Annotated in this window: 47 protein-coding genes and 4 pseudogenes (1 of these 51 running past the window's edge); 43 read left to right on the plus strand and 8 right to left on the minus strand. The window is 48.0% G+C overall.

All coding sequences use genetic code 11. From position 1 onward, the window contains the following. The 3 genes from U5R06_12760 to U5R06_12770 form a co-directional block, all read left to right on the plus strand. Positions 1-1,237, plus strand: a 1,237-nt coding sequence (locus U5R06_12760; protein ID MDZ7723639.1) for an alpha-amylase family glycosyl hydrolase, incomplete at its 5' end; no start/stop codon positions are given. A gap of 95 nt (positions 1,238-1,332) precedes the next feature. Continuing rightward, positions 1,333-1,518, plus strand: coding sequence for a type II toxin-antitoxin system HicB family antitoxin (locus U5R06_12765; protein MDZ7723640.1), 186 nt, complete (start codon positions 1,333-1,335; stop codon positions 1,516-1,518). Positions 1,519-1,548: 30 nt separating this feature from the next. After that, positions 1,549-2,139, plus strand: coding sequence for a hypothetical protein (locus U5R06_12770; protein MDZ7723641.1), 591 nt, complete (start codon positions 1,549-1,551; stop codon positions 2,137-2,139). Positions 2,140-2,480: 341 nt separating this feature from the next. Here U5R06_12770 and U5R06_12775 read toward each other — a convergent pair whose 3' ends face one another. From U5R06_12775 to glgX, 6 genes are all read right to left on the minus strand, one after another. Beyond that, positions 2,481-2,660 carry a hypothetical protein gene (locus U5R06_12775; GenBank protein MDZ7723642.1) on the minus strand — a complete coding sequence of 60 codons (180 nt, stop codon included), beginning with the start codon at positions 2,658-2,660 and terminating at the stop codon, positions 2,481-2,483. Positions 2,661-2,724: 64 nt separating this feature from the next. Next, complete coding sequence (locus tag U5R06_12780; GenBank protein ID MDZ7723643.1) at positions 2,725-3,141, minus strand: hypothetical protein; 417 nt, start codon at positions 3,139-3,141, stop codon at positions 2,725-2,727. Then, a complete protein-coding gene (locus tag U5R06_12785; protein ID MDZ7723644.1) occupies positions 3,107-4,024 on the minus strand; it encodes a mechanosensitive ion channel family protein in 918 nt (305 codons plus the stop codon). The genes U5R06_12780 and U5R06_12785 overlap by 35 nt, the downstream gene beginning before the upstream one ends. Further along, the gene (gene treZ, locus U5R06_12790) at positions 4,021-5,793 is read right to left on the minus strand and encodes a malto-oligosyltrehalose trehalohydrolase (protein ID MDZ7723645.1); all 1,773 of its coding nucleotides are present in this window, start codon (positions 5,791-5,793) and stop codon (positions 4,021-4,023) included. The genes U5R06_12785 and treZ overlap by 4 nt, the downstream gene beginning before the upstream one ends. Position 5,794: 1 nt before the next feature. Further along, a complete protein-coding gene (treY, locus tag U5R06_12795) occupies positions 5,795-8,443 on the minus strand; it encodes a malto-oligosyltrehalose synthase (GenBank protein ID MDZ7723646.1) in 2,649 nt (882 codons plus the stop codon). Beyond that, complete coding sequence (glgX, locus tag U5R06_12800; GenBank protein MDZ7723647.1) at positions 8,433-10,556, minus strand: glycogen debranching protein GlgX; 2,124 nt, start codon at positions 10,554-10,556, stop codon at positions 8,433-8,435. Before glgX ends, treY begins: the two co-directional genes overlap by 11 nt. A gap of 350 nt (positions 10,557-10,906) precedes the next feature. Between glgX and U5R06_12805 the strand changes: the two genes are divergently transcribed. The 30 genes and pseudogenes from U5R06_12805 (at position 10,907) to U5R06_12950 (ending at position 40,252) form a co-directional block, all read left to right on the plus strand. Beyond that, a complete protein-coding gene (locus U5R06_12805; GenBank protein MDZ7723648.1) occupies positions 10,907-11,332 on the plus strand; it encodes a hypothetical protein in 426 nt (141 codons plus the stop codon). A 259-nt stretch (positions 11,333-11,591) separates the two neighbouring features. After that, positions 11,592-12,866 carry a tRNA (N(6)-L-threonylcarbamoyladenosine(37)-C(2))-methylthiotransferase MtaB gene (mtaB, locus tag U5R06_12810; protein MDZ7723649.1) on the plus strand — a complete coding sequence of 425 codons (1,275 nt, stop codon included), beginning with the start codon at positions 11,592-11,594 and terminating at the stop codon, positions 12,864-12,866. Next, positions 12,863-14,167, plus strand: a complete 1,305-nt coding sequence (gene miaB, locus U5R06_12815) for a tRNA (N6-isopentenyl adenosine(37)-C2)-methylthiotransferase MiaB (protein MDZ7723650.1) — start codon at positions 12,863-12,865, stop codon at positions 14,165-14,167. The genes mtaB and miaB overlap by 4 nt, the downstream gene beginning before the upstream one ends. Positions 14,168-14,685: 518 nt before the next feature. Further along, positions 14,686-14,970 (plus strand): hypothetical protein, encoded by a 285-nt coding sequence (locus tag U5R06_12820; GenBank protein ID MDZ7723651.1) that lies wholly within the window; start codon positions 14,686-14,688, stop codon positions 14,968-14,970. A 113-nt stretch (positions 14,971-15,083) separates the two neighbouring features. Continuing rightward, positions 15,084-16,433 (plus strand): MFS transporter, encoded by a 1,350-nt coding sequence (locus U5R06_12825; protein MDZ7723652.1) that lies wholly within the window; start codon positions 15,084-15,086, stop codon positions 16,431-16,433. An 819-nt stretch (positions 16,434-17,252) separates the two neighbouring features. After that, positions 17,253-17,597, plus strand: coding sequence for a type II toxin-antitoxin system RelE/ParE family toxin (locus U5R06_12830; protein MDZ7723653.1), 345 nt, complete (start codon positions 17,253-17,255; stop codon positions 17,595-17,597). Beyond that, the gene (locus U5R06_12835) at positions 17,594-17,881 is read left to right on the plus strand and encodes a helix-turn-helix domain-containing protein (GenBank protein MDZ7723654.1); all 288 of its coding nucleotides are present in this window, start codon (positions 17,594-17,596) and stop codon (positions 17,879-17,881) included. Before U5R06_12830 ends, U5R06_12835 begins: the two co-directional genes overlap by 4 nt. A gap of 368 nt (positions 17,882-18,249) precedes the next feature. Then, entirely contained in the window at positions 18,250-18,594 is a 345-nt protein-coding gene (locus U5R06_12840; GenBank protein ID MDZ7723655.1) for a type II toxin-antitoxin system RelE/ParE family toxin, read from the plus strand. Next, a complete protein-coding gene (locus U5R06_12845) occupies positions 18,591-18,872 on the plus strand; it encodes a helix-turn-helix transcriptional regulator (protein ID MDZ7723656.1) in 282 nt (93 codons plus the stop codon). The genes U5R06_12840 and U5R06_12845 overlap by 4 nt, the downstream gene beginning before the upstream one ends. A 211-nt stretch (positions 18,873-19,083) precedes the next feature. Continuing rightward, complete coding sequence (locus U5R06_12850; GenBank protein ID MDZ7723657.1) at positions 19,084-19,290, plus strand: hypothetical protein; 207 nt, start codon at positions 19,084-19,086, stop codon at positions 19,288-19,290. Positions 19,291-19,403: 113 nt separating this feature from the next. After that, positions 19,404-19,631 carry an addiction module protein gene (locus U5R06_12855; GenBank protein MDZ7723658.1) on the plus strand — a complete coding sequence of 76 codons (228 nt, stop codon included), beginning with the start codon at positions 19,404-19,406 and terminating at the stop codon, positions 19,629-19,631. Further along, complete coding sequence (locus tag U5R06_12860) at positions 19,631-19,909, plus strand: type II toxin-antitoxin system RelE/ParE family toxin (protein ID MDZ7723659.1); 279 nt, start codon at positions 19,631-19,633, stop codon at positions 19,907-19,909. Before U5R06_12855 ends, U5R06_12860 begins: the two co-directional genes overlap by 1 nt. A gap of 121 nt (positions 19,910-20,030) precedes the next feature. Next, positions 20,031-20,309: a type II toxin-antitoxin system Phd/YefM family antitoxin gene (locus U5R06_12865; GenBank protein ID MDZ7723660.1), complete on the plus strand. Its 279-nt coding sequence runs from the start codon at positions 20,031-20,033 to the stop codon at positions 20,307-20,309. A 2-nt stretch (positions 20,310-20,311) separates the two neighbouring features. Next, positions 20,312-20,611, plus strand: coding sequence for a type II toxin-antitoxin system RelE/ParE family toxin (locus tag U5R06_12870; protein ID MDZ7723661.1), 300 nt, complete (start codon positions 20,312-20,314; stop codon positions 20,609-20,611). A 240-nt stretch (positions 20,612-20,851) separates the two neighbouring features. After that, complete coding sequence (locus U5R06_12875; GenBank protein ID MDZ7723662.1) at positions 20,852-21,391, plus strand: macro domain-containing protein; 540 nt, start codon at positions 20,852-20,854, stop codon at positions 21,389-21,391. 570 nt (positions 21,392-21,961) lie between these two features. Then, positions 21,962-22,636 carry a class I SAM-dependent methyltransferase gene (locus U5R06_12880; protein ID MDZ7723663.1) on the plus strand — a complete coding sequence of 225 codons (675 nt, stop codon included), beginning with the start codon at positions 21,962-21,964 and terminating at the stop codon, positions 22,634-22,636. A gap of 72 nt (positions 22,637-22,708) precedes the next feature. Beyond that, positions 22,709-23,053: a hypothetical protein gene (locus U5R06_12885; GenBank protein ID MDZ7723664.1), complete on the plus strand. Its 345-nt coding sequence runs from the start codon at positions 22,709-22,711 to the stop codon at positions 23,051-23,053. Between the two features lie 21 nt (positions 23,054-23,074). Beyond that, the gene (locus U5R06_12890; GenBank protein ID MDZ7723665.1) at positions 23,075-23,449 is read left to right on the plus strand and encodes a VOC family protein; all 375 of its coding nucleotides are present in this window, start codon (positions 23,075-23,077) and stop codon (positions 23,447-23,449) included. A 203-nt stretch (positions 23,450-23,652) separates the two neighbouring features. After that, positions 23,653-24,910 (plus strand): annotated as a pseudogene (gene fabF / locus U5R06_12895) (beta-ketoacyl-ACP synthase II). Beyond that, a complete protein-coding gene (locus tag U5R06_12900; GenBank protein MDZ7723666.1) occupies positions 24,897-25,964 on the plus strand; it encodes a nitronate monooxygenase family protein in 1,068 nt (355 codons plus the stop codon). Before fabF ends, U5R06_12900 begins: the two are co-directional and overlap by 14 nt. A gap of 1,187 nt (positions 25,965-27,151) precedes the next feature. Next, on the plus strand, positions 27,152-30,862 hold the full coding sequence (locus U5R06_12905; protein MDZ7723667.1) for a DEAD/DEAH box helicase family protein: 3,711 nt from the start codon (positions 27,152-27,154) through the stop codon (positions 30,860-30,862). A 19-nt stretch (positions 30,863-30,881) separates the two neighbouring features. Next, the gene (gene dinD / locus U5R06_12910; GenBank protein ID MDZ7723668.1) at positions 30,882-31,727 is read left to right on the plus strand and encodes a DNA damage-inducible protein D; all 846 of its coding nucleotides are present in this window, start codon (positions 30,882-30,884) and stop codon (positions 31,725-31,727) included. Next, complete coding sequence (locus U5R06_12915) at positions 31,724-32,911, plus strand: restriction endonuclease subunit S (GenBank protein ID MDZ7723669.1); 1,188 nt, start codon at positions 31,724-31,726, stop codon at positions 32,909-32,911. The genes dinD and U5R06_12915 overlap by 4 nt, the downstream gene beginning before the upstream one ends. Positions 32,912-33,291: 380 nt before the next feature. Further along, positions 33,292-33,420, plus strand: a pseudogene (locus tag U5R06_12920) (transposase). A gap of 225 nt (positions 33,421-33,645) precedes the next feature. Continuing rightward, a pseudogene (gene rhuM, locus U5R06_12925) lies at positions 33,646-34,095 on the plus strand (RhuM family protein). 61 nt (positions 34,096-34,156) lie between these two features. Continuing rightward, a complete protein-coding gene (locus U5R06_12930) occupies positions 34,157-35,782 on the plus strand; it encodes a type I restriction-modification system subunit M (GenBank protein MDZ7723670.1) in 1,626 nt (541 codons plus the stop codon). A 1,177-nt stretch (positions 35,783-36,959) separates the two neighbouring features. After that, positions 36,960-37,256: a chorismate mutase gene (locus U5R06_12935; GenBank protein ID MDZ7723671.1), complete on the plus strand. Its 297-nt coding sequence runs from the start codon at positions 36,960-36,962 to the stop codon at positions 37,254-37,256. Position 37,257: 1 nt separating this feature from the next. Further along, positions 37,258-37,530, plus strand: coding sequence for a DUF4160 domain-containing protein (locus tag U5R06_12940; protein MDZ7723672.1), 273 nt, complete (start codon positions 37,258-37,260; stop codon positions 37,528-37,530). Beyond that, entirely contained in the window at positions 37,527-37,757 is a 231-nt protein-coding gene (locus U5R06_12945; GenBank protein MDZ7723673.1) for a DUF2442 domain-containing protein, read from the plus strand. Before U5R06_12940 ends, U5R06_12945 begins: the two co-directional genes overlap by 4 nt. 134 nt (positions 37,758-37,891) lie before the next feature. Beyond that, positions 37,892-40,252, plus strand: a complete 2,361-nt coding sequence (locus tag U5R06_12950) for a PAS domain S-box protein (protein MDZ7723674.1) — start codon at positions 37,892-37,894, stop codon at positions 40,250-40,252. Positions 40,253-40,583: 331 nt separating this feature from the next. On the opposite strand, the pseudogene U5R06_12955 reads toward U5R06_12950, so the two are convergent. Continuing rightward, positions 40,584-41,921, minus strand: a pseudogene (locus tag U5R06_12955) (IS1380 family transposase). A 361-nt stretch (positions 41,922-42,282) separates the two neighbouring features. Here U5R06_12955 and U5R06_12960 point away from each other — a divergent pair. The 10 genes from U5R06_12960 to U5R06_13005 all read left to right on the plus strand — a co-directional run bounded on the left by U5R06_12960 (position 42,283) and on the right by U5R06_13005 (position 56,280). Continuing rightward, complete coding sequence (locus U5R06_12960) at positions 42,283-42,486, plus strand: hypothetical protein (protein MDZ7723675.1); 204 nt, start codon at positions 42,283-42,285, stop codon at positions 42,484-42,486. 779 nt (positions 42,487-43,265) lie between these two features. Further along, positions 43,266-44,153 carry a diacylglycerol kinase family protein gene (locus U5R06_12965; GenBank protein ID MDZ7723676.1) on the plus strand — a complete coding sequence of 296 codons (888 nt, stop codon included), beginning with the start codon at positions 43,266-43,268 and terminating at the stop codon, positions 44,151-44,153. Beyond that, positions 44,150-44,884, plus strand: coding sequence for a lysophospholipid acyltransferase family protein (locus tag U5R06_12970; protein MDZ7723677.1), 735 nt, complete (start codon positions 44,150-44,152; stop codon positions 44,882-44,884). The genes U5R06_12965 and U5R06_12970 overlap by 4 nt, the downstream gene beginning before the upstream one ends. A gap of 10 nt (positions 44,885-44,894) precedes the next feature. Beyond that, positions 44,895-45,152, plus strand: a complete 258-nt coding sequence (locus tag U5R06_12975) for a hypothetical protein (protein MDZ7723678.1) — start codon at positions 44,895-44,897, stop codon at positions 45,150-45,152. A 561-nt stretch (positions 45,153-45,713) separates the two neighbouring features. Next, a complete protein-coding gene (locus U5R06_12980) occupies positions 45,714-49,763 on the plus strand; it encodes a PAS domain S-box protein (protein ID MDZ7723679.1) in 4,050 nt (1,349 codons plus the stop codon). Beyond that, positions 49,760-51,493, plus strand: coding sequence for an ATP-binding protein (locus U5R06_12985; GenBank protein MDZ7723680.1), 1,734 nt, complete (start codon positions 49,760-49,762; stop codon positions 51,491-51,493). The genes U5R06_12980 and U5R06_12985 overlap by 4 nt, the downstream gene beginning before the upstream one ends. A 2-nt stretch (positions 51,494-51,495) precedes the next feature. Beyond that, on the plus strand, positions 51,496-51,936 hold the full coding sequence (locus U5R06_12990) for a response regulator (protein MDZ7723681.1): 441 nt from the start codon (positions 51,496-51,498) through the stop codon (positions 51,934-51,936). 4 nt (positions 51,937-51,940) lie between these two features. Then, the gene (locus tag U5R06_12995) at positions 51,941-55,405 is read left to right on the plus strand and encodes a PAS domain S-box protein (protein MDZ7723682.1); all 3,465 of its coding nucleotides are present in this window, start codon (positions 51,941-51,943) and stop codon (positions 55,403-55,405) included. Next, positions 55,383-55,850: an ATP-binding protein gene (locus tag U5R06_13000; GenBank protein ID MDZ7723683.1), complete on the plus strand. Its 468-nt coding sequence runs from the start codon at positions 55,383-55,385 to the stop codon at positions 55,848-55,850. Before U5R06_12995 ends, U5R06_13000 begins: the two co-directional genes overlap by 23 nt. A 49-nt stretch (positions 55,851-55,899) precedes the next feature. Further along, positions 55,900-56,280 (plus strand): response regulator, encoded by a 381-nt coding sequence (locus tag U5R06_13005; GenBank protein MDZ7723684.1) that lies wholly within the window; start codon positions 55,900-55,902, stop codon positions 56,278-56,280. A gap of 491 nt (positions 56,281-56,771) precedes the next feature. On the opposite strand, the gene U5R06_13010 is transcribed toward U5R06_13005, so the two are convergent. After that, on the minus strand, positions 56,772-57,671 hold the final stretch of the coding sequence (locus tag U5R06_13010) for a family 20 glycosylhydrolase (protein MDZ7723685.1). 1,158 nt of this gene lie beyond the right edge of the window; only the last 900 of its 2,058 coding nucleotides appear in the window; the start codon falls outside the window, past its right edge — the gene reads right to left on this strand; the stop codon is at positions 56,772-56,774.

The raw sequence follows: 57,671 nt of genomic DNA on the forward strand, positions 1-57,671 counted from the left end.
AATCCGCGGGCGTCCAGACGCGTTCATCAAGGGCTATAGCCGCCGCAACGGTCAGTTTATGCGCAATTTCTACTGGAGTCAGCCGGCGTACGATATTTCAAGGCATCTGCTCAAACCGGAAGAAGACTGGATGCTGCCCATCGATCATCCGGATGTACTGGCGCTGCAGGAAGAACTGAAACGCGTACTGCGGTTCTGGATGGATATGGGCGCTGACGGATTCCGCGCCGATATGGCAGGCGCTCTGGTCAAAACCGCCAATATCACCGGCAATGATCAGTTTTTCAACACGCACGAAGACGGAACCAAAATTTTCTGGAGCAAAATTCGGGAGATTCTGGATACCGAATATCCGGGATCGTTTATGGTGGCGGAATGGTCGCATCCGAAATCCGCACTGGACGGCGGCGGGTTTCACGCTGATTTTTATCATTGGTTCCACGGCTATCATGACCTGCTGCAGAAGGAATCCTGGCGAATCCTGAACGGACATTCCGAGGGCCACAGCTATTTTGACAAACAAGGCAAGGGCAATATTACCAATTTTCTGGCAAGTTATATGGATCAGTACAAAAAAACGGTGGGACACGGGTATATCAACCTGCCGCTGGGCAATCATGATCTGTCGCGTCTGAACATCAAACGCTCGACGGATGATCTGGAAGCCATTTATGCATTCAACCTGACCATGCCCGGTATTCCGTTTATTTTTTACGGCAACGAAATCGGAATGCGTCAGCTTTACGGCCTGCCCTACGTGGAAGGCGCCTACAAACCGCGCGCCGGCGGCCGTACCCCGATGCAATGGGATGACGGCATCAATCGCGGTTTTTCCACCGCCGATCCTGACCAACTCTACCTGCCGGTGGATACGGCGGATGACGCGCCCAATGTCAAAGACCAGGAAACCGATCCCAACTCGCTGCTCAATCGGGTGCGACGCCTGATCGAGTTAAAAAAGAGCGAACCGGCGTTCACCGCTTATGCCGAATTTGTGCCGGTTTATGCGGTGGAAAACGAATATCCGTTCATCTATGCGCGCGCCAATGGCGATGATATGGCCCTGGTCGTCCTCAACCCGCGTGAAAAAGCCGCAGACGCCGAGTTTGATCTGAAACCGGCCGTGTCCCAACTGATACTTTTGGCAGGAAACGAAATAAAAATCAAACGCAACGGCACGTCGTACAATCTCAGTATACCGGGCCGCAGTTATGCGATTTACAAGATGATCAAATAAATCATTTTTATAGACAGCACAGTTCACACAAATTAGCGATGATCTGTGCTGTCTATGACTTTAATTAAAAGGAATGAAAATGAAACCAAGTCGTCATTCATCAAGCAGAAGAAGGAGGATACTGGGCCAAGGTACCCTCCATCCCCGGATGTGCAACCCAGGGAGAATCATTTGACGAGCTGTTAAATAATCTCTATGAAGCGGTCGAAGGTTGCTTGTCAGTAGACGTTCAGGATATTGTTGCATCTGAAAACGATAAAATCATGGACATTGCCGTTTGAAAGGTATAAAAGATGCAAAGCCGGAAATTTATGTTGAATATCACCATGGCAATTTTCCTGTCACATGCTCTGTCTGCTCACGAGAACAGCACTGAATCTGAATCAATCGGCCTTTCTCAGGTTTCAGAACAGGGGTTACAGGATGAAATTATGCTGCACCCCCTTGATGCCAATACAGCATATACACTCAAGAAAGGCGAATGGATTTATGCACAATCCCCGACGAATTTTCCGGTTCCGAGCTGGGCATGGGTGGGATTGACAGACTGGCTTACTGCTGAAATAGATTTCCTCCCACTGCTGGGGGGATTAATTGTTGAGCCTCATTTACCCATCCCCAGTTTGAATTTTCGATTCAAAATTTTAGAGAAAAATCATTTGATACCGGCCGTGTGTTTTGAAACAATGTTTCAGTATTTTTATAAAGAGCTTAATGTAAATGAAGAAAAAGATGGTAAAGTTGATCTAATACGCAAAGGCACGAGTTCCGTCAATCAGTTTCATTTATCCTGGAATCCTCTTGCTAACTGTTACATCCATGCCTCAACAGGTTTTATTTATTCACATTCGATACATATTCAAAGCAAAACAACACAGAAAAGGAAGACACTTTTCCGATGAAATCAACCTCAATACCGCTATCGGAATCGACTATCGTCCCAAACCATGGATTTCATTCCACCTTAACTATTCCAATGGTTCAACCTTTTCCTATTTTGATCATGTACCGGGGAAAATTCAGTATTGCTATGGTTTTCGGATGGCTCCATTTTATCGATCCAGGAGAGCATTTTTACGTAATCTGAGGTTAGAGTTTCCAATAATTGATATGTTTTTTCCCGATGCACAGGAACGCATTACCTATTATGGTATTTTTATGCCGTTTATCTATTGGCAATGGGACTGGTAACCATTCCAGTGCAGACGTTTGGCAGAGGAGTGCTTGACATATTATGACAAATTCAATTAAAAAAATTGTGCAGAATTAATAAAATAAACTCATTTGCATCCGGCAGGGTTATCACACCGCCAGTGTTCGCAATCACCAGGATTTCATCGCCGATCTTTTTTTGTATCAGTTCCGCCTGACGGTATCGATACTCATCCGGCAGCCAGTAAAATGCCGGTACGCCCGGGGCCACCTCCCGGTACCCGCCGGCTACTGTTACGGCACAAAACCCCGGTTTACCAGATTCATCGCCCGGATCACCACTTCACAATGACGGCCATATCCTCGCTGTTGCGCTTTGCGCGGCTGCCAGGACAGACTTTTGCGATCCCAGTGATGCAAGCGCAGTACGGGAAGCGGCTGCCGGGCGCATCAATGCCGATTGCCACTCTATCCGGAGACGAGGCAACCGCATCTATCAATGCATCCCGCAGCCGGTTTGCGGTTTGTTGCGGGAAATCATAATCAATCCAGCCGGAGCCTGAATATTTTCCGTCCCGTGACGTTGCAAACCAGGCGCATCCGCGCTTGATCTGTACGTCAATTCCGATACAAAACCGTATCGAGTTATAATGCGCCGGCCAGGACGCTGATTTATTGACCGCCGAATGCAGACCAGCACGATATTTATAGGGCACCTCACTCATGATCAGAGCCCGGCGCCGACTGGACATGCACATCCAATGGCGGCGCGCTGCCGTCTTTGTCCTGTCCGGCATAAAAGGTAACGTGCGGGAACGGGATCTCGATATTGCGTTCGTCAAAGGTTTTTTTCAGTCGGCGATTGTATTCACGCGCCACCCGCCATTGCTTGATCGGCCTGGTTGTCGTGTATGCCTTGATCACCACAGCGGAATCCGCAAATTCATCCACCCCCAGCATGGTCAGCGGCTCTGTGATATCATCTTTAAAGTCATCGTCCTGACGCAGTTCCTCATGCACCTCCCGCATCACCTGCATGACTTGATCCACATCCTCCCGATAGGCGACACCGACTTTGAAAACATAACGAGAAAAGCCTTTGGTCATATTGGTGACCACGGAAATTTCACCATTGGGAACAAAATGTACATTGCCGCCCAGGTCACGAAGCGTGGTCATTTTCAGATTGATTTTCTCAACCATACCGGCTTTGCCGGCCACATCCACCACATCGCCAACACGAATCTGATCTTCGAGTAGAATAAAAAATCCGCTGATGATATCCTTGACCAGACTCTGGGCGCCGAAACCAATAGCAAGACCTAAAACACCGGCAGCGGCCAGAATCGGCCCGATTTCCACGCCGACCTGATCCAGAATCATAATGGCGCCGATGAGTAATACCGCTATATTGATCACATATTTCAGAATCTGTGCCAGCGTATCACTGCGTTTCTGAAACTCGGCGTCATCGTGGTATTTGCCGGCGCGTTTGGTCACGGAACTGAAAAAACGGTCCGCCACCATAGACGAGTAGCGCAGAAAAATGGCCATGACAATCAGTACCAGTACAACCTGAACGCCCGTGTTCAGAAACCAGTCACCGGTTTGTTTTAATAACGCGTCAAAATTCATTTCATATTCTCCAGTTGTTGTGCATCAGACGATTCTCCCATACAATAAATAATCACAGACTCTGCAGGCAAAGTCACGGAATCCGCTTTGATCACGATCGAATCCCTCGATTTCAGCAGTACGTTGGCTCTATCCGCATGCGGGGCATTGAGTTTAGTCTTTTCAGCGCCCGTGTTACAAATCACAACCACACGTCCGCGCTGAACCCGGAGCCAGGTATGCTGCTCATCAAAATCAATTTGAACCGAATCGCGGTCGCCGTTTATCAACTCGGGATACGTGTTGCGGATTCGAATCAATGCTTTGTACCAATTTAAAATATCTTCATGCTCCGGCTCGCTGCGTTCCTCCCAGTTCAGCCGCGACGCTTCAAACGTATCAATGTCCTGGGGATTGGGAATTTCTTCTTCCCAGCCGAACTCGGAAAATTCCCGCCGACGGCCTTGGGTTACCGCCTCGCCCAGGTCTTGTTCCGGATGGCTGGTGAAATAATAAAACGGAGTAGAGGCCGCCCATTCTTCTCCCTGAAACACCAGCGGAATGTAAGGCGATGTGAACAGCAGGGCAGCCGCCTGTTTGAGTGCGTTGATGCCGGCCAGATGATGCAGCCGCTCCCCATAGGCGCGGTTCCCGACTTGATCGTGGTTTTGTAAAAAGGTCACGAACCGGTCTCCGGGCAAATCACCAACCGGTCGGCCATGCCGACGGTTGCGAAATGAAGAGTATCGCCCGTCGTTAATAAAGGCATGTTTCAATGCTTTGGCAACAGCTGCAAGTGTTCCAAAATCAATATAATAGCCGATTCGTTCACCTGTATAAAAGGCATGCAAGGCATGATGAATATCGTCCGTCCATTGCGCATCCAGCCCGTATCCGCCGGCCTGCAGCGGACGGATCAGCCGCGGATCATTCAGATCACTTTCCGCAATCACCGGCAACTCTTTGCCCAGACGCACTGACAACGCACTGACATCGTGCTTGAGCAATTCCAAAAAATGTACAGCGGACTGGTCGAAAATGCTGTGCACGGCGTCCACGCGCAGACCATCCATATGATAATCGCGCAGCCACATCAATGCATTATCGATAAAAAACCGCCGCACCTCATCGCTGCCGGACCCGTCCAGATTGACCGCATCGCCCCAGGGTGTATGGTAGCGGTTGGAAAAATACGGACCGAACCGGGCGAGATAATTTCCGGATGGTCCCAGATGATTATACACCACATCCAGAATCACGGCCAAACCGCGCTGATGGCAGGCATCGACAAACATTTTAAGGCCATGCGGACCGCCGTAGGCATGATGCGGCGCGTACAAATCCACGCCGTCATAGCCCCAGCCGCGGTCACCGGAGAACTCGTTCACCGGCATGAGTTCCACATGCGTGATACCCAGCTCCGCCAGATCATTTAGACGCTCAACAGCCGATTCAAAGGTACCGCCGTCTGTAAACGTGCCGATATGAAGTTCATAGAGCAGCGCAGAGCCGAGAGGCGGCGGACGCCACCCCTGATCTCCCCATGTATATTTTGCATGATCGACCCAGGCGGACAGATCATGCACGCCGCCGGGCTGCCAGGGTGAGCGCGGATCCGGCAGCACCTGTTCGTCATTATTGATCAGAAACCCGTAACGGTCGCCATGTTTCAGACCGCTAACCGAGACGGTCCACCAGCCGTTGTGTGTCTCCGTCATATCCAGGGTTTGATCAGACAGGCGCAATCGCATGCGTTCCGCATGCGGCGCCCATATTCTGAATGGATTCATACTATTCCTCCCGTATAAAACAAGCCATCGGAAACGTGGCCAAAAGTTCCTGAACGGCATAACTCCCACCCTGCCGGATTTCGTCTGTCAGTGCATTTTGCCAGTCGCCTTCCGGCAAGGTAAAACGGGTTTCAGGCCATTCACCTTTGTTGGTCATCCACCAGCGCGGGACCAGAACCACAATACGGGTTCCGCGTCGGTAAGCAATAAAGCTGTCTTTGTGCTCGCCTTCCACCTGCATAGGGGTATAACCGCCGTTTGCAAATTCTTTGGAATATTGGGAGCGTATTTTTAGCACCCGCCGAATCAGCCAGAGTTTAACGGTTCCATCCTGCAGATGCGCAAGCGCCTGCGCCGCGTTCAGTTTATTGCACGATTTCAGCAGTTTGGCACGCCGTTGAAAATCCACGGGCCGCCGGTTGTCCGGGTCTACCAGACTGTAATCCCAGAGCTCAGTCCCCTGATACATATCCGGTATGCCTGGAGCCGTGCATTTCAGCAGGGTTTGTGCGAGAGAGTTCATATAACCGGCGGTCTTGATGTCATCGACAAATGACTCGATGTTTTTGATGCAAGATTTATCCGCATAAACCTGCTCGATAAAATCAACGACTGCTTTTTCATATTCCTCATTCTGGTCGGTCCATGAGGTGTACACCTTGGCTTCCCGAATCGCTTTTTGCATATAATCGAGCATACGCTGTTTGTCAACCGGCCAGGCTCCAATCAGATTTTGATAGAACAGATACTCGGTGTTGAAATCCGGATACTCGTTTTGTTTGTATTGAGCATTCTTCTGCATCCAGTCGCGTACCGCGCTGATCCACTGATCCGGGATCTCGGACAGCACATTCAAACGGCTGCGCACATCTTCGCTGCGTTTGGTATCATGCGTAGACAAGGTCAGCAGCGCATCCGGCCAGTGACGCTGTATTTCGCTGTTGTGCTCGTGAAAATCCTTTAAAGGGCGACCGAATTGATCCGGCGAACCGCCCACTTCATTCAGAGAAACCAGCCGATTGTAAACATAAAAGGTGGTGTCTTCCACGCCCTTGGCCATAACCGGAGCGGAAAACTGCTGAAAGCGCATGACAAATGTGCTCTCCCGTTCACCCCGAATGCGCAGCATCAGAATATCGCGAATAAACTCAAACAGGTCCACGCCCAAATCTTTACGATTCTCACGCGCGCGCCCGACCGCCTCTTCAATATACCGAATATCATTATCCGAAATTTCATATTCTTCCGCCTGTACATAAGTCCGATACACCGGAAAACAGGCGGCAATCTCGCGAATCGCCTGGTGCACCTGGCCACGGTTATAATCGCGATGCCGGCGATGACCTTCGGCGATTTCGAGCAGCAAGGCGGTCAATGTATTGACATCACTGCCCAGCATTTGCTGCATCACCTGATGTTTTTTTTCATAGACAAGCTGTTCATAATCATTGTCCAGTCCGCTGTTCTCTGACCAGAATTCGGTGAACAGCTGCTCGTGTTCCGGCTGCACAAACAAACCGTTCACCAAATTGAGAAAATCATAACCACTGGTGCCGCTGATAGGCCAGGACTGTCTCAGATGCTCATCCGGTTCCAGTATCTTTTCCGCAAGCACCCAAAGCCCGGAATAGCGGTCGCTCAGCCGTTTGAAATAGGTGCGCGGGTCAAAAAGGCCGTCCGGATGGTCAATACGCAGACCCTCCACATGCCCGTCTGCAATCAGCTTGAATATCAGCTGATGTGTATCCTGGAACACCTGTTCGTCTTCCATGCGTAGACCCACCAGACTCTGGATATCAAAAAAGCGGCGATAGGCAATTTCCTGTTCCGCCTTGCGCCAGAACGCGACGCGGTAATTCTGTTCACCGAACAACGCGTCCAGCGCGTCGGGATTCTGATTGATTTCCTCCACGACCTCGTCGATGATTTGCGCAATGCGTTCATTTTTTAGGCAGAGATTGTGCAGCAATTCACCGAGCACCTGTTTATCACGATGCCGGCGCTGCACGCTTTTCCGGTCCGTGGCCGTGGCTACCGGCAGATTCTGCAGAGCTCCGGCGATAAAGGATATTTTTTCCGAATGACTGCGGTGAGCCACGGTTTCGAGCAGCGAGGCCAGAGACCGCGGCGAAACCGGAAATTCCACATCGTAATAGGTTATGGTAAACCAGCCCTGGTTGTGTGCCAGTTTAAACTCATTATTTTCCAGAACGCGGCCGTAATGATCGCCCAACACCGGCAGAAGCATCAAATTGCTGTACGGCGCGTTGGCCGGATCCCAGTCCACATCAAAATAGGACGCAAACCGGCTGGACGGGCCGTTCTCCAGAACATCCCACCACCAGGGGTTTTCCGGACCGGTGATGGCCATATGATTGGGCACCATATCCAGCAGCTGACTCATTTTTAGCTCGGCAAGACGTTCGCATAAACGCAAATACGCCTCTTCACCTCCCAGTTCCTGGTTCAGACGGGAAGGATCAACCACATCGTATCCGTGCGAACTGCCGGGCGCCGCCTGCAGAATCGGTGAACAATACAAATGGCTGACACCCAGGTCCTTCAGATAGCCGGCAATACCGGCTGCCTGGTCAAAATTAAAATTCTGATTCAATTGTACACGGTAAACCGCAGACGGTTCATATTTCATATCTTAACACCACCATGGAATGCTTTTTCACGGAAAGGGTATCTCCGGGGTTGTAGACTGCATCGCTGTCCCAGTCCGCATCCACCGTATCCACCACCCGGCGCCACTGCTTCCCCCAGGTCTCGGGAGGCAGCGCAAATTCAACATCTTTATCAGACGCGTTGAACAGCAGATAAAAACTGTCGTCTGTGATCGCCTCACCTTTGGGATTGACGCTGCGAATTCCGCGTCCGTACAGGAACACACCCAGAGATTTGGCGTGTCCCTCTCCCCAGTTTTCCTCATCCATTTCTTCGCCGTCCGGGGTAAACCAGGAAATATCACTTACCTTTTCGCCGTGTATAGGCTTGCCCTGAAACCACTTGCGCTGATGAAACACAGGATGTTCGATACGGAAATGGATCAGCCGACGGGTGAATTCAAGCAAATCTGAATTCACATGCTCCCAGTCGAGCCATGAGATCTCGTTGTCCTGACAATACGTATTGTTGTTGCCGTTCTGCGTACGTCCCAGTTCATCCCCGTGCAGCAGCATGGGCACCCCCTGGGACAGAAACAGCGTGGTGAGAAAATTTCGCTTTTGCCGTTCGCGCAGTTCCAGGATCACCGGATCATCCGTCGGTCCCTCAACTCCCATATTCCAGGATCGGTTAAAGCTCTCACCGTCCTGATTGTTCTCTCCGTTGGCCTCATTGTGTTTTTCATTATAGGAAACCAGGTCATGCAGGGTAAACCCGTCATGCGCTGTGACAAAATTAATACTCGACGTGGGATGCCGGCCGTCATCCTGATACAAATCCGAGCTGCCGGTGAGACGATAGGCCAGATCTCCGAGCGTGCGGTCGGCGCCGCGCCAGTAATCGCGCACGGTGTCACGATATTTGCCGTTCCATTCCGCCCAGCCGACCGGAAAATTGCCGACCTGGTAGCCGCCTTCGCCCACATCCCAGGGTTCAGCGATCAGTTTGGCCTGACTGATCACCGGATCCTGATGAATGACATCAAAGAACGAACTCAGACGATCCACGTCATGCAGCTCGCGCGCCAGGGCCGAAGCCAGATCAAAACGGAATCCGTCTATATGCATGTCCTCGATCCAGTAGCGCAGGCTGTCCATGAGCATCTGCAGCACGTTGGGATGGCGCATATTTAACGTATTGCCGGTGCCGGTATAATCCGTATAATAACGCGGATCTTTTGGGTTCAGCCGGTAATACGACGCATTGTCAATCCCGCGGAAACTCAGTGTCGGTCCCAACTGGTTCCCCTCTGCGGTATGGTTGTAAACCACATCCAGGATCACTTCAATACCCTCGCGGTGAAAGGCTTTGACCATCTCTTTGAATTCAATCAATTGCTGACCCAAAAGCCCGTCACTGGCGTAATCGCAATGCGGCGTAAAAAATCCAATGGTGTTGTATCCCCAGTAATTGGACAATCCCAATTTGACCAGCCGTTCATCATGAATAAACTGATGCACCGGCATGATCTCTATCGCATTGATACCAAGCGACAACAAATGCTTGATCACAGACGGATGTGTCATTCCGGGATAGGTGCCGCGCAGTTCCGGCGGCAAATCCGGATGCCGGGCGGTCATGCCTTTGACGTGCGTTTCATAAATAATCGTCTGATGAAACGGAATAGCCGGGGACTGGTCGTCTTCCCAGTCGAAAGACGAATCCACCACCACGCTTTTTGGGATATATTGCGTGTTATCCGCTGTATTTGCTTTGAGATCCGCTTCCTTGTCCCCCATTTCATATCCGTACAAAGATTTATCCCAGTTCAGGTTGCCGTCAATGGCTTTGGTGTATGGATCGATCAATACTTTATTCGAGTTAAACCGGTGTCCCTGCGCCGGGTCCCAGGGACCGGAAACCCGATAGCCGTAACGTTGTCCCGGTTTGATACCGGGCACATAAACATGCCAGATCATATTGGTGCGCTCGGTCAGTTTGATTCGACGGGTTTCGCGCACACCCGAGTCATCGAAAAAGCAGAGTTCCACCGCCTCGGCATGTTCTGAAAACAAGGCGAAATTCACGCCCTTGCCGTCCCATGTGCTGCCCAGGGGATACGGTTTCCCCGGCCAAATTTCGTTTTCTGTCATTTGATCTCCTGTCAATCGGTTTCTCAGAATCGTCTCGTCATTTATTCAGGTTTTAAACATGGTCAAAGATAACAGTAATTTTATTTAAATGCAATAAAACGCTTTAGTTTTGCTTTTGGTTTCCTGTCTGTGAATAAAAATAGTTTATTAAATAAAACAATTTTAAAATATTCACATTCCAAAGTGTTTGCGGATGCGCCTTTACTTTTAGATTACAACTTGACATTCATAGAAAATTTCATTAAAATATCGCTGGTAATACATTTTTGATTATGCACCGGGCAAAGACCGTATCATGATTGATTCGGCGTATGGGGAAAGCCACCCAGACATTACCACATCCATCATTTATGATCAACAAAACCATCAAATGGGAGGTCACTATGATTTCAGTTTGTCCGGAATTAAAATCGAACGGCGTTTTTCTGCTGTTCAGTATTTTGCTTGTTACCCTGATTCAACCATCACACACTGAACCTCTGGCTGAAATTACAGGGACAATCAACCTGCACGAAACTTTGGCCGGAAATAAGTTTGCTCTATGGGAAATCGCAGAGGATGACTCGACAAGGCTGGCGAAATTTATTGACGCTCAGGACATCCCCTATCCAAACGCCCTCGCCAGCGACGATATTTTGCAACGCTATGGTATTACCGCATTTCCAACCACACTCCTCATCGGCCCGGACGGCAGCATTATCGGTAAAGACCTCCGTGGTCCGCGAGTAACTGAAAAAGTAAAAGAAAAAATGCTCCCGTTCGCAAAACACAAATAGCAGAACGACTTTCCTCCCACAGGCAGGCTGCAATAGCCTGCCTCAAGGGGTTTCCATATCTCCTTTTTTTCACGAGGAACCTTTTCCCCGAAATATGGTTCCAGACAGGACAATACGATTGGTCTGATACCGTAATCATAGATATATATCTCAATTCCCCTTTCACGGGTTTCTGTTCACCAAACCCCATTAATTTATTTGCAAACCCGTGCATCATTTTATATATTAATAGTCTTTGCTGAAACAAAACAGGACATGAATGACTATATCCTTTTACACCATCGGCTGCCGCCTGAATCAGGCGGAAACAGCGGTGTTACAAAATCATTTTGAACAGAGCGGCCACCGGATCGTTGAATTCGGCCAAAGCGCCGATATTGTGGTGGTGAACACCTGCACCGTCACCGAGCGCGGCGATCGGGACACGCGCAAGACCGTGCGCCGCATTCAGCGCGAGTGTCCGGACGCGCGCATCGCGCTCATCGGCTGTCAGGCGCAGACTCAGGCCGGTCAGCTAACTGAACTGCCCGGCGTGCACTGGGTGGTGGGCAATGCCCATAAAATGAATCTGCCGGCGATTATTGATACCCATACATCCGAGCCGGTGGCGGACAACAGTCCCATTGAAGCGCATCCCTTTATCCTGCCGGCCGCCGGTATTGACCGGCAACACACGCGCGCCAATCTCAAAATCCAGGACGGCTGCAATTTTTTCTGCACGTTCTGTGAGGTGCCCTATGCGCGCGGACGCGCCCGCAGCCGCGTGTTTGATGATATCCTGCAGGAAGCGCAGCAGCTGGTGCGCGCCGGACATCAGGAGATCGTGCTCTCCGGTATCAATATCGGCACCTATCAGTATAAGGATAAAACTCTGACCGACGTGATCCGGGCTCTGGAGCCGATTGAGGGTCTGCAGCGTATCCGTATCTCGTCGATTGAAGGCAAGACCGTGGATGAAGCGCTGCTGCACCTGATGGCGAACAGTGACAAAATCTGCCGGCATCTGCATATCTCCATGCAGAGCGGCAGCGACACCATTCTCAAAGCCATGAAACGCCGCTATACGGTGCGGGAATTTTCAGAATATCTGCAGCAAGCGGTGGAAATCGTGCCGAATATCAGTCTGGGCGCCGATATTCTGGTCGGATTCCCGGGTGAAACCGACGAGCTGTTCAAAGAAACCTATGAGACCGCGCGTGATCTGCCGTTTTCCTATTTTCACGTGTTCCGCTACTCGGACCGACTGAACAACAAGAGCCGACTGTTTCCCGGCAAGGTGGATGCAGACATTGCCGAAGAACGCAGTCACGTCCTGCGCGGTCTGGGCGCGCGCAAACGCCGGCTGTATCTGCAGCAGAACATCGGCCGCAGCGAACCGGTGCTGTTCGAACAGCGGAAAAACGGCCTCTGGGACGGATTGACCGACACCTATATCCGGGTTCGGGTCCCCTCGCAGAAAGCGCTTGAAAATACAATGAGACGCGTTAAACTAAAAGCCATCAAAGACAACAGCATTCAGGGAATATTGATTTGAACGTTTATATTGAAACCTACGGCTGTCAGATGAACGAATACGACAGCGAACTGATGATCGCCATTCTGGAATCGCACGGCTATGTCACCGTGCCCGAACCGGAGCACGCGGATATTGTGCTGCTCAACACCTGCTCGGTGCGCGAGAGCGCGGCGCGGCGGATTTACGCGCGCGTCCATGACATCCGCCGCCAGGTGGATCACCCGCTGCAGGTGGGGGTGGTCGGCTGTATGGCCACGGATTACAAGGAACGTCTGATCGCCGAGAAAAAACTGCCCGTGGATTTTATCGCCGGACCCGACAGCTACCGGCGGCTGCCGGAGCTGATCCGCAAACACGCGCAGACCGGCGAGCGGCAGATGGATGTGACACTCTCCAGACAGGAAAATTACGACGGTGTGCTGCCCGTGCGCAGCAGCGGCGTCAACGCCTGGATCGCGGTGATGCGCGGCTGTAACAATTTCTGTTCGTTCTGCGTGGTGCCGTACACGCGCGGACGCGAGCGCAGCCGTCCCGTGGACAGCGTGCTCGCCGAAGTCCGGCAGCTGGTGCAGGACGGATTCAAACAGGTGACGCTGCTGGGACAAAATGTCAATTCCTATCAATACGACGATCATTCATTCGCCGATCTGCTGAACGCCGTCAGCGAGGTGGATGGAATCGAGCGTATTCGCTTCACATCTCCGCACCCCAAGGATTTTCCAGCGGATCTGATTCGAACCGTGGCGGATAATCCCGCGGTGTGCAAACATATCCACCTGCCCCTGCAGGCCGGCAACAGCCGGGTACTGGACTTGATGCGCCGCACCTATACGAAAGAGAGCTATCTGCAGCTGGCGGCGGACATCAAGCGGCATATCCCGGATATCGCCCTGACCACGCGATATCATTGTCGGATTCCCACGGAAACCGATGCCGAGTTTAAAGACACCGTGGACGTAATGCGTCAGGTGCAGTTTGATTCCGCGTTTATTTTCAAATACTCGGAACGTCAGGGTACCCTGGCACAAAAGCACTATGAGGATGATGTGCCGGAAGAAGTAAAAACCGAACGCATCGTCTATCTGAACGAACTGCAGAAAGAAACGTCGCTGAGCAAAAACCAGGCGCACATCGGTCAGACCCTAAATGTGCTGCTGGAACAGGATTCCACGAAAAAATCCAATGAGCACATGCAGGGCCGCAGCGACGGCAACAAACTGGTCATTCTGAAAAAAGGCGATTACCGGGTCGGCGACAGCGTCCGCGTGCACATTGACGACGCCGGTCCGCACGTGCTGCGAGGGCATGTTATAGACTGATATCCCAACCTCGTCGTACAACTTTCAGTTGTGCGACGAGTAAGAGCGGGCACAGAACAGCCGCGAGCACAAAGGCCAGTCAGCGCCCCTTCCATCTGGTTCCGCCAGTCCCCTTGCGGAACTCGGCCAGGACAGTCTCTGTCCGGTTGCAAGGACCACCCTCGTCGTACAACTCTCCGGTTGTGCTGCGAGTGAAAGAAGGAAAGATCAGCCGCACCCATCCGTCCCATTCGGGATTGTGTAAAAGTTCTGGCTCTACAAAACAGTACATTCTGTAGTACGTACTGTCTGAGGTTTCATTAATTATACCTATGATTTTTATTGATTTTATAAATAATTTTAAATAGTTTCTTTTGAATGTTCATCATGAACTGTATACTCAACTATTTAATGCCAATTGAGGGCAGTGCTCATAAAAATAAATCATTGATATACAAGGAGTTGCCAATCAGGCAAAAAAATATCCTGCGGAAGATATTGTTACAGGTACGTTCCTGTTCGAGTCAGGAATACATGGCGTGGGTACCTGGTGTTTTACCAGCTTTGAAAAACGGGATGTAACCGAAATTACAGGCAGCAAAGGCAGGATTACATATTCTACATTTGACAACCGGCCGATCATCCTGGAAACAGGCAAAGGCCGTGTTGAGTTTTCCATCGACAATCCGCCTCATATTCAGCAGCCGCTCATACAGACAGTTGTAGACGCCCTGAATGGTATCGGCAGTTGTCACAGCACAGGCAAAAGTGCCGCCCGAACTTTATGGGTAATGGACCACATGCTGAGCCGTGCGGACTCGTAATACAACTCCAGTTGTGCTTCGAGCAAGAGCGGTACAGACTGCAAACAGCACCGGCGGCCTTGCTGTTTTTGAGTAACTCTTGTCAACCCACATAAATGACGCTGGATACAGACATGCAGACAATAGCGCAACCGGAAAATCCGGAACATACCCCATCGGCTGACTCCCCCGGGACTCTCTTTCAGCAAGAGCACCGGCCGGCGACAACAATTATCGCGATCATGGCGGCCGTGCTGTTCATGGGGATGGGGGCGGCTTTGCAGGGAACGGCTTTGTCGATCCGTGCCAACATTGAGGGTTTTCCCGAACCGATTTTCGGTGTGATTATGTCGATGTTTTATGCGGGACTGGCGGCCGGTATTTATATTGCCGGACCGGTGATACGGACGGTGGGCTATGTGCGCTCGTTTGCCGCCTTTGCCTCGATTGCCTCGGCCACAGCGATCATGCATGTCATTCTTGTCAATCCCTACGCCTGGGTGGTGTTGAGACTGGCGCACGGACTCTGCCTTTCGGTGATGCTGGTGGTGGTGGAGAGCTGGCTGAATGTGTCCGCAACCCTGCAGAATCGCGGCCGCATCCTCAGCTTATATGCGGTGGTCTATCATGCCTCAAGGGGACTGGGGCAGCCGCTGATCGGTGTATTTTCACCGGCGAGTTTCGAGATTTTCGGCGTGACCACAGTCCTGACCTCGCTCTGTCTGGTACCGCTGACGCTGGCCAAGGTGACCGGCCAGCCGCAGGTTCGCAAGAGTCCGCCTATGCTGGTCAAGACGTTTATGCGCTCGCCCCTGGCCGGTTCCGGAATCGTCGTAAACGGCTTGTTATTCGGCGCCAGCTGGAGTCTGATTCCCCGCTACGGCCAGCAGGTGGGAATCGTTGAAGCCCAGATCGGCGTGCTGATGCTCCTGGTGTCGCTGGGGACCCTGGCTTTTCAATGGCCCCTGGGCTGGATATCAGACCGCCATGACCGCCGCAAGGCGATTCTCATGAGCTCAGTGGTGGGATTTGCCGCGGCTTTGTTGATCGCCGTGACCCGGGCCAGCGGCGGAATGCTGTTTCCTCTGGTGCTGGTGTTCGGAGGTTTTTCAATGCCGCTCTATTCCCTCTCGATTGCCATGATGAACGACCAGCTCAACCGGGATGAAATGGTGACTGCCGCCGGCGCGATCATTGTATACTATGGCATCGGCTCGGCAGCCGGACCGTTGATCGGCGGACTGTTCATGTCGCGTTTGGGACCGTCCGGACTGTTCTATGCAATGGCCCTGGCGCTGGCCCTGCATAGTCTGTTTGCCCTGCTGCGCGTGCGAATCACACCCAGGATACAAAAGGTCCGCAAGAGCGGCTATCGCATTTATCCGCGCACCTCGGCGGCAGCGTTCGGCCTGCTGCGTAAAGCAAAGCGGTCCAGGGCGCGGCGGCCGGAACAACAAAAATACGAAAAAGATGAACAACATTGATCCCCTTGGGATGTCATGACTCATCATGAATAAATCACACATGGTTTTTATGACATGACGGTTGAGCCATGAGTGAAAGCGGCACCATACAGCCACGAGCTATTCATGTAGGCCGACGAGTTCGTCGGCCAACGCACCAATAAGCAACGAACCAAACGAACCTTTCCCGGCTGACCATCTTTTATCTGGTTCCGCCAGCCCTCTGGCAGAATCCACGCCCGGATACTCTGTCCAGCGGCAAATGTACGAAAACCAATTTCGTATTAAAACTACACTGTTGTACTATGAATAAAAGCAGCACAGAACAGCAAACCTCATAGTACAACTCCCGGTTGACATGAATGAAAGCGGCACGGCACGCCCACCATCATAGTAAAACGTTTTTCCTGCGAGTGATCATCTCTAAAAGAGTTCCGGGTATATAATCCAAAAGCCCTTGAATGAGTTCATACTTGTAACTTTTTCCCTTGCATCTTTATCTAGTAATGCATAAAATCCAAATACTAATAAATTTGTGCCGGCGGTGATGTATCCGACACAGAGCTTATTGCGGGTGGTTCTTTTCTTTGAAATTGAATTCGGTTTTAGCGGGATTAATATAAAGACGTTTGCTCTGAATTTCATATTTCTGTATAGTATGAAAAAGTTCGTGTTATTGAGAAATTGGTTAATCAGTGGTTATGTTGCTGTCAAAATATTTCAAAATGTATTACGATGATCAAGAAATCTGAAAATATTATTATTAGCATTTTCCAAAAGTCCAGTTCTTTCTATTAATATTTCTCTTGATTAGAGTAATCCAATGGATTATATTAGTGTGTGCTAATTACTATAGTAGAATTACCGGAATACATAAAACGAGCTGGCAAAATTTTATCGAGAGATGAAAGAGATGAATTGCTTTTTTATCTGTCTTCACATCCCAAAGCCGGCGAAGTGATGCAAGGAACGGGTGGTGTAAGAAAATTGGGATGGGCTTCAAAAAATAGAGGTAAAAGTGGTGACTCGAGAATAATTTACTTTTTTTATAATGAAACAATTCCAATATTCTTATTAACTATATTTGGTAAAAATGAAAAAATCAATTTAAGCAAATCAGAGAAAAATGAATTATCGAAACTTTTGAAAGAATTGGTAAAAAATTATCAAAGGAAAGAGAAATGAATAACGCATATAAAAGTATAAGCAAAGGATTAAAAGAAGCAATTGATTATTCCAAAGGGAAGCAAAAAGGTGCGAGAGAATTTCGTCCACAACAAGTAGATGTAAAAAAATTACGAGAACGGACAGGAATGACTCAACCAAAGTTTGCAGCGTCATTTGGGATAAGTCTTGGTACTTTACGTCATTGGGAAAGAGGAGATAGGAATCCACAAGGGCCGGCTCTCGTGCTTTTAAATTTATTATCAAAGGATCCAAATAAAGTATTAGACATTTTACATCAGTAAAAATAAGCGCAACATAACAAAGTTTGTAGTGCAAGGTAGTCGTTCTCAATAAAATCGCAGCAAAAAATGTTCAATAAAAAATATACATTTTTTGCTCGTAATTAATCGTGTTGTCATATTAGAAAACATTGTATCTATGGGCGGCGGGTTATGCGCGGTGCCGTTATACAAATAGATTTGAAGCCATAGAATGACAAAAGTAAAATATAAATAATTGTGTTTAGCCAGCCCAATTGGCAGTATAAACACAATTGGTTTTACACACACGGTTGTGCTTCATACAAGAAAAGTCCTTGCGTTCAAAAAAAGATATTAAAAAGATTAGAATAATTCTTGATTTTATGTAACGAATTCGTTACTTTTGCAAAATGAGAAAAGTTGACATTACAGAAAAATGCTTAAATTTCATCGATGCTCAAGGACAAAGGGTTTCAGATAAATTCTTTCAATTGATTGAGATAATTGGAAAAGTGAAAATTGTTCATACTAATTTCGTAAAGAAACTAAAGAATTCAAGGTTTTATGAACTACGAATTAAAGCAGGCAACGAATATCGAGTATTGATTTTTGCGATTGACCATTTGAATTTTTCTGAATGTACAAAGGCTGTTTGCTTGAATGGATTTATAAAAAAGTCGAACAAAGATTATGTTAAAGCAATCAAGGAAGCAGAGAAAATTTTAGAAGAATATTTAAAAAGTAAGGAATTATGAAGACAATGAAAGCAAAGGACTTATTGGCAGAACGCTACGGTGAAAAAGGTTCGGAAAGCAGAGAGAAATTCCGAGATGAAGCATATTCCTATTATTTCGGTGAGATTATAAGAAATAGACGGAAAGAATTACATATGAGCCAAGAGAAATTGGCTGAAGCTGTAGGAAAGAAACGCCCTTATATTTCTCGGATTGAAAATGGCGAAGATGTAAGGATTTCAAATCTGTTGTTAGTTGCAAATGCTTTAGATTTATCAATTCAATTAACATCCAGATAATAAAGCACGAAAACACAACATCGTGTATAGTGTATTTGGCGGATAGTGCTAAATTCAAGGGTGTTACATCTAATAAACGGTGTAGCGTTTTGACAGGTTCGTGCTTTGAATCGCCAAACGACACCATACACGTAACCGGTTGGGGGTAATGATGAAAAAAGTATGTGATACAATAAATTAAATATTCAAAACTTAAGAAAGAAGCATTATTATGAAAAAAAGTAAGATTAGAAATTTTATAATTTCAAGTGCTATTGTATGGGGTGCTGTATTAATTTATGTAGCGTATATTTTGAAAGGTACTGAATTCAAAAATGAAATAATTGGTGTAATTGCTGGTGGTATTATTTTTCACTTGATATTTATTTGGATACCTCTTGGAAAACAATTAACAATTAACAATTATAAAGCTACATAGATTAGGGAGTCATGGAGAGCAACCTTTGCTTTTTTCATTAGTACACCTAATCTTATGTTAAGGCCACACTATATAGGCATAAATATGAGAAATCCACATAAGGAGAGATTAAAATGCGACCTGATGAAATAAAACAAAAAATTGAAGAATTGAATCTTTCTGAAAAATTATTACTAATTGAAGATGTTTGGGATGCAATTGCTAAGAGCAATCAGGAACTTCCCATGCATGAATGGCAGAAAAGAGAACTCGATAAAAGATATCGGGAATATAAGGCCGGAAAGCAGAATCTTCATGATTGGCAATCAGTTCACGAAGATATCAGGAATCAATATAAATGATGCTCCGCTATACGGATAGATCAAGAGAAGATTTGGAATTGGCCTTTGGCTGGTATGAAAGACAACGGAGGGGCCTTGGTTTCGATTTTCTTGATTGTGTTGAGACAGCTATACAAAAAATTATCACCTATCCAGAAATATACCAGGTTCGATATAGGGATTTTCGCGGCTGCCCTATAAGGAGATTTCCATTCTCTATATTTTACACAATTGAACAGAATGAAATAGTGGTGCATTCAGTATTTGATAATCGACAAGACCCAAAAAGAAGGCCTTAACAATTTTCTGCACCTGACCGGTGAGAAATACGTTACAAGGAAGAAGAAAAAAACAATTTGCATCTCAAGTTTAATGGGCTATATTAAGGTCGATATCGTGATCTTAAAACAGGAAGTAAATATGAAATCAATCAATATTGCAAATGACATAGTGCCTGTCGCTGAATTTAAGGTTCAGGTTTCAAAATATCTCAGAAATATTAAATCAACAGGGCGCCCTATGGTCATCACTCAAAACGGCAAGCCTGCCGGAGTTCTTTTATCACCGGATGATTATGATGAACTCATCTATCAGAAATCGTTGATCGAGTCGATTAATCGGGGGCTTTCTGATGTTAAAAATGGAGATGTCTACACAACAGAAGAATTGAGAAAAGAACTGGAACGTAGAAGAACATAGTTATGCAAATACGATGGACTCGCGAGGCATTAGAAAGGTTAACCGAGATTGAAGATTATATATCAAAAGATAGTGCGGAACGAGCCATTGGTTTTGTGAATTATCTGATCGACCAAACCGAAGCATTAAAAGATCATCCAAGACTTGGAAGAGTGGTGCCGGAAACTGGCAATGAAAATATCCGCGAGCTCATTGCGAGAAAATACCGCATTATTTATCGAGTATCCAAAGATGGGATTGATATACTCACGGTATTTGAAGGCCATCGCCTTTTGCGTCTTGAGGAATTGGGGAACAATTAAAAGAGAAAAGTTGAAAAGTTCAAAATAGATCATATTTGACGTTCTAGAAGGTAATATCAATAAAATATCTCTTACCAAATCAAAAAAGCAATACGTAGTTTAATTTCAATATCCACTAACTTTCATTGCAATAACTTGCCCAGCTTGTTTTGCTGTGCTCGCTGGTAGGTCGTGCCGGGCTTGCAAGGGCCGTTCTGCAATAAAAATACAGGGCATTCTCATGAAAGGAGACAAGAATTTATGACAACGCGAAAATTACATGGAGTGAAAATAGAATGTGTTCAGGGCAATATTGCGCAGCAACCGGACATGGACGCCATTGTCAATGCGGCCAACGCCGAGCTGCAGATCGGCGGTGGGGTCGCAGGAGCTATTCATAGAGCTGCGGGACCGGGTCTAGAAGCGGAGTGCCGTCCGCTTGCCCCCATCCAACCGGGTGAGGCTGTTAAAACCGGCGCACACAATCTGCCAAACCGCTACGTTATCCACTGCCTTGGACCAGTCTACGGCATAGATAAGCCTTCTGATCGATTGTTGGCCTCGTGTTATCGTAATGCACTGCAACTCACCGAGGACAATGGCATCAGGTCCATAGCGTTTCCTGCTATCTCTACAGGCGCTTTTGGCTATCCACTGGAACCAGCTGCGCGGATTGCTCTAAACGCAATATTGGAAACACTGCCTGATCTTGCGATTGTTAATCATATTCGCCTTGTGTTTTTTAGCAACGCTGATAAACATGTATGCGAGCAAGTACTGACCGAATTCACGGAAAGGTGATTGAAGGAATAGACAAAAGCACTCAGTCGCCGCCAACAAGATTGTCAGATGCAGAATTTGACCCATATAAAAATACGCATAACCGCATCAACTCGGGCTGGCAATTCTGCTGCAGGCATTAAACCAAATGATCAACGGGCTCGGACAGGAGCAGACATAAAATGAGTGTTCATATGTTTTGGCCCATGCCGGTCGTCCAATCAAAAAATGCGAGGTCCAAAGCTGTCAATATTTTTTCCCTTGCATCTTTATCTAGTAATGCATAAAATTCAAATACTAATAAATTTGTGCCAGCGGTGATGTATCTGACACAGAGCTGATTGCGGGTTGTTCTTTTCTTTGAAATTGAATTCGGTTTTAGCGGGATTAATATGAAGACGTTTGCTCTGAATTTTATATTTCTGTATAGTATGAAAAAGTTCGTGTTATTGAGAAATTGGTTAATCAGTGGTTGTGCCTATAATGATTACTAATACAATGATAAATACGAACGAATTCTATGCAGGGCTTACACCTCTATATCACTTGATCTATCCGGATTGGGATAAGAGTATAAACCGCCAAGGAGACATGATCGATTCCGTTATTCGTGAAATGTGGGGAGCCATGCATGAGGTTCTTGACGTTTCTTGCGGCATCGGTACGCAAGCACTGGGTCTATCTACCTTCGGGTATGATGTCACTGCATCTGACTTGTCACCTGAGGAGGTCGATCGGGCTAAGCAGGAGGCAAGCAAACGAGGACTTTCAGTTGCTTTTTCGGTTGCGGATATGCGGCGGGCCTTCGACCATCACCAGCGACAGTTCGATGTCGTGATTTCTTGCGACAATTCGGTTCCACACCTTCTTTCGGATGAAGATATACTTGTTGCTATGAAACAGTTCTATAAGTGCACGCGACCCGGTGGTGGCTGCATAATCACTGTTCGTGACTACGAGAAGGAAGACCTGACGAGGCAACAGGTTAAGCCATATGGCATCCGGGAAGACAATGGTATTCGTTGGTTGCTTTGGCAGGTCTGGGACCCACATTCGCCGATGTATGATGTTACAATGTACTTTGTTGAGGATCGTGGTGAACCTATTTGCAAGACCTATGCACTTAGGGCTGCGTATTATGCCATAGGCATCCCTACGATAATGGCACTGATGCAGCAGGCAGGATTCGATGACGTACGTAGACTGGATGATAGATTTTTTCAACCCATGATCATTGGAACAAGGAAAGCACAACAATTTGCTTGAGAGGGACGCGCAAAAAACCGCGCGCCCCTCAGCAATGCGTTAGGTTGACGCCTTCGGCGCAAAGGAGAAAATTTGAATATGCTTTACGATAAAATGAATGTAGGATGTGTTGTCTATAAAAAGGACGTCAATACTGGCAAATTGTTTGCGGATTGGAAATTTGAATACCAAGGTAATTGTGCCACTGGGAGAGGCATAGGTATCGGACCAATTGGTAATGATTACAAAGGTAAATATAGTATTATTTATTATAATGAACAAGGTGAAAGCAATGGAGAATATCTATTAACAATTACAAATGATAATAAAATTTATAAACTTGAATGGTATCAAGATGAAATAATGAAGTGTTATGGGATTGGAATGATGCATGACGATCTTTTAATTGCAGGATGGATTAAAACATCAATAATTTGATAGTCAACTAAAGGAGTTTTAATGAAATTTTGTTGGGCAACAATCAATGTGAAGGAAATGAATGAATCAATATCTTTTTATCAAGATATTCTCGGGCTTAAACTAATAAGACGAGGTCAAGCAACTGAAGATATTGAATTAGCTTTTCTAGGAAGTGGAGAAACTCAAATTGAATTGATTTGTAATAAATCTGAAACTAAAATTGAATTTGGAAATCATATTTTTCTTGGTTTTGAAGTTGATTCATTACAAGAAACAATGAAATTTCTTGTAATGAAGGAAATCAGTATACAATCAGGTCCATTCAGACCAAATAACCTGATAACATTTCTGTATATTTCAGATCCCAATGGACTAAAGATTCAGTTAGTAGAAAATCTCAAAACAGAAACCTAACAACTGCTTCAACCGGATAATTCCTTTTGTCATGAAAATTGCAGTCGTCGCTTCGCTCCTTTGAGCAATTTTCACGCCAATCCCTTCGGGCCGGAATTACCGGTTAAGCAAATGTTATGCCTTGAAATCTTAATGATTATAGGTTTTTAAATGGAACCTGGAATCTATATCTTTGGAATATCTTTAATAAGGATTTTTTTATCATGAACGAACATCAGGTTGTCATCACAGGCTTGGGCGCTGTAACACCGATTGGTATAGGTGTAAAGGATTTTTATGAAGGATTAAAGGCCGGGCGAAACGGAATTGCGAAAGTTACTCGTTTTGATGTGACAGATTATCGTTCCAAGCTCGCGGCTGAGGTAAAAGGTTTTAACGCTGAAGAATGGATTGACAAGAAATCGTCAAAGCGTATGGATCGGTTTACACAGTTTGGCATTGCCGCATCTACAATGGCAATTGAAGATGCAAACTTGTCATCCTTCTCATTTGACAAAAACAGGGCAGGCGTTATCATCGGCTCCGGCATTGGTGGTTCACAGACAATCGAAGATGGGTATTCCCAGCTTCAGGAAAAGGGACCCAAAAGTTTAAATCCGTTTTTTGTGTCCAAGCTGCTCATCAATATGGCAGCGTGTATGGTTTCCATTAAATATGGCTTGAAAGGCCCCCTTTCTGCTCTCTCTGTAGCCTGTTCTACAGGTTCAAACGCCATTGGTGATGCGTTTCGAATTCTTCAGAGAGGAGATGCCGACATTATGCTCGCAGGTAGTTCCGAAGCATGCATAACTCCGCTGCCCTATGGATGTTTTTGCGCAACACGATCCATGACTCCAAATGAATGCGCTGAAAATGCCAGTAGACCCTTTGATAAAAATCGTGATGGTTTTGTGATGGGAGAAGGAGCCGGGATTGTTGTTTTGGAAAATTTGAAACATGCTTTAAAGCGAAACGCAAGAATTTATGCTGAAATCGTCGGATACGGAAATACGGCCGATGCCCATCACTTTACGGCACCAGAGCCCGAGGGCGATGGTATGAGTTCGAGTTATGCAAGCGGCGCTGCAAGATGCTGATGTGGAAGCTGCAAAAATAGGATATATCAACGCGCATGGTACATCCACTGTTTTAAATGACAAATGTGAGAGTGCTGCTATTAAAAAAGTATTTGGTGAACATGCAAAAACCTTAAAGGTCAGCTCGATAAAATCAATGATTGGTCATCTTATGGCAGCCGCAGGTTCTGTGGAGTTCGTGTCGACTGTAATGAGTGTGTTTACTGGCATGATCCCGCCAACCATTAATTATAATGAACCTGATGCTGATTGTCCTCTTGACTATGTTACCAATGGTGTTGAATCGCTTGATTTAAAAATTGCAATGAGTAATTCATTTGGTTTCGGTGGAGGCAACGCTTGCCTCATAATTAAGAAATATGGAGATATAAGTGAAAATTCCTAAACTTCAGATCGGAAGTATATCAGCAAATATACCTATTGTTCAAGGAGGTATGGGCGTCAGGGTTTCTCTTGCTTCGCTGGCTTCAGCAGTAGCAAACCAGGGCGGAATCGGCACAATTTCCTGTGTTGGTTTAGGGGATATCAAAGCTTTGGCAGACGAGTATGAAAGAACATCCAGGGAAGCATTAGTAAATGAGATCCACAAAGCCAGGAGTATGACTGATGGTCACCTTGCAGTAAACATCATGGGTGTACTCAGCAACGCGGATGATCTTATCAAAACTTCTATACAAGAAGGTATTAAAATAATTGTATTCGGCGCCGGATTGCCAACTAAACTTCCGGCTTTAGTCCAGGATCCCAGTGTAAACCTTGTGCCCATCATCAGTTCTGCTAGAGTTGCAGAATTTATCTTGCGATCATGGGATAAACGGTATGAAAGAATCGCCGATGGACTGATCCTGGAAGGGCCACTGGCCGGGGGACATCTCGGTTTTTCAGCAGAACAACTGGAACATCCGGAGGACTACTCCCTTGAAAAAATTTTGCCTAAAGTCCTGGAAGCTATTAAACCCTATGAAGATAAATTCGGAAGGAAAATACCTGTAATCACCGGAGGTGGTATATATAACGGAAAAGATATTGCCCGAATGCTTTCCCTGGGCGCTTCAGGTGTTCAGATGGGAACCCGTTTTGTTTGTACCGAAGAATGCGATGTGTCTCAGCAATTCAAGCAAGCCTATCTGGAGGCAGGAGAAGATGATATTGTTATTATTAAAAGTCCTGTTGGTATGCCTGGACGGGCGATAAATAATCGTTTTTTAAAAGACCTTGAAGTTAAAGGAAAGCAGAAAATAAATTGTCCTTATAGATGTCTTACTGCCTGTAAAGTCAAAACTGCGAAATATTGCATTGCACTGGCTCTGCTGAATTCCTATTTTGGTGATGTGGACCACGGCCTCATTTTCTGCGGGCAGAATGCGCATCGTGTTGATAAGATTATTACTGTTAAAGAACTTATTGAAGAACTTCTCTGCGAACTCGAAGAAGCATAATCGAGTAGGCGGCTCAGGCCATAAGACCGGAGTGCGCCTCTCACACCACCGTGCGTACGGTTCTCGTGCACGGCGGTTCCCGCCAGCAGGCGGGCAAGCTATTAACCATGAGTCAGTTTAAGATAGTACGATAGCATAGAAACATAACCCCTGCGTTCCAATCTGGCATTTGTTATTGTTGTGCTCAGAATTGGACTGCAGGCAACCGCCCAGCGTCCCATTCGATAATCTTGAGCAAAAGTACAATCATATTATATGACTTGATCAACAAGAGAATTCCGGGTATATAATCCAAAAGCCCTTGAATGAGTTCAAACTGATAACTTTTTCCCTTGCATCTTTATCTAGTAATGCATAAAATTCAAATACTAATAAATTTGTGCCAGCGGTGATGTATCTGACACAGAGCTTATTGCGGGTGGTTCTTTTCTTTGAAATTGAATTCGGTTTTAGCGGGATTAATATGAAGACGTTTGCTCTGAATTTCATATTTTGTTTAGTATGAAAAAGTTCGTGTTATTGAGAAATTGGTTAATCAGTGGTTCGGTTTGTTAGAAAATCCCCATAGTTTCAAGACAAATGGCCATAGCTAAATAGCAAAAATTGATAATGAAAAGACCTGACTTTGATTTTGAGAGACTCGACACAGCCGAAAAGCTGAAAGAAGATACGGAAACATGTGAGACTCGAAGAAATTGCGGAAATTATGTGGCAATGGTGTTATCTCAATGCGACCTTGGATAGTGAATCAGCGAAGACTCTACAACTATATTGAATCCGAGTTCCCAATTGAAATGCTTATGGATTTTTGTCCGGGTTCCTCTGATATCAAGTTCATTTTCAGCCCGCCTGATACGTACGATTACGCTGAGGAGCATACAGGAAAGGAATTGGCGAAAAAAAACGTTTCAGGCACCAAGAGTGACGTATCTCCTTTATCAAGTATTTTTCAAACTCGGTGCATACGAAACACAACGTGTGGGCAATGTGGAAGAGAGGAATGCTCTCAAGACATTCAAAAATCATGTAAAATGATTGAATAATTCAAGAGCATCCCGTATTCCGATACAGGGCAGGAAGCCGAACCCGGCGCAGTAAATATCCATGACGTCCGAAGAGAGAAAACGAAAAGCCCTGCCCGGAATGAATAAAGCCGATACTTGACCCGGTTTCAAAGAGAGGAAACAATGACCGAACAAGAACTCGAACAAGCGCTGATCGAAAAACTGATCGATCAAAAATACACCCACCGCCCCGACATCCATGACCGCGCCGCCCTCGAAGGCAACTTTCGTGAGCACTTTGAGGCCCTCAACCGCGTCCAGCTCACCGACGGCGAATTCAAGCGCCTCCTCGACGAGATCATCACACCCGACGTCTTCACCGCCGCGACCCTGCTCCGCGAGCGCAATAGCTTCACCCGCGACGACGGTACCCCGCTCAACTATACCCTCGTCAACATCAAGGACTGGTGCAAAAACACCTTCGAGGTCGTCAACCAGCTTCGCATTAACACCGACTATAGCTTTCAACGCTACGACGTGATGCTCCTGATCAACGGCATCCCCGCCGTCCAGATCGAACTCAAGACCCTGGGCATCAGCCCCCGCCGAGCCATGCAGCAGATCGTCGACTATAAAAAAGATCCCGGCAACGGCTATACAAAGACCCTGCTTTGCTTTGTCCAGCTCTTTATCGTCTCCAACCAGACCGAGACCTACTACTTTGCCAACAACAACGACCGCCATTTTGCCTTCGACGCCGATGAAAACTTTTTGCCCATCTATCAGCACGCTGCAGAAGACAACGCCAAGATCACCCACATCGACGACTTTGCCGAGTCCTTCCTGCCCAAGTGTACTCTCGGCACCACCATCAGCCGCTACATGGTCCTCGTCGCCTCTGAGCAGAAAATGCTCATGATGCGCCCCTACCAGATTTACGCCGTCAAGGCCATCGACCAGTGCATCCGCGAAAACCGCGGCAACGGCTACGTCTGGCACACCACCGGCTCGGGCAAGACCCTCACCTCCTTCAAGGCCTCCACGCTGCTCAAACTCAACCCCGACATCCAAAAATGCCTGTTCGTCGTCGACCGCAAAGACCTCGACCGCCAGACCCGTGAAGAATTCAATCGATTCCAGGAGGGCTGCGTCGAAGAGAATACCAACACTGCCGCGCTGGTCCGCCGCCTCGTCTCGGACGACTATGCCGACAAGGTCATCGTCACCACCATCCAGAAGCTCGGCCTCGCCCTCGACGAAACCAGCAAATACAACAAGTTCGACAAGAAAAACGGCAAGGCCACCTTTAAACAGCGTCTCGAACCGCTTAGCGACAAGCGCATGGTCTTTATCTTCGACGAGTGCCACCGCTCCCAGTTCGGCCAGACTCACCAGACCATCAGGAACTTTTTCCCCAAGTCCCAACTCTTCGGCTTTACCGGCACGCCTATTTTTGAAGACAACGCCACGACAAAGAAGATCGATGGCGATATCGCCACGCTCAGAACCACCAAAGACCTCTTCCCCAGCGAACTGCACGCCTACACCATCACCCACGCCATCGAAGATAAAAACGTCCTTCGCTTCCACGTGGATTACTTTAAAGTGGCGGGAGCATCCTGCTCCCGAGCTACGGATGGCCAGGAGCAGGAGGGTCTCACTGCATGGGAATACTTTAATCCATCCACCGAGATCGAAATCCGCACGGGTGGCGATCTCCCTCATTGGGAGCAGGACTCGGTTTGGTATTTCGTCACCTTCCGGCTCGCCGACTCTTTGCCCCAAGCTGTTGTGGTAGAGATCAAGGAACAGCGCGACTGCTGGAAACAAAGCCACGACCTCGCCCACCTCACCCGCGATCAAATCGCCGAGTATCACCGCCTCTTTTCTGACCGCTACGAAAACCTGCTGAATGCAGGCAATGGCTCATGCGTCCTACGCGATCCCGACATTGCCAAGATTGTGGATGACGCCTTTCATCATTTTGAGGGGCAACGGTACGACCTGGACGAATATGTGATCATGCCCAATCACGTTCACGTCCTGGTCAAACCTCTGGCTGAATACCGGCTGGTCGATATTCTTCATTCCTGGAAATCATTCACCGCCAACCAAATCAACCGGCATTTGGGAAAAACAGGGCAGATATGGCAACACGAGTCATACGACCATATCGTTCGGCACGAGCGCGCGATGGAAGCGATCCGTCGCTATATTCGCGAACACCCAGTTGCGGGAGCTTCCAGCTCCCAAATGAAATCCAAGCCCAAGCCCAGGACAAGGAAGCAGGATGCTCCCGCCACTGTAGCCAAACGCGCCGCCATCGACGCCATTCTCGACAAGCACGACGCCGCCACCGGCGAGCGCCGCTTCAACGCGCTCTTTGCCACCGCCTCAATCAACGACGCCATCGAGTACCACGAGCTTTTCAAGCAGGTTCAGGCCGAGCGCCAGGCCGGCGATTCCGGCTTTGTGCCGCTTAAGGTCGCCGCTGTCTTTTCCCCGCCCGCCGAGGGCAACAAGGATGTCCAGCAGCTCCAGGAGGACCTGCCCCAGGAACTCGAAGACAACCAGCAGGAACCGGACAGGAAAAAAGAAGCGCTCAAGGCCATCATCGCCGACTATAACGGCCGCTACGGCACGAATCACTCCATCGGCGAGTTCGACGCCTACTACCAGGACGTCCAGAAACGCATCAAGGACCAGAAATACCCCAACCGTGACCTCCCCCAAAAGGGCAAGGAGAAGATTGACATCGCTATTGTCGTCGACATGCTTTTGACCGGTTTCGACGCCAAATACCTCAACACCCTCTACGTCGATAAGAACCTCAAGCATCACGGCCTCATCCAGGCCTTTTCCCGCACCAACCGGGTGCTCAATGCCGCCAAGCCCTACGGCCACATCCTCGACTTTCGCGGCCAGCAGGAAAAAGTCGATGAAGCCATCACCCTGTTCTCCGGCGCACGAGCCGAACACGCGAAGGATATCTGGCTCGTGGACAAGGCCCCCGTGGTGATCGAACAACTCAAGGCCGCCAGGCAGGAACTGGACGACTTTCTCCAGTCTCAGGGCCTTGAGGCGCGCCCCGAAGCCGTGCCCAACCTCAGGGGCGACGAAGCCCGCGTCGCCTTTGTCAAGCAGTTCAAAGAGGTCCAGCGCTTCACGACCCAGCTCGACCAGTACACCGACCTCACCGACGATCAGCGCCGGGAGATCGAGCAGACGCTCCCCAGGGACGACGCCCGCGCCTTCCGCGGCGTCTACATCGAAACCGCCAAACGCCTCAAAGCCAAACAGGACAAGACCGGCGGCGACATGCCCCGGGGTGACGACCGCGTCCGCGAGCCCTCGGATGAATATGGCAGTGATGCGATTGATCAGCTCGATTTCGAGTTCGTCCTCTTTGCCTCGGCCGATATCGACTATGACTATATCATGAACCTCATCGCCCGCTTTAGCGGGCAGACGCCGGACCAGCAGGAAATGAGCCGCGAGCAGCTCATCCGCCTCATCCGCTCCGACGCCAAGTTCATGGATGAACTCGACGAGATCACCGAATACGTCCGCACGCTGGAAACCGGCCGGCCCCTCACCGAGGAAGAGGTTCGCAACGGCTACCAGCGCTTCAAGGACGAGCGCCATGCCGCCGAACTTGCCGCCATCGCCGACACGCACGGCCTGACGACCGACGCCCTGCAAACCTTTGTGGACGCCATCCTCGAGCGCATGATCTTTGACGGCGAGCAGCTCACCGATCTCATGGAACCCCTCGATCTAAGCTGGCGCGAACGCCGCGAGAAAGAACTGGCGCTAATGGACGACCTGGTGCCGCTGCTGAAGAAACGCGCGGGTGGGCGAATCATCTCCGGACTGAACGCATATGAACAATAAACGATAGAGAGGCGCCTACATGGAAAGCAATCAGATTCAAGCAATGACCCAAACATTCGAGGGCCATGCTCAACAGACGGATAATGGAGTGGAATACTGGCTGGCTCGAGACCTCCAAATCCTGTTGGGTTACACCGAATGGCGCAATTTCCTCAGAATTATTGGAAAAGCGGAGACGGCCTGTGAGGTTTCGGGGAATCCAGCCTCGGATCATTTTGTCGACGTCAACAAAATGATCAAGCTGGGCAAGGGAGGTCAGCGCGAGATTGAAGATGTGATGCTTACCCGCTATGCCTGCTACCTCATCGCCCAGAACGGCGACCCGCGAAAGCCGGAGATTGCCTTTGCTCAAACCTATTTCGCCCTCCAGACCCGCAAGGCTGAACTCATCGAGCAACGGCTGCTGGAAGCCGAGCGTGTTTCCGCCCGCAAGGAACTCACCGATACCGAGAAAGAACTCTCCAAGGTCATCTTTGAGCAAACCGGCGGCAACCAGACCTTCGCCCTTATCCGCAGCAAAGGCGATCATGCCCTTTTTGGCAAGAGCACTCAGACCATGAAAGCCCATTGGCGAGTGCCGAATAATCGGCCGCTGGCGGACTTTGCTCCGACGATTATTCTCAAGGCCAAAGACTTTGCCACCGAGATCACCATCCACAACGCCCGTGAACACAAGATGGCCAGCGAACCGCGGATATCCCGGGAGCACGTCACCAACAATCAGGCCGTCCGGGAAACCTTGCTCAGCCGGGGAATCCGCCCCGAAAGCTTATCCCCCGCCGAGGACGTTAAAAAGGTCGAGCGCCGCCTGACTTTAGAAGAGAAAAAGGCGTTGAAGAATCCAGACAGATTGGAAAACGAATGAAACATAAAAGCACACGCATCTTGACGCCGAAACTGCGGTTTCCGGAGTTTCGGGATGCGGGAAAGTGGAATAAGCAGAAGCTAGGTGACATCGTAGCGCTTGAATACGGCAGTCCACTTCCTGAGAAAGATAGGAAAGGCGGTCGTTTTCCTGTCATAGGTTCAAACGGGATTGTCGGCTACCATGATGAGGCCATAGTCGATGGGCCAGCCATCGTCGTTGGCCGTAAAGGTTCAGCAGGACAAGTCAACTGGATTGAATCCGACTGCTATCCAATCGACACTACGTTTTTCGTCAAAAATTACGATACTGAATCATGTCCGATTGCTTTTCTTTGGCGACTACTTGAACGAAGTAATTTGGAGAGACTTGGTGATGCAGGTGCTGTGCCGGGTCTGAATCGCAACGAAGTCTATTTGCTGAAAACATACATCCCATCCCCAGCCGAGCAACAGAAAATCGCCGAGTGTCTGAGTTCGCTGGACGGGTTGATCGCCACCGAGGGCCGGAAGCTCGAGGCGCTCAATGCCCACAAAAAAGGCCTGATGCAGCAACTCTTTCCCCAACCCGGCGAGACCATGCCCCGGCTGCGGTTTCCGGAGTTTCGGGATAGCGGGGAGTGGGAAAATAAGACACTGGAAGAAGTAGCTGATTATGAAAATGGAAAAGCTCATGAGCAGGATATAGACGAGCATGGAAAGTACATTGTTGTTAACTCAAAATTCATTTCAACAGAAGGCGAAGTAATAAAGTACAGTAATTCTATTAACTTATCTGCAAACAAAGACGATATTTTGATGGTTCTGAGTGATGTACCAAACGGACGGGCGATAGCAAGATGTTTCCTCGTAGATAAAGACGATACGTATACCGTAAATCAGCGTATATGTAAGATTACGGCACAGAGTGTCGTAAGTGTACTGCTTTTTTATATTCTAGATAGAAATACATATTTTCTTGCTTTCGATGATGGCGTTAAACAAACCAATTTAAAAAAAGAAGATGTACTTCAATGCCCAATAATGTTACCCAAGGATGAAGATGAACAACAACGCATCGCCGCCTGCCTCACCGCCCTCGACACCCGGATCAACGCGCAGGCGGAGAAGATCGACACCCTCAAGACCCACAAGCGCGGCCTGATGCAGCAGCTCTTCCCAGCGATGGGGGAGGTTGAGGCATGAGCAACTCTGGGAACGCCGACGTCCCCGTCGGCGCCACACCACCACAGGCCGACGAGAACGTCGGCGCTCTTAGGGATGACACACCCAGGGGGTGGTATTCACGCGGCTATCTCCCCCATTGTGACGCTCCGCGGTTGATCCAATCCATCACCTACCGCCTGGCCGATAGCCTTCCGCAAACAAAATTGGCCGAGTTACAGGAAGAACTTCCGCGTTTTCCTGAAAAGCAGCGGGAGGTTGAGCGTCGCAAACGCATCGAGGAGTGGCTTGATGCCGGATTGGGTTGCTGCGCGCTCGCGCATTCTGAGGTTGCGCAGTATGTCCGGAATTCTTTTCTCCATTTCCATGGCGTGCGCTACCACCTCCATGCCTGGTGTATCATGCCCAATCACGTCCATGTGCTGATCGAGCCTTTGGTGGGTCTCGCCGGCATCGTGCAAGGGTGGAAATCGTATACCGCGCGCTGGGTGTTGAAAAAGAACGAACAACTCGGTCTGAATATCCCCCGGCCCGATCAATTTTGGATGCGGGAGTATTGGGATCGCTACATTCGTGACGCCGGGCATTATCGAAGAGGCTGTCGCATACATTCATCAGAACCCCGTGAAAGCCGGGCTCTGTCAGACCGCCGAAGCATGGCCCTGGTCGAGCGCCTTTCCCGGGAACGCCGACGTCTCCGTCGGCGCTACATCACCACAGGCCGACGAGGACGTCGGCGCTCCCAGGAGTTTTCCATGAACGACCTGATCCTCTACACCAATGAAGACGGCAGAAACCATATCCAGCTGCGTGCGGATCAGAACACGGTCTGGCTGATACAGCGGGAAATGGCAGAGTTGTTCAATGTGAGCGTGGACAATATCGGCCTGCATCTCAAAAACATTTATCAGGACGGAGAGCTGACGCGGGAAACAACTGCCGAGGAATCCTCGGTCGTTCAAACTGAGGGCAGCCGGGAGGTGCGCCGTGCGCTCACGCTCTACAATCTGGACGCCATACTGGCCGTGGGCTACCGGGTGCGCTCGCCCCGGGGGGTGCAGTTCCGGCGCTGGGCTTCGACGGTCCTCAAGGAGTACCTGCTCAAGGGCTTCGCGATGGACGACGAGCGGCTGAAAAACCCGGATGGCCGCCCGGATTACTTTGATGAAATGCTGGAGCGCATCCGCGAGATTCGAGCTTCCGATCTGAAAGCTCTTGAAGCAAAGATCAAGTAACGAAAACAGTGAACAGGGACAGGAAAAAACCATGACTGAAAACAACCAGAAACAACTGGGCAAAATCCTCTGGAACATCGCCGACCACCTGCGCGGGGCGATGAACGCGGACGATTTCCGCGACTATATGCTCGCGTTTCTGTTCCTGCGCTATCTGTCGGACAACTACGAGCAGGCGGCGCGGAAGGAACTGGGGCGGGACTATCCCGACCCGGATGCGGTGGGCAACGGCGGCCGGACGCCGCTGTCGGTGTGGTACGATGACAACCCCGACGACGTGGACGCGTTCGAAAAACAGATGCGCCGCAAGGCCCACTATGTCATCAAGCCAAAGCATCTGTGGGCGAACATCGCCTGCATGGCCCGGACGCAAGACACGGAACTGCTGAACACGCTGCAGGAGGGTTTCAAGTACATCGAGAACGAATCGTTCGAAAGCACCTTCTCCGGGCTGTTCTCGGAGATCAACCTCGGCTCGGAGAAGCTGGGCAAGACCTACCAGACCCGCAACGATAAACTCTGCACGATCATCCAGAAGATCGCCGAGGGGCTGGCTGCGTTCTCGACCGATTCCGACACGCTGGGCGACGCCTACGAATACCTGATCGGCCAGTTCGCCGCCGGGTCGGGCAAGAAGGCGGGGGAGTTCTATACGCCCCAGCGCATCAGCGACATCCTGTCCGCCATCGTCACCCTCGACGGCCAGGACCCCGAGACCGGCCCCCGGAGCAAGCTGGCAAGCGTGCTGGACTTTGCCTGCGGGTCGGGGTCGCTGTTGCTGAACGTCCGCAACCGCGTGGTCAATGCCGGGGGCAGCGTCGGCATGATCTACGGCCAGGAGAAGAACATCACGACCTACAACCTTTGCCGCATGAACATGCTGCTGCACGGGGTGAAGGATTCGGAGTTCGAGATTTACCACGGCGATACGCTGACCAACGACTGGGACATGCTCCGTGAGCAAAACCCGGCGAAGAAGCCGACGTTCGACGCGGTCGTCGCCAATCCGCCGTTCAGCTACCGCTGGGACCCGAACGACGCCCTCGGCGAAGACATGCGGTTCAAGAACCACGGGCTGGCGCCGAAGAGCGCGGCCGACTTCGCCTTTCTGCTGCACGGGTTTCACTACCTCAAGGATGAGGGCGTGATGGCGATCATCCTGCCCCACGGCGTGCTGTTCCGTGGCGGCAAGGAGGCGGCGATCCGCAGGAAGCTGCTCAACGACGGGCACATCGACACGGTGATCGGCCTGCCGGCGAATCTGTTCTACTCGACGGGTATTCCGGTGTGCATTCTCGTGCTCAAGAAGTGCAAGAAGCCCGATGACGTGCTGATCATCAACGCCAGCGCTGAAGGCAACTTCGAGAAAGGCAAGCGGCAGAACTATCTGAACCCCGAGCACATCAAAAAGATCGTCGACACCTACCAGCACCGCAAGGAAGAGGAGCGGTACGCCCGGCGGGTCGAGATGGATGAGATCGAAGAGAACGACTACAACCTGAACATCTCGCGCTATGTCAGCACGGCCAAGCCGGAACCGGAAATCGACCTGAAAGCAACCCACGCCGACCTGGTCGACGCAGAGAAAAAGATCAAGGCGGCCAAGGACAAGCACAACGCGTTTCTCGAAGAACTGGGCCTGCCGCCATTGCCGTAAAGCTCCCGGCCGGCAAATCACAGCATAAAAAGCAATCTTGTTGCTTTTTGGGCCGCCACCTTGTGTGAACTTTTTTGTGCAGAAAGGGACGCTCTTGACACATTCAAAAATCAAGTTAAATTATTGAATAATTTAAGAGCGTCCTGTATTCCCACGTTAAATTGAGAGATTGCGTTGGTTCATTTCTTTGGAGCGTCCCCCGTCCTACGAAAATAAACCAATAAACGGGGAACCGTCTAACAAGATTGTTTCCCGGTGTCGATAACCAATTTATTGTCGGAGGCAAAGTACTGTACTTTGTTCCCCAGGGGTTTTGCTCCTTTGGCGGACCCATAGGAGGTACGGAAATCACCGCGATCGGCTTTTTCTTTGCATATTTTGACCCGTGTTTTCATCTGGATTACTCTATTTTAAAAGTTCAAAAATACCATGACCGCGCAAACAGCTGCAGACGTGGGCAGGTTAAAAAAGCGTGTCGGTTCAGCCGCACTGAGAAACCGTCCGGATAGCGCTGTCATCGCATATAAACACAAAAAGCGATTCTCCGAGCACAAAGCCGGCCGATTGCGCCGCCTGAATTTCCTGCCAGCTCCCCCCTGCTCTACGCGGTAAGACGCTGAAGAATTAACACGCAAAGAGCAGACCTGTTCGGCATGGCCGCCAGGTGCCGGATTAACGAAACGGAACGTAAAATACACCGTTGCCGGAAATCGCCGGCAGCGCCAAATCCATGCACAGGAAGGTCAGGAGCAAAAGAACAAGGAAAAGGCTAAAAAGAAGCAGGATGGCGAGCAGGGGGATTTGTTTTGAAGAGTAAAAAAATGTGTTGAAATGTTCTTTAAAAATTGTAAATTGTCCATCGAGATATGTTGACAACAAAAAAATTCCGGGTATATAATCAAAAAACCCTTGAAATGAGTTCAAACTGATAACTTTTTGCCTTGCATCTTTATCTAGTAATGCATAAAATTCAAATACTAATAAATTTGTGCCAGCGGTGATGTATCTGACACAGAGCTGATTGCGGGTGGTTCTTTTCTTTGAAATTGAATTCGGTTTTAGCGGGATTAATATAAAGACGTTTGCTCTGAATTTTATATTTTGTATAGTATGAAAAAGTTCGTGTTATTGAGAAATTGGTTAATCAGTGGTTATGCACTTTGAATATGGATGAAATATGAGACAGCCAAATGAATGCAAAAATATGGAAGACGTTTGGAACGAAATTGACAATATTGATTTGCAGATTATAAGATTGATTTCCAAAAGGGGTGAGTATGTTCACGCTGCGTCGAAATTTAAAAAGAGTCAAATTGAGGTAAGAGCCGAAAATCGTGTAAAATCAATGCTCAGAAAGAGACGCGATTGGGCTGAAAACGAACATATAGAACCCGATGTTGTTGAAAAGCTATTTTCTTCTTTGGTCGATTATTTTATCGCTAAAGAAATGAACTACTGGAAAGAGGATAACTGAAATGCCCACTATTTCAATGTTTTATGGTATTCTCATTCGGATGTTTTTCAAGGATATCGATAAGCATATTCTCCCGCATATTCATGCGGAATATCAAGGCAAAGTTGCTGTCTACTCTATTCCTGACGGCAACTTGCTCGCAGGCAATATACCTCTGCAAAAAGAGAAATTAGTTGCAGCTTGGATTGAAATTCACAAGGATGACTTGCTGGCAGATTGGGAACTTGCTGTTAATGGTAAAACTCCATTCAAAATCAAAGGATTGGACCAATGAGAATAGACAAAGTTAAAGCAAATCAAGATTATACGCTTACTATTGTTACTGAGGACGGAAGGACGGGACTTTTTGACGTCAGACCATATTTAGAACTGGAAGCCTTTACTGATTTGAAAAAGCAAGGTGCTTTTCACAAAATAGTAAATGGCAGGTATTTTATAGAGTGGGATTGTGGCGCTGATTTGTCAGCTGATACCATTGAAGCTCAATTAAAAAGCGCATAAGCAAATGCAGCCGATTTTAACCGCCGATTCTTTCAGGCACAATCCAGATTAATCTCAAGTTCGGTTCATTTGCGCAAGTTTGTCTGATGCGGTTAAAACGGCTGATTTAAGTGTTGGCAGGAGAGGAAAGCAATATGAGCCAAAACAAGAGACCGGATTGCGAGACGGGACGTCGTCATGGCTCGACACCCGCGAGTGCCGATGTGTGGGAGGCATTGCGTGCCTCGGAAAGCCACTATCGCAGACTCTTCGAGTCTGCCAAGGACGGTATTCTGATCCTCGACGCCGAGACCGGGATGATCACGGATGCCAATCCGTATCTATTGGAATTGCTGGGCTACTCGCGCGAAGATTTGGTCCAGAAGAAAGTCTGGGAGCTCGGTTTCCTCGCGGATGTTGTCGCCAACGAGGCTAACTTTTCCGAGCTACAGCAGAAGGAATTCATCCGGTACGATGATCTGGCGCTGGAGGGCCGCGATGGAAAGCGGCATGAGGTGGAGTTCATCAGCACTACCTATCTGGAACGCGGCCAGAAGGTCATGCAGTGCAACATCCGGGAAATTTCTGAACGAAAAAAGGCAGAAAGAGTGGAGCGGGAATCCGCATTGATGATCCAACGGATTATCAATGCAATACCCGCTCGTGTCTTCTGGAAGGACAAGGATCTTGTCATTTTGGGCTGCAATGCGGCATTCGCCCATGATGCGGGTTTCGCCAAGCCCAAGGATATCATTGGCAAAGACGACTTTCAGATGGGATGGCGCGAGCAAGCGGAAAAGTATCGCGACGATGATAGAGCCGTCATCGAAAGTGGTTGCGCCAAGCTGCTCGTCGAGGAAACCCGGACGACCCCGGCGGGGGACACCATCAAGCTGTTGACAAACAAATTGCCGCTGCTCAATGAGGACGGTGAGATCGTTGGTGTGATCGGAACGTATATGGACATCACTGCCCTCAAGCAGTCCCAGGAATCGCGCGACCTGTTGGCGATTGCGGTGGAGCAGGCGGCGGAGGCGATCATCATCACGGATCAGACGGGCAGCATTCTCTATGTGAATCCGGTTTTCGAGACGATTACCGGCTATACCCGCGAAGATGCCATGGGCCGCAACCCGCGCATTCTCAAGAGCGGCAAGCACGACGAAAAGTTCTACCGCTGGATGTGGGCGGAACTGACTGCCGGGCGCGTGTTTCGATGCCGCATGATCAACAAGCGAAAGGACGGCACCCTCTACAAGGAAGAGTCCACGACCTCGCCCGTGTACGATGCGACGGGCAAGACCACCCATTATGTCGCCGTGAAACGCGATCTCTCGCACGAAACACATCTTGAAGAACAACTCCATCAAGCCCAGAAGATGGAGTCGGTGGGCCGATTGGCGGGGGGCGTGGCGCATGACTTTAACAATTTGCTCATGGGCATCATGGGATACACCGAGATGTGCAAGGAGGAAATTGAGCCGAGCCATGCGATCAGGGGGTGGCTCGACGAAATAACCTTGTGCTCCGAGAGGTCGGCTGAAATCACCCGGCAACTTTTAGCCTTTGCCCGGAAACAGGCTATTGAGCCCAAGATCGTGGACCTCAATGATTCCGTGGAGAGCATGCTCAAGCTGTTGCGGCGGCTCATCGGTGAGGACATCAATTTGGCCTGGCGGCCCGGCAAGAGCACGGGTTCGGTACTGATCGATCCGGCGCAGATTGACCAGATCCTTGCCAACCTGTGCGTCAATGCTCGTGACGCCATTTCCGGCGTCGGTGAGATCGTCATCGAGACCGAAAAGGCTCACATTGATGCAGACTATTGCGCAAGCCATCCGGATGCCATTCCCGGAAAGTATGTCTATCTCTCGGTCAGCGACGATGGCAGCGGAATGAAAGAGGAGGATCTGGCGCAGGTGTTCGAGCCGTTTTTCACGACGAAGGGGGTCGGCAAGGGAACGGGGCTGGGATTGTCCACCGTCTATGGTATCGCCAAGCAGAACTTTGGATCCGTAGACGCATCCAGCGAATTAGGCAAGGGCTCGACATTCAGGGTCTATTTGCAAGAGGTTGAGGCAGAGGTCGTGAAAACAACCGTTACCAGCAAGGCGGAAGCGCCCAGAGGTCGAGGGGAGACCATTCTTTTGGTGGAGGACGAGAAAGCACTGCGCGTAACCTGTGGCCTGTTCCTGGAATCCCTCGGGTATCACGTCGTGGTCGCGGAGACACCGGGCGAAGCCTTGAAACTGACAGCCCAGCATTCGGGGGCCATTCATCTGTTGTTGACCGACGTGGTCATGCCCGGAATGGATGGACGCCAACTGGCGAAAAGAATCACTGTGGCCAAGCCAGGCGTCGAGGTGCTGTTCATGTCCGGTTACACATCTGATGTGATAAGCAGACGCGGTGTAATTGACAAAGGCCTGCATTTCATGTCCAAGCCGTTCACGCGCGATGACCTCGCTCGCAAAGTGCGAGAGTTGCTCGATGCCTCATCCGTACAAACGACATAGCTGCCAGCAATTGAATGACATGCTCAAGGAATAAAAAGCTCAATAGAGTGAACATATAAGGCTAACCGGGTAAGGGCTGGTTTTACTCCGGCCTTCCTCACATCGAGCATGCGGATTCGCACTGGGCGGTTCAATATATCCTGAATAATTCATGAATTTACAAAATCAATAATTTGCTCCAAATTTTTGACGTCAAATTAGCGGTATACTGACAATTTTATAATTTTGGGAAAAATAATGCAAATCACGGGAGCATTTGGACATAGGTATCCCATGCCCCTGAATATTATGTAAACAATGACAAAGAGCGCCGGACAACCCAGGAACTCTACTACGCGAATCCAGTCATCATCTCATAGATTGTCCTGAATTCTCTTTGGTATGGATACGAAGAACATAATTGCACTTTGATCCGGGTCGACAACTCTTTGATCTGTCCGGCAATTTTGATGATTTTGAGTCGAATTGTATTAAAATCAGCTCTGGCAAAACAGGTATTTTTCAAATACTGTTCTCTAAAACGATGCAAAATCATATATGCCAGATTGAAAAAGACGAGCCTGAATTGATTGACCATAAACAAATGACTTGACGTACGATCACTGCCAAGCTGTCTTTTGTGTTCTTTGATATAGAGTTCAGCCTGGCCACGGCCGCAGTAAGCTGTTTCGTAAACAAATTTGCACGAGGCTTCTTTGAAACTTGTGGTGATAAATCTGATGTTGAGTTTGAGCTTCGCGGTGTATTCGATTTTAGCAACAACCCGTTCCTGTTCAGACCAGCTGTCAGCCTGGTACTCAAAGTCCTGGTACATTTTGAACGGTTTGGGATCTGCTGCAAACCGTTTTTCAGCCTCGTTGACAGCAGGTTCAACCATCTTTTTTAGAGTATTGTTTGCCGTTAAACCCAATGTATGCTGAAGGTTAAGCTCTCTGCATATATCGTAAACCGCGGGGCCGCGATAATGTGAATCGCCCCGAATCAGTATCTCAACATTCGGCCAGGTTTTTCTAATGATCCTTACAACACGACGAATCATTTTGGCAATCTCCCGACCGGTGGGGCGTTTGCCGGGGCGCAAAATCGTTGCGATCAATTTGCCGCTGTTGCCTTCATAGATATGCATGGGCTGATAGCATGTACTTCCGTAATACGCATTGAATAAATTGAGCTGTTGTCCACCATAGGTTCGGTCTTCAGTATCGTCAAAATCAAGGATGATACCATCAGGTGGTGAATTGTACAAATCGGTAAAAAATTCCACTTACAGCCGCGATAGAAGAATGAGCGTTCTGGGATCAATCCGATGTTCAAATCGGCACATTGTCGATTGACTTGCCAGCGCATCATCGGTATCCAATGTTTTGTTACAACCGGTTTTAAAGGCCGGATCATTGCGCAAAGAATTGCAATCGTTGCCATCTTCATATCCGGCAATAATTTGTAACACACGTTGGGTTAACAATTCTTTTGTCCTGTGTTGTATATAACCCTGATTTCGATGATCCGGCAACAACCTGACAATTTTATCAACAATATCCTGTTTTTCAATGAACTCTCGTATTAAAAGTATACCGCTATCAGATGACAGTTCGCCGCCAAAGTCAACGTGAACTTTTTTACCAGAAATTTCTTTGAATAAACAGAGTTGATTCGTATTTTTGCCCATAGCTGTTGCCCTCACTTTGTTTATTAATTTTTTTTGTCATCGGCGGGTGGTTATTACTAAGCGTTATACGCGCAATAAAAACAAAGATAAAATATGATTGCCTGAATCATTTTATTATTAGATGCATGAAAGGAATTTTGTTATACTGAATGAAAAAGCGTATATTAAAAAAATAATTGTAATTTTCTTAAAAATATTGTTTCTTGTATAAGCATAGATGATTCATGAAATGAAATATACCCAAAATTAGCAATATAGAATCGGAAAAATTAATTGTTCACAACTCAAATTGCTGATAATTTGTCTAAAAACCATCATCAATATATAAAAGTGACTGGATAAAAACAGGAGAACTAACTCGATGGAAGTTTTAGAGAAAAAATATATTATAGATGAAAATAACAATAAAGTCGCTGTTCAGCTGGATATTAAAACATTTAATAAAATCGAAGAGATCATGGAAAACTATGCTCTTTTCAATTTGATGAGAGAAAATGAAGTGGACGAACTACTAGATCAAGATTCAGCTGAGGAGTATTATTCCAACCTGGATAAAACGAATTGAAAACAGTTTATCGAAAGCGATTTTTAAAAAAGCTATCGAGAGTGCCTAAAAATCCTCGAATACAAATTGAGAATTTTGTTTTTAATGAGGCGAAGATAATAAACTCTATAGCAAAAGTAAAAAAAATAGAAAAAATGACGGGGTATACTGGATACTATAAGATAAGGTTTGGTGATTATAGAGTTGGTTTAAAATATAAAGACAAGATGATAATATTTGAAAGAGTATTACATCGCAAAGATATTTACAAATATTTTCCATAAATATTACTAAAAATATCAGCATTGCTTCAATACCGAGTTTTATCTTGTACCCATTTTGCGGTTTAGCTTTTCAACAAGGCAATTATTTTAATTATCAACAGTACATACTATAGTATGTACTGTTATGCACCTTTATAATTCTATATATAACAATTATTAAGACGCTGCATCAAAAGCTCTGCTTCGCAACTGTTCAGCACAACACTTCCGCAGCCCTTGCTGGATTACTTTTTCTCTATCGGTTCTAATTTCCGTCAGCAGTAAAGCGCCCTCAGCGATCATTCGAACCTATTCGCTTTAATCCTGCGTTCCTGGATTCACGGCATGCTCCCTCTCCCCCTTTGTGTCGTTCGGGGTCAATTTTTTCAAGCCATGCCATCACACCGCTATCTTTTTCACCTGACAGGCATATTTCTGTTGCCTGTGAAAAAATAATTACTAAATTATGAATTAGGTTCACCATCTGTATGATTAAATTATTATCAGGTTCGGATACGAAATCACAGGCGGAACGGTATGAACATCCTGATGCTGGTCAATCCAATAGCGGGGAAAAAACAGGGCATTGCCGTGTCACAGCGGGCGCTGCAGCTCTTTAACAGCCAGAATGTGACTGTTAAAGTCATTTACTCCGAGCGTCCCCGGCACCTGATCGAAATCGCCAAAGACGAGGTCGGCAACGGCTGGGACGGCATCGCGGCCGTAGGCGGAGACGGTACTCTGTTCGAGGTGATCAACGGTATGGCGCAGGGCAATCCGGATCTACCGGCGCCGCTCGGGGTGATTCCGGTGGGCACCGGCAATTCATTTTCCCGCGATCTGAACATCGCATCGCTGGATGATGCGGTCTGCAACATGGTCAGGGGCAACACCCGGCGCGTGGACCTGGGCAAATTCACGGTGGATGAACAGGATTATTATTTTATCAATATCATCGGGTTCGGATTTGTCGCAGATGTTGCAGAACGGGCCAGTCTGTACAAAAAATGGGGCGCCCTGAGTTACATTATCGGCGTGTTCCAGGTGACCCGCAGACTGCAGTCCTATCAGATGACATTCGAGATTGACGGCGTCAAATATGAGCGCGACAATGTATTCGTTGAGATTTGCAATTCCACCAGGACCGGCGGTGATATGATCATGGCGCCGGACGCGAAAATCGATGACGGTCTGCTGGATGTGGTGGTGCTGAACAAATTATCCAGGCGGAAACTGCTGGCAACCTTTCCCAGGATATTCAAGGGGACGCATATTCATATTCCCGAGATCACGACATTCAAAGCCAGGGATATGACCTTTTATTCGGACATTAGCAAGATCCTGACCCCGGACGGTGAGATATTCGGCAACACGCCCCTTTCGGTTTCTGTTGTCCCCGGCAAGATCAGGGTATTCGACGCATGACAGCCGTGTTGCGGAAAATAAAAAAACGCAGCGTTTCCTTTATACTCTGGAGCATCGGACTCGGTCTTTTTATACCCTTTGGATTGTTTATCATTGTTTACAGCCTGTTTTTTGATCCCCGGCGTATTGATCCGTTTCTCAAGGCCGGCTGCCGGTTTATCCTGAACGCCATGTTGATCAGAACAGAGGTCAGTGGATTGCAGCATGTTGATGCGGAAAAAACGGTTGTTTTTATGGCCAATCATGTCAATGTGTTTGACGCGCTGGTGCTTTTCGGATATATCCCCAATTACGCGCGCGGTGTGGAACTGGATAAACACTTCAAGTGGCCCTTGTGGGGACTTTTGTTAAAGAGACTGGGCCAAATCCCGATCAGCCGGGATGGCGGGAAAAAAGCCCTGCAAAGTCTGGAAACAGCCCGGCAGCGCATTGAAAACGGGACATCTATTATCATTCTGCCTGAAGGCACGCGTACCTTGACCGGCGAACCGGGTACCTTTAAAAGAGGTCCATTCATTCTGGTCAAAGCGGCAAAAACGGATATTGTACCGGTTGTCATGATCGATGCGTTTCAAATCAAACACAAGGGCAGCAGTATCATCACACCGGGCACCATAAAAGTAAAATTCGGCAAACCTGTCCGTTATTCGGACATAAAACATCTGCATACCCGGGACATTCTCAAGGTTGTTGAGGGTAAAATAAGGGAATTGTTCGAGTCAGATTATTGATAGTAAAACTATGCTGATCGACAATAAAAAGCGCCAAAATGTCATAAAAACACGAAATGATCCCGAGAACGCCAAGTTTTACGATCGATGGTTCGCCAAGCGGGGCGTGCTCGAGCTGTATGATTGTGAAAAAGATCCCGCCCAGCTACATAATCCGGCAAATCACCCCGATCATAACATCGTAAATCAACTGCGTTCCCGGTTGATTCGGTATTTTGAGACAACCAAAGATCCTGGTTTTACAGATCAAGCCTGTAAGATTCGATGAGTATCGTTACCGAATGGAAATAGTTCCAGAATGAAAACAAGCAAACAATGCGTTATACATAGAGGTGCCAAACCGCGCGTGTGACCGCTGGTTATATTCAAATTTCTGCTTGACATCGAAGCATTCTGCTCTACTCTATTTGGGATGCAATTTCAAGCTAAATGAAGAGCTTTTCATGAATTGTATAAATGCATTGCATTTAAATTCCCGCTGTTTTATATTCCAAAACTGGATTACAATCAGGTTGTAATCAAATGATCAAAAAAGTAGTCAAAATACAAAATTTTCAAGATCATAAAAAAACATCAATGGCAGACGATCTTGAAGAAGGAAAACCGAAACACCCCGGGAACCTGTAGCAACCGTCGAATTTTTAAAAAGGCAATATCATGAAAATACAGCAAGATTTTAAAGAGGCGCAAGTTGTTCCACGAACTCGACGTTAAAAATCGGGTGTTTTTGCTAAAATATCCGCAGAAATCCGCGATTGAAAATTCGCTCTATCAGCGTTATAATGAAAGATTAACGATGAAAGATAAAAAAAGAAGGGGTAAATAAAATATGCAGGAACGTTCATTTGAAAAGATACCCGATGGCTTTATAAAAAAGTGGCAGGAAATAGCCGACTTGATTGCAACTATTGTGAATGTTCCCGCCGCTTTGATTATGAAAACCGAAAACGAGTTTATGGAGGTTTTCACTTCCAGCAAAACCGAAAACAATCTATACAAGGTGGGTGATACGGAACATTGGCACGGATTATACTGCGAAACGGTGATCAAAACGCAAAAGAAACTCCGCATCCCCAATGCTCTGAAAGATAAGAATTGGGACAAAAATCCCGATATAAAACTCGGGATGATAGCCTATCTCGGTTATCCGATAAATTTTCCTGATCAAAAACCTTTTGGAACGTTATGCGTGCTCGACAATAAGGAAAGACAATTCAGCGCTGAGAACGAAAAATTATTACTGCAATTCAAAAAAGTAATTGAACTGGATTTGGCCTTGATTTTTTCGTTGGGATTAACAGAAAAATACAGCCACGCCGATATCATTCAAAAATTATCACAAGACAATAAAGAATACCAGGCAACCAATGAGGAACTTGAACAAACCAATGCGGAATTATTAAAAGCTCAACAAAAAGCTAAAGAAAGTAAAGAAACCTACCGTAATCTTTTTCAGAATGCGCAAGTGGGGCTTTTCCGGACCAGAATCTCCGATGGAAAGATATTGGAAAGCAACAAGCAACTGGCCGTGATGTTTGGCTATGATGATCTGGATAATTTTATAGCTGAGTATAAAACATCCGACAACTATGTTGATAAAGGCGCCCGCGAAAAGATGATTGAAATGATCAAAGAAAACGGATTCATTCAAAACTTTGAAGCGCGTTTTTACCGCAAAGATAAATCGATTTTCTGGGCAAATTATTCAGCCAGGATATTTCCGGATAAAGGGTGGATCGAAGGCGTAGCAGAAGATATTACAGAGAAGAAACTGGCAGAGGAAGCCTTACGAGAAAGCGAAGACAGGCTATCAAAAATAATGATAGCAGCAAACGACGGCATGTGGGATTGGGATTTAAAAACGAATCAGGCTTATTTTGACCCACGCTACTATAAATTGTCAGGATATGATGTTGATGAATTTCCCCACAAGCTGGCAGAATTTCAAAAACGCGTTCACCCCGATGATGTTGATTATGTGATGAACGAAACTGAAAAACATCTGAAAGGAGAGATTGACCGTTTTGAAGTCAAATTCAGGTTCCTGAAAAAGTCGGGTGACTGGCAATGGATACAGGGGAAAGGAATAATTGTTGAGCGGGACGAAAAAGGCATACCGCAGCGCTTTGTAGGAACCCATCGCGATATCAGCGAACTCAAACGGGTAGAAGAAGCGCTGAGATCCAATTATGAGTTGCTGCGAATTGCCGGTGAAACTGCTCGCTTTGGCGGATGGAATGTTGACCTTGAGAAGAACATCTCCAACTGGTCGGATGCTGTGGCAGATATTCATGAGGTTCCACATGGATACTCGACACCTGTGGAGGAAGGCATCAATTTCTATGCACCCGAATGGAGGGACAAAATCACACAGGTTTTTACCGATTGCGCCCAAAAAGGTATTCCATACGATGAAGAGATGGAGATTATTACTTTAAAAGAAAAACGCTTATGGGTAAGAACTATAGGCAGAGCGGTGAAAGATGAAACCGGCAAGATCAGCAAAGTGCAGGGTTCGTTTCAGGATATAACCGCACGAAAACAGGTGGAAGAGGATTTGCGGCAAAGTGAAAAACGCTATCGGCTACTGGCTAAAAATACACTCGATATCATTTGGGTGATGACGATGGATGCGCGCTTTACCTACGTCAATCCGGCCATCCAAACAGTGTTTGGCTTCAGCCCAGACGAATGGATCGGAAGTGGGTTATGGGAGCATTGCGACAAGCATCATTTCGCCAGGATGAAGACTTTGATCGAAAAGGAAGCTGCCAAAGGTCTTGAACACCAAGGGGTAATCTTTGAAGCGCAAATGCTTCGTCGCGATGGCAGCGCCATTGACGTCGAAATTCATGGTCAGGTCATCTTCAACGATCAAAATGAACCTGTTTCATTACAAGGCGTGACCCGTGACATTACCGATCGCAAAAAAGCAGAACAACTGCTCAAAGAGAGTGAAGAGCGCTTTAAAGCCTTGCATAATGCATCTTTTGGCGGTATTGCCATTCACGATAAAGGAATCATTTTAGAATGTAATCAGGGACTTTCGGAAATAACAGGATATTCATTGGACGAACTCATTGGAATGGACGGTTTGTTGCTTATCGCTCCGGAGACAAGAGATTTGGTGATGAATAATATTTTGGCAGGCTACGAAAAACCTTATGAAGCTATTGGTTTACGCAAAAACGGAGAATTATATCCGATAAGGTTGGAAGCAAGAAATATCCCATACAAAGGAAAAACCGTCAGAACAGTCGAATTTAGAGATATAACTGAAACCAGACAGGCCGAAGAAGCACTGCGCCAAAGCGAAGAAATGATGCGCAATTCGCAATCTGTGGCTCATATCTCTGCTTATTCAACAAATCTGAATGTAGCTGAAATACAGAAAAGCCAATGGGTTTGCTCGCCCGAATTTTACAAAATATTCGGGATAGACGAAAGCTATCCGCATACAATAGAAGGTTGGGCGGCTCTTATTCATCCCGATTTTCGCGAAGAAGTGTTTGCCTACCACGAATCTGTTGTAAAGCAAAAGAAATCTTTCACTCGTGAATATAAAATAATCCGTATTAATGATGGAGCAGAGCGCTGGGTTCATGGTACAGGAGAACTTGAATTTGATAAAAAAGGAAAACCCGTCAGAATGCATGGGGCTATTCAGGACATCACCGAACGCAAGCAGGCGGAGGAAGCCCTGAAGCAAAGCGAGGACAGATTCAAAAAGCTATCGAGTTTTACTTTTGAAGGAATCATTATTCACAAAGATGCCATTGCCATTGATGTCAACCAAAGCACAGTAGAGATGCTTGGCTTTGAAAGAGATGAAATAATCGGAATGAATTTATTCAATTTGATTCATCCTGATTATCATGCAATAGCAAAAAATAATATTAAAAAACAAGTAGCAACACCCTACCAATTACTCGTAATACGAAAGAATGGCTCTACCTTTTATGCCGAAATTGAAGCCAGGGATATATCTTATAATGATGAATATTTCAGGGTAGCATGCATAAGAGACATCACCGAACGCAAAAAAGCCGAAGAAGCATTACAGCGCATCGAGTGGATGCTGAGCAAAAAAGCGGCAGCCGTAAAAAATGACCAGGCCCCGCTTTATGGTGATCTTTCGAAGCTAAATACCAGCAGATTGATTCTTGATGCTGTCGGAAAAGATGTGCTGCAAGATATCGCGGACGACTTTTTAAGGTTACTGGAATCCTCATCAGCCATATATGAAAAGAACGGCGATTATGCGCTTGGCATTTTTGCTTCCGGCTGGTGCCGTTTTATGGATCAGGCCTCCCGTGAATTGTGCGGCACCGACGACAATAAAAAGGCGCTGAATAGCGGTAAATGGCTTTGTCACGAATCCTGCTGGAAGGAAGCATCGCTGCCGGCCATGGAATCCGGTAAGCCTGTCGATATCGAATGCCAGGGCGGAATACATCTCTATGCACTGCCGATTATTGCCGGTAATAAAGTAATCGGAGCCATCAACTTTGGCTATGGTGATCCGCCGCAGGACAAAGAAAAATTGAGCGAACTGGCTGAAAAATACAAGGTCTCCCTGGATGATCTGATAAAAAGGGCCAGGGAATACCCGTCCCGTCCGCCTTACATCATTGAAATGGCCAAAGAACGGCTGCAGGCTTCCGCCAATCTAATTGGTGAAATCGCAAGCCGCAAAATTGCAGAGAAGGAGATAATTAAACTAAACGAAGAACTGGAACAAAAGATTGCAGAAAAGACCAGAGAACTGAAAGAACGGGTTTTAGAACTGGAACGCTTCCACGATGCGACCATCGAGCGGGAATTTCGCATCAAGGAACTGCGCGACGAGATCGATAAACTAAAAAAGCAGACAAGATGAGCATTAGCCAGGAAAACAGCGTCACGCAAGCCCGCTGGAACGCACTGTTTTGGGGCAGCCTCACACTCGTTACAGGGTTCGCGCTGTTCGGGTTGCTTGGTTATACACCGGGCTTACGGCGGCTTGCCAGCATCCGCCCGGACTTTATTCCAATGGCGCCGAGCACGGCAGTCAGTTTTCTCATCCTAACCATTTCATGCCTGGCGGGGAGCAGCCGTAAAAAATTATCGGGCATGGCGCCGGTTTACCTCACCCTCACTTTGCTGGTCTCCCTGTTTGGCCTGCTCGACGTGCTGGGCTATTTCTCCGGCACAGAGTTAAACTTTGAAGACACCCTTGTGCCGGAATTCGGCGAGCTGAACGGCGTTCTCGTCGGACGGATGTCACCGGCCACCGGGCTGGCTTTTTTTCTTGCCGGACTGGCTGCGTTTTTTCTGCTCCGCTTACAAAACCGGAATCAACAGAGAAGCGCTGTGGACTATATTACGGGCGCATTAAACCTGAGCGTTTTTGCCTCTGGTTTTGTGTTCAGCCTGGCTTATTTCTATCAAAAGCTTTTGCTTTACGAATTACCGGACACCATCCCCATGGCGCTGACCACGGCGCTGGGATTTCTGCTGCTCTCCGTTGGGCTCATTGCAGCCCGTCCGGCAGGATTTCCACTGCGGCTGCTGACGGAAGATTCCACCCGCAGTTATTTGCTGCGCGCCATTCTGCCTCTAACCCTCTTTTCCGTTTTTCTGGGGCTTGTTGCAAGATTTTTCCCGCTTCAAACACTGAAAGTGAATCCGGCGCTGTTTTCCGCGGCGATCACCATCCTGGTTGTACTGGCAGCGGGATTCGTTACTGCCTGGATATCCCGCAGGGTTGGTAGCCAAATCGACCGACAGAAAGATGATCTTGAAAAGCAAGTAGATAAAAGAACCAGAGAACTTGAGGAAAAGGTTAAGAAACTTGATAGCAGTGAAAAAGCCATGCTTTATATGGTGGAAGATTTGAACCATCTGACAGCCGAACTGAAAGAAGAACAGCGCAAGCTGCTGCTTTCCAATAAAGAGCTGGAAGCCTTTTCCTATTCCGTTTCCCACGATCTGCGGGCGCCCTTGCGCCACATCAATGGCTATATCGATCTGCTGAATGATAAATTCAGCGCCGAACTGCCCGAAAAAGCACAATATTACCTGGCTACCGTGACAGATGCCGCCAACCGAATGGGCACACTGATCGACGAGCTGTTGCAGTTTTCCAGAACGGGACGTCAAAAAGTGCGAAAATCCAAAATAGAAATGAATGCGCTGGTAAGAGAGGCGCTTGAAAGGATAAAACAGGATATCGAAAAAAGAGAAATAAGCTGGAACGTACAGGAATTACCACAGGTGTCCGGCGATGATTCCCTGCTGAAACAGGTTTGGCTTAACCTGCTCGATAACGCCGTTAAATTTACAAAAAACACCCAAAAAGCAGAAATCTCGATTGGCTGTAAAGAGGAAGAGAATAATTTCGTATTTTACGTTCGTGATAACGGCGTGGGTTTCGATATGAAATATGCACATAAACTGTTCGGGGTTTTTGAGAGGCTCCATTCGCAGGCCGAATTTAAAGGCACAGGCATCGGGCTTGCCAATGTGCAGCGCATTATTCATAAACATAGCGGGAAGGTTTGGGCGGAAGCGGAACCCGGTAAAGGAGCAACATTTTATTTCAGTTTATCCAAAAACAAGCAGGAATGATCATGAATGAATTAAAAACAATATTATTGGCCGAGGACAATCCGCAGGATGTGGAATTGACCCTTGAGGCATTGAAGGAACATAAGCTGGCAAACCATGTGGTTGTGGTTAACGACGGCGTGGAAGTGATGGATTACCTGAATTATAAAGGCCGGTTCAAGGAGCGCACAAAGGGTAATCCCATCGTAGTGCTGCTGGATATTAAAATGCCGCGGATGGATGGCATTAAAGTGCTGCAAGCCATCCGACGCAATGAAAAACTAAAAATGCTTCCTGTCGTTATACTCACGGCTTCACGCGAAGAACCCGACCTGAAAAAATGCTATGCCCTGGGCGTAAATGCTTATGTGGTGAAACCGGTGGATTTCAAAGATTTTTTGGAAGCGGTGAAGCATATTGGCGTGTTCTGGGCTATGCTGAACGAAAAACCACCGATGGAATAAACTTATGAAGACAAAAACAGATAACAAAGACACTGAACTGAATGTTCTTGTCCTGGAAGATTCAATCAGGGACCTGGAATTAATGCGCGAACAGCTCTCAACCGCGGGCCATCCGAATGTGACCCATGTTGACAATGAAGCGGATTACACGGCCTCGCTGCGCGAAAACAGTTTCGACCTCATCCTCGCTGATTTTAAGCTGCCGGGGTTTGACGCATTCAGGGCATTGGAAATAAGCCGGGAACTGTGTCCCGAAACCCCGTTTATCTGCGTATCAGGCACTATTGGTGAAGAAACCGCCGTTGAATTATTAAAGCTGGGCGCTGTGGATTATGTGTTGAAAGACAGGCCCGAAAGGCTTCCCATGGCCGTGCAACGGGCACTGGAAGAAGCGGAAATAGAAGCTGAATATCAAAAAGCAGCGGAAGCGCTCCGGGAAAGCGAAGAAAAATTCCGACTATTAGTGGAGAACCAGATGGATCTAATCGTCAAAGTGGACATTGAAGGCCGGTTTCTTTTTGTGAGTCCTTCCTATTGCGAGATGTTAGGTAAAAAGGAAGAAGAGCTTTTAGGCAAAAAGTTTATACCCCTTGTGCACGATGAGGATAAAGAGACGACCGAAGAGGCCATGAAAAATCTGTTTTCGCCGCCACATCATACTTATATTGAACAGCGTGCCATGACAAAAAATGGCTGGCGGTGGCTTGCCTGGGTAGATACGGCTATGCTGGACGGCAAAGGCAACGTGAAAGAGATTATCGGTGTGGGGCGCGACATCACTGAACGCAAACACATTGAAGTTGAGTTGAAAGAAAAAACTTTATTTTTATCAGCGCTCATGGAAACAAGTCCGGTAGGTATTGTTACTGTTGATAAAACCGGGAATATTACGTATGCAAACTACAGAGCCGAACAAATACTTGGACTTGAAAAAGAAGAAATAACATCACGAACCTACGATGCCCCTTTATGGAAAAGTACTGACCTTGACGGATCTTTTTTGCCTGATGAGAAACAACCTTTTAATATCGTAAAGAAATCATTAAAAACAGTTTTAAACATACAACACGGCATAACGTGGTCTGATGGTACTGTTGTTATATTGTCAGTTAACGCTGCCCCGATAAAAGACCATAATGGCGCATTTAATGGTATGATTGCTTCTATCGAGGACATCACCGACCGCAAAAAAGCCGAAGAAGCGCTGCGCGAAAGCGAAAACATCCTTAATATCACAGGACAAATAGCAAAAATTGGCGGCTGGGAATTGTATGTTGAAACAATGGAAGTTACATGGACTGATGAAACATACCGGATACATGAGTTACCAAATAACATCAAACCACCTCTGGAAGACGCCATTAATTTCTGGCATCCTGAGGATCAGCCTATTTTGAGAAAAGCAATACAACAGGCGATTGACAAAAGAATTCCTTATGATCTGGAGTTAAGGTTCATAACCGCAAAAGGCAGAAACCTTTATGCTCGAACAAAATGCATACCGGTTATGCGTAATGGTAAAGTTTTTAAATTGCAGGGATTTTTCCAGGACATCACCGAACGCAAGCAAGCCGAAGAAAAAATGCGCAGCATTTATCGTGTGGCCCCCACCGGAATTGGAGTTGTGGTCAACAGGGTGCTGAAAGAAGTGAATCCCCGTATTTGTGAAATGACCGGATACACACGAGAAGAGCTTGTTGATAAAAATGCACGGATATTGTACCCTTCTCAGGAAGACTATGATTTTGTCGGCAAGGAAAAGTACGACCAGATCAGGGCAAAAGGAACCGGTAAAGTGGAAACGCACTGGCAAAAAAAGGACGGCACAATCATCAATGTACTGCTGGCTTCCACACCCCTCGATCTAAACGATCATTCCAAAGGTGTTACATTTACAGCACTTGACATCACTGAACGCAAGCGGGCAGAGCAAAAAATGATCGAGCAAAAAGAGTTGCTCACGGCCATCTATCGCAACGCACCTTTGGTGATAATGGTGGTCAATGCCGAACGGCGTATTCAAGAGGTCAATGGATTTGGGACACAATTTGCCGGCAAAAATGCAGAAGAGATGCTCGGTTTGCGCGGCGGCGAGGCGCTGCGTTGTATGCACGTGCTGGATGACCCGCAGGGTTGCGGATTCGGTGAATTTTGTCAGCACTGCGTTATCCGTAATAGCGTGCTGGACACACTTGAAACCGGCGAAACGCGCTTGCAGAAGGAAGCCCCCTATTTTTATCAAGAAGATGGTAAGATCAGTGAAATGACCCTCCTGACTTCGACCACGCCCATTATGGTAAAAGGCGAGCGTATGGTTTTGGTAACCTTGCAGGATATCACTGAACGCAAACAGACAGAAGAAGCGCTACGTGAGAGCGAAGAAAAATATCGAACATTGGTCAATAGTACCTTACAGGGTGTGATAATCGCTAAATCAGATCCGGTCAGGCTGGTTTTTGCCAATCCCGCCATGGCTCGGATAAGCGGATATAGCTCTGAAAGACTGCTTAATATGGATACCGATGAATTGACTCAACTCGTTTTTGAAAAAGACCGGCAGCGATTTTTTACCAATTTTCAAAAGCGTTTGAAAGGTGAAAATATTCCGCAAACAAACGAATATCGAATGGAGACTAAAGATGGAACAATAAAATGGGTTGCCCTTTATTCTTCAAGGATTGAATATCAGAATGAACCGGCTACGCTTACAACTTTTATGGACATCACCGATCGAAAAAAAGCCGAGGATGAACTGCGCCAAAGCGAAGAGATGATGCGCAGTTCACAATCCGTGGCACATATCTGTTCTTATTCAACAAATCTGAATGTAAAAGAGATCAAAAAAAGCGCATGGGTATGTTCGCCCGAGTTTTATAAAATATTCGGGATAGACGAAAGCTATCCGCATACTATAGCCGGTTGGGCGGGCCTTATCCATCCTGACTATCGTGATGAAATATTTGCTTACCATGAATCTGTGGTAAAAGAAAAAAAATCTTTCAATCGTGACTATAAAATAATCCGTATTAACGATGGCGCAGAACGCTGGGTTCATGGTACAGGAAAACTTGAATTTGATAAAAAAGGAAACCCCGTCAGAATGCATGGGGCAATACAGGACATCACCGAGCGCAAACAGGCTGCGGCGGAAAAAGAAAAACTCCAGAAACAGTTGACCCAGGCGCAAAAGATGGAATCCGTGGGCCGACTGGCGGGCGGGGTAGCGCACGATTTTAACAATATGCTCAGCGTGATTCTCGGTCATGCGGAGATGGCCCTGGAGCAGATAAACCCCGGACAGCCGCTTTTTGAAGATTTGCAGCAAGTCCGCAAGGCCGCCGAACGATCCGCAGATTTGACCCGACAACTATTGACCTTTGCCCGCAAGCAGACCATTGCGCCCAGGATCATCGATCTGAACGAGACCGTGGAAGGGATGCTCAAAGATGCTGCGCCGGCTCATCGGTGAAGACATCGAGTTGGCCTGGCGGCCCGGCAAGAATCTCGCTTCGATCAAGGTGGACCCCTCCCAGATTGACCAGATTCTCGCCAATCTGTGTGTCAACGCCCGGGATGCCATCGATGACGTGGGCAAAATCACCATCGAGACGGACGTCGTTTCGTTTGACGAGGCCTATTGCGCCGTTCACGCCGAATTTGTGCCCGGCGATTACGTGTTGCTGGCCGTCAGCGACAACGGCTGCGGCATGGACTCGGAGACCGTCAGTCATCTGTTCGAGCCGTTCTTCACCACCAAGGATCAGGGCAAGGGCACCGGCCTGGGTCTGGCCTCGGTGTACGGCGCGGTCAAGCAGAACAACGGCTTTATCAACGTGTACAGTGAGCCGGGCCAGGGGACGACCTTTAAGATCTATCTGCCGCGGCACCGGGCCGGGACGACGGCTTCAGGCTGAAACCGCAACGGCAAAGCCGACGGCAAGCGGAAACGAAACCATCCTGCTGGTGGAGGACGAACCGGCCATCCTGCGCATGGCCACGATGGCGCTCGAAAGACTGGGGTATGTCGTGATTGCGGCCAAAACTCCGGGAGAGGCTATCCGCCTGGCCCATGAACACCGCGCGTGCGAACGCACAGGCAGCGGCCGCATCGACCTGCTTATGACCGATGTGGTTATGCCCGAAATGAACGGCCGCGACCTGGCCAAAAACCTGCTCTCCATCTATCCCGACATCAAACGTCTGTTCATGTCAGGGTATACCGCCAACGTCATTGCCCACCACGGCGTGCTGGACCCAGGCGTGTATTTCATACAGAAACCGTTTTCGTCGAAGGATTTAGGAGCAAAGCTGCGTGAGGTCCTTGAAGACAAGAATACTGATTAAAATAGAGTTTAAACAACCGTTGTGCGCACAAGCAAATATTGAGGACGGTGTAAACGGATGTCCGTGGCACGGTCATCCGTTTCACCGTGCAAGCGGTAAATCTCCGGGGCACAATGCCGACCTTACATCGTACAAAACTGAAATCCGCAATGACGGCATTTATCTAAAAATCGAGCCTCCTGAAATGGCACTTTGCATTTTCTTTAAGATTGCTTCCCATTAAAAGCACATTTGGGCCTCTTGACAATTCCCTTGTGCACGGATCGGGAGCAGAGAGTCAATCAGGACTGCACAAAAGGCATCGTTCTGCCGCGGCGCACGGGCGACGAACGTGTCGTGGTCCGGGGGTGTAATTTGCTCGACGGACACGGACGACGATCTCGTCGTGATCCGTGGTTTTAATCTGCTCGACGGACATGGGCGACGATCTCGTCGTGGTCCGGGGTTTTAATCTGCTCGACGGACACGGGCGACGATCTCGTCGCCCTACATCAGCGGCCTTCCGCCGGTTGCGGCAGTCCCATGACGGCTTTGACCAGCATCTGCATGGCCGGCAGCACGGCAAACTTGACCTGGGCCGCGGATTTTTCCGCGGCTTTGAGCGTATCCTGAATAAACACGCGTTCGGATGTGTCCGGCGCGTGTCCCTCCTTCTGACAGCGCAGCAGAATCTGTCCGGCGCGTCCCAGTTTTGCCAGTCGCACCGACAGCGTCCGAATTTCGCCCAGGATCGGTGACCGGTCGATGACCGTCTGCAGCTGCGGCTGGTGGTCGATCCACTGCTGAAAGACGGCGTTCAGCTGTCGGGCGGCTGACTCGGATTGCTCTTTGTCATACAACAGCGCCCGCACCAGTATTTCAAAACGTCGCGCCTGGGGCGGATCCGGTCGGGCCGCGTCCATGACGCGTGTATAGGAGAATGCTGATAAAAATCGCGTTTGGAACTGCGTGTGTAATTCTGCAAAGGCTGCACCACCTCGACCAGCGTGCGCAGGGCGTCGGTCGGTTGTCCGGCTGTCAGACGCCGCAGCATCATGGGCAGACAGGTTTTGTGGCGCAGTCCCAGTTCCTCCATCTGCACACTGACAATCGCCAGACGCCGGTACATATCCCACGTCGTTTACCTCTGACAACGCCCACAGGCGTTCGGCAATGGCGGCGGTGCGCGGCCAGATCCGCGAATCAATGAGCTCCGGCGTGACAAACTCGCCCCACATGGTGGCCTCGCCTCCGATGATGCGTTCCTGTTCCTCACGAGTCAGACGCATTTCTTTGGTCACCGGATCGTTGAGATAATGGTGTTCGGCTGATTTCATCAAGTCGATGTAATAGCCTTTGGAGAGAATCACCCGGTAGCCGTTCCGGGCCGCATCCATTAGCGTATTTTTGCC

It is taken from the genome of candidate division KSB1 bacterium (assembly GCA_034521575.1).
Taxonomy (GTDB): Bacteria; Zhuqueibacterota; Zhuqueibacteria; order Residuimicrobiales; family Krinioviventaceae; genus JAXHMJ01.

Coding starts and splice junctions, on each gene's coding strand:
- U5R06_12770 (MDZ7723641.1), top strand. CDS start 1,549: ATGTTGAATATCACCATGGCAATTTTCCTGTCACATGCTCTGTCTGCT.
- U5R06_12780 (MDZ7723643.1), bottom strand. CDS start 3,141: ATGTCCAGTCGGCGCCGGGCTCTGATCATGAGTGAGGTGCCCTATAAA.
- U5R06_12785 (MDZ7723644.1), bottom strand. CDS start 4,024: ATGAATTTTGACGCGTTATTAAAACAAACCGGTGACTGGTTTCTGAAC.
- treZ (MDZ7723645.1), bottom strand. CDS start 5,793: ATGAATCCATTCAGAATATGGGCGCCGCATGCGGAACGCATGCGATTG.
- treY (MDZ7723646.1), bottom strand. CDS start 8,443: ATGAAATATGAACCGTCTGCGGTTTACCGTGTACAATTGAATCAGAAT.
- glgX (MDZ7723647.1), bottom strand. CDS start 10,556: ATGACAGAAAACGAAATTTGGCCGGGGAAACCGTATCCCCTGGGCAGC.
- U5R06_12805 (MDZ7723648.1), top strand. CDS start 10,907: ATGATCAACAAAACCATCAAATGGGAGGTCACTATGATTTCAGTTTGT.
- mtaB (MDZ7723649.1), top strand. CDS start 11,592: ATGACTATATCCTTTTACACCATCGGCTGCCGCCTGAATCAGGCGGAA.
- U5R06_12825 (MDZ7723652.1), top strand. CDS start 15,084: ATGCAGACAATAGCGCAACCGGAAAATCCGGAACATACCCCATCGGCT.
- U5R06_12835 (MDZ7723654.1), top strand. CDS start 17,594: ATGAATAACGCATATAAAAGTATAAGCAAAGGATTAAAAGAAGCAATT.
- U5R06_12840 (MDZ7723655.1), top strand. CDS start 18,250: ATGAGAAAAGTTGACATTACAGAAAAATGCTTAAATTTCATCGATGCT.
- U5R06_12845 (MDZ7723656.1), top strand. CDS start 18,591: ATGAAGACAATGAAAGCAAAGGACTTATTGGCAGAACGCTACGGTGAA.
- U5R06_12850 (MDZ7723657.1), top strand. CDS start 19,084: ATGAAAAAAAGTAAGATTAGAAATTTTATAATTTCAAGTGCTATTGTA.
- U5R06_12855 (MDZ7723658.1), top strand. CDS start 19,404: ATGCGACCTGATGAAATAAAACAAAAAATTGAAGAATTGAATCTTTCT.
- U5R06_12860 (MDZ7723659.1), top strand. CDS start 19,631: ATGCTCCGCTATACGGATAGATCAAGAGAAGATTTGGAATTGGCCTTT.
- U5R06_12865 (MDZ7723660.1), top strand. CDS start 20,031: ATGAAATCAATCAATATTGCAAATGACATAGTGCCTGTCGCTGAATTT.
- U5R06_12870 (MDZ7723661.1), top strand. CDS start 20,312: ATGCAAATACGATGGACTCGCGAGGCATTAGAAAGGTTAACCGAGATT.
- U5R06_12875 (MDZ7723662.1), top strand. CDS start 20,852: ATGACAACGCGAAAATTACATGGAGTGAAAATAGAATGTGTTCAGGGC.
- U5R06_12880 (MDZ7723663.1), top strand. CDS start 21,962: ATGATCGATTCCGTTATTCGTGAAATGTGGGGAGCCATGCATGAGGTT.
- U5R06_12890 (MDZ7723665.1), top strand. CDS start 23,075: ATGAAATTTTGTTGGGCAACAATCAATGTGAAGGAAATGAATGAATCA.
- U5R06_12905 (MDZ7723667.1), top strand. CDS start 27,152: ATGACCGAACAAGAACTCGAACAAGCGCTGATCGAAAAACTGATCGAT.
- dinD (MDZ7723668.1), top strand. CDS start 30,882: ATGGAAAGCAATCAGATTCAAGCAATGACCCAAACATTCGAGGGCCAT.
- U5R06_12915 (MDZ7723669.1), top strand. CDS start 31,724: ATGAAACATAAAAGCACACGCATCTTGACGCCGAAACTGCGGTTTCCG.
- U5R06_12930 (MDZ7723670.1), top strand. CDS start 34,157: ATGACTGAAAACAACCAGAAACAACTGGGCAAAATCCTCTGGAACATC.
- U5R06_12935 (MDZ7723671.1), top strand. CDS start 36,960: ATGAGACAGCCAAATGAATGCAAAAATATGGAAGACGTTTGGAACGAA.
- U5R06_12940 (MDZ7723672.1), top strand. CDS start 37,258: ATGCCCACTATTTCAATGTTTTATGGTATTCTCATTCGGATGTTTTTC.
- U5R06_12945 (MDZ7723673.1), top strand. CDS start 37,527: ATGAGAATAGACAAAGTTAAAGCAAATCAAGATTATACGCTTACTATT.
- U5R06_12950 (MDZ7723674.1), top strand. CDS start 37,892: ATGAGCCAAAACAAGAGACCGGATTGCGAGACGGGACGTCGTCATGGC.
- U5R06_12960 (MDZ7723675.1), top strand. CDS start 42,283: ATGGAAGTTTTAGAGAAAAAATATATTATAGATGAAAATAACAATAAA.
- U5R06_12965 (MDZ7723676.1), top strand. CDS start 43,266: ATGAACATCCTGATGCTGGTCAATCCAATAGCGGGGAAAAAACAGGGC.
- U5R06_12970 (MDZ7723677.1), top strand. CDS start 44,150: ATGACAGCCGTGTTGCGGAAAATAAAAAAACGCAGCGTTTCCTTTATA.
- U5R06_12975 (MDZ7723678.1), top strand. CDS start 44,895: ATGCTGATCGACAATAAAAAGCGCCAAAATGTCATAAAAACACGAAAT.
- U5R06_12980 (MDZ7723679.1), top strand. CDS start 45,714: ATGCAGGAACGTTCATTTGAAAAGATACCCGATGGCTTTATAAAAAAG.
- U5R06_12985 (MDZ7723680.1), top strand. CDS start 49,760: ATGAGCATTAGCCAGGAAAACAGCGTCACGCAAGCCCGCTGGAACGCA.
- U5R06_12990 (MDZ7723681.1), top strand. CDS start 51,496: ATGAATGAATTAAAAACAATATTATTGGCCGAGGACAATCCGCAGGAT.
- U5R06_12995 (MDZ7723682.1), top strand. CDS start 51,941: ATGAAGACAAAAACAGATAACAAAGACACTGAACTGAATGTTCTTGTC.
- U5R06_13000 (MDZ7723683.1), top strand. CDS start 55,383: ATGCTGCGCCGGCTCATCGGTGAAGACATCGAGTTGGCCTGGCGGCCC.